This is a genomic window from Kocuria tytonis (assembly GCF_003226895.2).
GTDB classification, from domain to species: domain Bacteria; phylum Actinomycetota; class Actinomycetes; order Actinomycetales; family Micrococcaceae; genus Kocuria; species Kocuria tytonis.
Map to the genome: position 1 here is coordinate 57,672 of NZ_PNJG02000004.1, position 57,671 is coordinate 115,342.

Sequence of the window (57,671 nt, forward strand, 5' to 3'; positions counted from 1 at the left end):
GGTGGGCAGGATGGGGAAACCGGATGCCCGTTAACGTGATGCGTCCGCTGCGTCCGAGCCCATTCCCCCGAATGGGCCCTCTCGACGCAGCGGACGCACACGCCGGTGACCGGCGCGGATCGGATCCGCTCGAAGTGCGTGCCCCCCGGCACGGACTTCGTTTCCTCGCATCACGGGGATGATCCGAACGCACCACGCCCCCCAGCGTGGACGGCATTCGCATCAGTGATGATGAGCGCGGCCCGTATTCCCCCCGGTCATGACCGCACAGCACCGTGTTCCCCGTGTTGCGATGACTTCATGCTGGCACGCCCCCACATGGATTTCCACCACGGGTCAGAGCCACGACGACGGATCACAACTTTGTGGACAAGCCGAACTTTTCGCATGTTCACCCATGTCAGGGCGGGATTTGCCGCGTCCGCCGCTCGTCCGGGCACTCGGGGGAAGGCCGCGTCGTAGCGCAAAGTGGGGACATCTCGATCCGCCCGCGACGCCGTTCGGTCCCGTGGACCGGGCCCCGGATCCCGGGCACACTGACCCCATGGACATGACCCTGACCCGAACCGGCCCCGCCCACCCGCAGGACGTGTGGCTCCACTACCACCGCCTGGGACTGTGGACCGAATGGGCTCCGCACCTCACGAGGGTCCGCGCCGACTCCACCGTGCTGCTGCCCGGCATCGAGGGCACGGTCACGGCGCTGGGTCTCGTGCCGGTGCGCTTCCGCATCCTCTCGGTCGAACCGGACCGGCACCGGTGGTCCTGGCGGGTGCGTCTCGGACCGGTCGCCATGGAACTGGAGCACGACGTCGCGCCCGCCCCGGACGGTGGCACCAGGGCCAACATCACGATCCACGGCCCCGCCGCGGTGCTGCTGGCCTACAGGCCCCTCATGGGCTGGGCGCTCTCGCGGCTCGTGCGGGTGGGACCACCGCGGTGACGTGAACGAGCCGGACACGAAAAATCCCGCCCCGGCGGAACCGGAGCGGGATGTGCTGTGCGCCCTGTGGGGCTCGAACCCACGACCCATGGATTAAAAGTCCACTGCTCTACCAACTGAGCTAAAGGCGCGCACTGCGCACGAGGGACGGACCCGCGAGCGAGCAGGCCCACTCTACCGCAGGCGGGATGCTTTGCCAGTTCGCGCCCGCGGGCCCGGCGGCCCGCAGAGGGGCCCGTGCGGCGTCGTCGCACACCGCGGACCACAACGGTGTGAGAGCCCGGGAACGGGGCTGGAAGCCGCCCGCACGGTGACCGGGCCCATCGCGCGGACGGGGCCCGGGGATGTGGGACCCTGGAGGACGAGAACCCGCACCGCGGACGGCCGTGACGCACGGCCTCCGGGCGGGCCCGCCGATCCCCGAGGAAACACCCATGAGTACCGTCCCCATGTCCAAGCTGGGCCCCTCCCCCGTGACGGAGTACCTGCGTCGCGTGGTGGCGGACCTGCGCTCCGTGGAGGGCGGGGCGGTGAACAGCTCCATCCCGGAGCTCGCGGCCGCGGACCCCTCGACCATGGGCATCGCGGTGGCCACCGTGGACGGCGCGCTGTACCAGGCCGGGGACACCAAGCACGAGTTCTGCATCCAGTCCATCTCCAAGGCGTTCACATACGCGCAGGCGCTCACGGACCGCGGCTCGGACGGCGTGTTCGAGAAGATCGACGTGGAGCCCAGCGGCGACGCGTTCAACGAGATCTCGCTGCAGCCGGACACCGGGCGTCCGTCCAACCCCATGATCAACGCCGGTGCGATCGCCGCCACGTCCCTGGTGCGCAACACGTCCCACGGCACGCGCATGGAACGGATCCTGCGGCTGTACTCCGCGTGCGCCGGGCGTCGGCTGCGCATCAACAAGAACATCCAGGCGCAGGAGCGCCGCGCCGGGGACCGCAACCGCGCGCTCGGCTGGCTGCTCACGTCCCGCGGGATCATCGAGGGCGATCCCACCGGCGCACTAGACGACTACTTCGGTCAGTGCGCCGTGATGCTCAACTGCGTGGACCTCGCCCGCATGGGGGCGACCCTGGCGGCGGGCGGACGCAACCCCGTCACGGGCGAGCGCGCGCTGGAACCCGAGGTGGTCTCGGACGTGCTGTCCGTGATGAGCACGTGCGGCATGTACGACGACGCCGGGCGCTGGGCGCTGCGCGTGGGCCTGCCCGCCAAGTCCGGTGTCAGCGGCGGCGTGGTGACCGTGCTCCCGGGGCAGCTCGCGGTCGCGGTGTTCTCCCCGCCCCTGGACCGCCACGGCAACTCCGTGCGCGGCGTGGCCGCATGCGAACGGCTCACCAAGGACCTGGACCTGCACTTCGCGCGCACCGAGCGCAACGGGCACTCCACGGTGCGCTCGGAGTACACGCTCGCCGAGGCGCCGTCCCTGGTGCGCCGCAACGAAGCCGCCACGGAGGTCCTCGAGCACCACGGCGAGGACGCCCGGATCATCGAGCTGCAGGGCGATCTGCGGTTCGCCGGTGCGGAGACCGCCGTGCGCACGGTCCGGGAGGCCGCAAGGAAGTCCCGCTACGTGCTCGTGGACATCCGCCAGGTGGACGACATGGCCCGCTTCGTGATCCCCATGCTCGGCCGCGCCGCGGAGCAGGTTGAGAGCACCGGGCACCACGTGGTGCTCATCGCGGAGAAGAGCAGCGAGCACACGCGGGGGCTGGAGCACCCCATGACCGTCTTCGCCACCCGCGCGGAGGCGCTCACATGGGCGGAGGACAGGATCCTGGAGCAGTTCGGGGACGCCGAGTGCATGCCGGACAACGTGCACTCCACGCGCTCCGAGCTGCTGAGCTCCCTGGACGAGGAGGACGTCCGCCGCATCCGGGAGCACACGGAGGCCGTGGAGTGGGATGCCGGGTCCACGCTGCTGCGCACGGGGCAGAAGTTCAACGGCGTGTTCATGGTGACCTCGGGCAGTGTGGAGGTCTCCCGGCGCTCACCCCAGGGCGACCGCGTGGAGCTCGAGGTGATCGGCCCCGGGATGAGCTTCGGTGAGATCGCCCTGGGCACCGAGCTGCGCTACCTCGTGACCTTCACCGCCCTCACCCACGTGACCGCGCGCCGGCTGTCACCGGAGGCCATCACGCGGATCGAGGAGGGGGACCCTGCACTGGCCATGCGCTGGTGGCGCGCGGTGGGCCAGCAGGCCATGCTGCGCATCGAGGAGCGCTGGCGCCAGCAGGCCGGGGAGACGTACACGGCGGACTGACCCGGGCGCCGTCGTCCCCGGGGGCGCGTCCGGGGCGCGGCGTACACTCGGGCGCATGTCCGAACGCCGCACCCACCACTCACCCGTGAAGTTCTCCCCGGAGAAGTTCGAGGCCCACGAGGGCGGCACGGACCCGGCGCGCGTGTCCGAGGCGGCGCACCTGGCCGCCCGAGCCCTGGTCTCACGGGGCCGCGCATCCCAGGATGCCGGGGTCCGCGCGCGCCTCGTCCGTCTCACGGACGAGCACGGGTTGGAGGGGATCGCCGAGATGTGGGCGCAGGCCCCCGCGGTCTCCCTGCCCGGGGCCCTGTGGCGGCTCTACGCCCTGCGCGCCGCCGCGCGCGGCGACTCCTACCGCATGAGCCGGTGGTTCGCGGCGGGCCGCCACGCGGCCCAGGTCTCGCACGTGGTCGCGGGGGTCGCGGACCCTCCGGGCGCGGAGGAGATCTGCGAGGTCGCGGACGCCATCCTCTCCGGCGCCTTCGAGGGGGAGTTCGACGTCGCCCTGGAGCGCTTCGCAGCCTTCTCCCGGGTGGTCGCCGTGGGCCAGGAGCAGACCCTGGACGTCTCCGGGCTGAGCGTGCGGGACCCCTGGGAGCGGATCCCGCGGCTGCTGCGCACCGCCGACGAGCTCGACGCCGCCGCCGAGGCCTGGCGCCGCGGTCACCTGGAGTGATCCCCGCCGCTCACGGGCCCCGCCGAGCCGTGACCAGTTGGAGCCTCTCGGGGGGCCGGCGTTACGATGGGAACAGGTGTCGGGCCGTGGCAGCCCCGGGCTCCATCATTTAGCCGCTACGAGCGGCCTTCCGCCGAGAGGCGCTCCCGGTCCGGCACCGCCCCCCTTGTCCTCACTCCTGCGCAGATGCCGTTCTCCTTAACTTTCGTTCGGTAGCAGGACGCCGAAACTTACCGGCTCGTAAACCGAGGAGACGAACGGATGGCCTTTCGGATCTTCCCGGAGGACGAGCGCATCACGGACCTGCTGGTCCAGATGTCCCAGTGCGTGAGCACCGTGGTGGAACAGCTCTCGGAGCACATCGGACAGGCCGACAACGTGTGGGAGCAGCCCCTCGGTGACCTCCTGGAGACCGAGGACCGGTGCACCAACCTCTACTTCTCCCTGATGACCACCACGCGCTCCTCGTACGTGGTGCCCATCCCCCGCCAGGACGTCTACGTCCTGGGCCACTGGTTGCTGAAGGCCGTGCAGAGCCTCGTGGCCTGCGCGGAGTTCCACCGGCAGTACCGGGTGGAGCGGCCCAGTCCCCACGCCACCGACCAGCTCGCCGTGATCCAGCACATGGCCCACATGACCACCAAGGCCATGGGACGGCTGGCCAGCCTAGACGAGCTCGACGACTACTGGTTCGAGATGATGCGCCTGACCCGTCAGACCGAGCGCACCCAACGGGCCTACCGCGCCGACCTGCTGGAGAACCACAAGGCCGCCCAGGCCATCCGCCGCATGGACACGGCACAGCAGCTCTTCGACGCCGCGGCGGCGCTGGGCCAGGTCTCCGCCGAGGTGGGCCGGATCCTCGTGACGGAGTACTGAGCCGCCATGACCGAGCTGCTGGCCGCGACGGGCATCGTCCTGACCCTGGTCTTCACCGTGGTCAACGGATTCCACGACGCCTCCAACGCGGTGGCCCTGCCCGTCCGCTTCAACGCGCTCACCCCCCGCGTGGCGCTGTGGACGGGAGCGGTCTTCAACATGGTGGGTGCGCTGCTGGTGGGGCTGGTCCTTAAACGCATGATCACCTTCGAGATCCCCCTGCCGCTCGGCGACGTGGGAATCACCGTGCTGCTGTGCGCGCTGCTCACCGCCATCGGATGGGATCTGCTCACGTGGTGGTGGCGCATGCCGGCCTCCTCCACGGCCGCGATCGGGGGTGCCGTGGTGGGTGCGCTGCTGGGCGCGCGGGCCGTGGGGCTGTACCGGGACCACGTGGCACTGGGGCCCTACTTCTCCTGGAACGTCCTGGCCCCGCTGCTCGTCTCCCCGGTGATCGCGTTCGCTGCGGCCTTCCTGCTGGTCATCCCCCTGGTCCACCTGGTGCAGCACGAGACACCCGGGCGCGTGAACTTCCGTGCGGGGGTGGTCCAGGCCACGGGCGCCGTGGCGATCCACTTCGGACACGGCATCCAGCACGCCCGGCGCACGCTCTGGATCCTGCTGGTGCTCATGATCACGGCCGGATCGGGCATCTCCCGCGAGAGCATGCCCGTGTGGCTCCCCGTCCTGGTGGGACTGTGTCTGGCGTTCGGCACGCTTTTGGGGGGCTGGCGGATCTCCTACACCCTGGCGTCCCGCGTGGTCACGCTGGATCCCCTCCGCGGGGCGATCGCCCAGACGGTCTCGGGGGCCCTGCTGTTCCTGGGCGGCTTCTTCTCCCCCGTCCCCCTGTCCAGTTCGCAGACCAGCACAGCCGCGATCCTGGGTGCCGGTTCGGCGCAGCGGTTCCGCACGGTCTACCACGCCACGCTGCTCCGCGTGATCGGCACGTGGCTGCTGACCGTGCCCGTGTGCGGTGTCGTCTCGGGCGTCCTGTTCCTCGCGGTCTCCCCGCTCCTCCCCGCGCCCGCGGCCTGACCTCAACCCGGCGACGCCGCGGCGAACCGGTGCGGGCGACGTCGCCCGCTCCCGCCCGCGACGGTGCCACCGCGGACACGCCGCGGTGGCACCGTCGTGGAACATCGCGGCCCGCGCGGGGGCGGGACGCGGCCCCCGGTCAGCCGAAACGGCCGGACACGTAGTCCTCGGTCTCCTTCTTCTGCGGAGTGTTGAAGATGTCGGACGTGGGCGCGTACTCGATGAGACGGCCGGGCTTGCCCGTCCCCTCGATGTTGAAGAACGCCGTCTTGTCCGAGACGCGCGAGGCCTGCTGCATGTTGTGCGTGACGATCACCACGGTGTAGTCGGTCTTGATCTCGTTGATCAGGTCCTCGATCGCGAGAGTGGAGATCGGGTCCAGCGCGGAGCAGGGCTCGTCCATGAGGATCACGTCCGGCTTGACCGCGATGGCGCGGGCGATGCACAGGCGCTGCTGCTGACCACCCGAGAGCCCGGAACCGGGTCTGCCCAGCCGGTCCTTCACCTCGTTCCAGAGGTTGGCGCCGCGCAGCGAGCTCTCCACGAGCTCGTCGGCCTCGGAGCCGGAGATCCGCTTGTTGTTCAGCTTCACGCCGGCGAGCACGTTGTCCCGGATGGACATGGTGGGGAACGGGTTGGGGCGCTGGAAGACCATGCCCACCATGGACCGCACGGTCACGGGATCCACGCCCTTGCCGTAGAGGTCGTCCCCGTCCAGGAGCACCCTGCCCTCCGCGTAGGCACCCGGGATGACCTCGTGCATGCGGTTGAGCGTGCGGAGGAACGTGGACTTGCCGCAGCCCGAGGGGCCGATGAAGGCGGTGACCGAGCGGGGCTCGATGTTCATGCTGACGTCCTGGACCGCCAGGAAATCGCCGTAGTGGACGTTGAGGTGTTCGACGTCAATGCGCTTCGACATGGTTGTTGTTCCTTAGCTCAGGTGGATCGGTGAGTGCTCAGCGGCCGGCGGTCTTGGGAGCGAAGGCCTTCGCGACCAGTCGCGCCACCAGGTTGAGGAGCATCACGATGATGATGAGGATCAGCGCCGCCGCCCAGGCCCGCTGCAGGGACGCGTCCGGGTTCGTGGGCGACGTCGGGTTCATGATCTGGTAGAAGATGAAGGTGGGCAGCGTGGTCATCCACCCCGAGAACGTGTTCCAGTTGATGGCCGTGGCGAAACCCGCCGTGACCAGCAGGGGCGCCGTCTCACCGATCACGCGCGCGATGGCCAGGGTGACACCGGACGCGATGCCCGAGATGGCCGTGGGAATCACCACCTTGATGATGGTCCGCCACTTGCGCACGCCCAGCGCGTAGGAGGCCTCGCGCAGCTCGTTGGGCACGATGCGCAGCATCTCCTCCGTGTTCTTGACCACCGTGGGGATCATCAGCACGGTCAGCGCCACCGCTGCCACGAACCCGGTGCGGGTGGACGGGCCGAAGATCATGCCGAACAGGGCCGCGGCGAACAGACCCGCCACGATGGACGGGATGCCCGTCATCACGTCCACGAAGAACGTGATGGCCTTGCCCAGCCAGCCGCCCTGGGAGTACTCCACCAGGTAGATGGCGGTGAGCAGTCCCACGGGGACAGACATCAGCGTGGCCCAGAACGTGATGGACACGGTGCCGACGATCGCGTGGTAGGCGCCGCCCATGACGTCCCCGGGGGCGTCCGCCTTGTTGTCCTGGAAGCCGGTGATCCCGTTCATGGAGGTCAGCAGCATGTTGGAGGTCAGACCGGGCACGCCGTTGGCGAGCACGGTCCAGATCACCGAGATCAGCGGGATGACCGCGAGCAGGAAGGCCGCGTAGACCAGGAAGGTCATGAGCGAGTCCGCACCGGCGCGTGAACCCTCGATGAGGCCCACGGCCACCGGGCCCGCGATCAGGAAGATGACTGCGGCGAAGAGCGCCCACAGGGCCACGCTGAAGCCGATGAGTGCCGCGAGCGCGGCACCGGCCACGACGGCGACCAGCCCGACCACGGGGATCAGCCACTTGGGCCGCTGACCCCTGGTGAGCTTGGACTGCCGGACGGGTGAGAGACCGGGATTCGTGGTGGACGTGGACATCAGTTGGCCCCCGAGAATTCCTTGTAGCGAGCGATGATGGCGCGAGCGATCATGTTGACCACCAGGGTGATGAGGAACAGCACGAGACCGGCCGCGATCAGTTCGGACAGCCGCAGGCCGTAGGCTTCCGGGAAGTTCAGTGCGATCTCCGCGGCGATCGTCTGGTTGCCGGACTTGAGCAGGGAGGCGATCATGGGCCCGGAGGAGAGCACGAGGGCCACCGCCATGGTCTCACCGAGTGCGCGCCCCAGGGCCAGCATGATCGAGGAGATGATGCCGGGACGGGCGAACGGCAGCACGGACATCCGGATCATCTCCCACCGGGTGGCCCCCAGGGCAAGCGCGGCCTCCTCGTGGAGCTTGGGGGTCTGGGTGAAGATCTCACGGGACATGGACGTGATGATCGGCAGGATCATGATGGCCAGCACCACTCCCGCCGTGAACATGGTCTTGCCGGTCTGGGACGCGGGCCCGGAGAAGAAGGGGATGAACCCCGCGTGCTCACTGAGCCACGTGAACAGGGGCACGAGCGCCGGCGCGAGCACGGTGGCCCCCCACGCCCCGTAGATCACGGAGGGGATGGCGGCCAGCAGGTCGATCACGTAGCCCACCGGGTTGGAGATCTTCGCCGGCGCGTAGTGCGAGATGTAGAGCGCCACCAGGATCCCGATGGGGGTGGCGATCAGCAGCGCGATCACCGAGGCGATCAGCGTCCCCACGATGAGGGGCCAGATGTAGGTGAAGAACCCCTTGCCGCCGGTGACGTCCGCGGGTGCCGCGCCGAAGGTGGGTGCCGCCTGCAGCAGCAGGAACAGTGCCACGGCCGCGAGGACCGCGAAGATCAGGATGCCTGCGGCCAGGCTGAGTCCGGAGAAGATGGAGTCACCGGCACGGCCGGCCGCGGACGACTCGGTCCCCGGTTTCCGTGTGCTGACGGTGGTGGACATGAACCGGTCCCTTCGATCAGGTGTGGTGCGAGCCGGTGGTGGTCACCGTCCGGCCCAGGACGTGGCGCGTAGAACTCGTGCGTGCGTGGTTGCGGCGTCGACGCCCGGAAGGCGCCGACGCCGCAGTCACCGGTCAGGCAGTGGCTCAGCCCTTGGCGGAGATGGAGTCCACCGCGGCCTTGGCCTTGTCCCGCAGGGACTGGCTCAGGGGCGCGGAGCCCGAGGAGTCCGCGGCGGCCTTCTGGCCGTCCTCGGACACCACGTAGGTCTCGAACGCCTTCACGAGGTCCGCGGTCTCCTTGGAGTCGTACTGGGAGCAGACCACGTGGTAGGAGATCAGCACGAGCGGGTAGGCGTCCGCCTCCTGGGTGTCACGGGCGATGTCGATCGCCATGTCGTGCTCCCCGCGGCCCTCAACCTGCTTGGAGACCTCCACGGCCTTCGCCGCGGCCTCCGGGGAGTGCTTGACGTAGTTCTCGCCCACCTTGATGGCGGCCGTGCCGAGGTCACCCACCGCGGAGGAGTCCGCGTAGGTCACGGCACCCTCGGTGCCGGAGGTCGTGGAGACCACACCGGAGGTTCCCTTGTTGTTCTCGGCCGCGTACTTGGAGGGCCATGCCTGGTCCGGCTCGTCGGTCCAGTCCTTGGGGGCCGCCTTGCTGAGGTACTCGGTGAAGTTCTCGGTGGTGCCGGAGTCGTCGCTGCGGTGCACCACGGTGACCGCGGTGTCCGGGAGCTTGGCGTCCGGATTCTGCTTCTTGATCTCCTCGGCGTTCCACTTCTTGATCTCGCCCTTGAAGATCTTCGCGATCGTGGGGGCGTCCAGGTTCAGGGACTCCACACCGGGCAGGTTGAAGGCCACGGAGATCGGGGAGACGTAGACGGGCAGGTCCATGGCGCCGGCGTCACCGCACTGCTTCTTGGCCTCCGGGAGCTCCTTCTCGGAGAGGTACGCGTCCGAGCCGGCGAAGTTCGCACCGCCGGCCAGGAACGCCTTGCGGCCGGCTCCGGAGCCGTCCGGGGAGTACTGGATGGTGGCGCCGCTGTTGGAGGACTGGAAGCCGTTCTGCCAGGCGGTCATGGCGGCCTGCTGGGAGGAGGCGCCGATGCCGGTCAGCGTGCCGGAGACACCGCTGCTCTCCTTCTTGTCCCCGCCGCCGCCGTTGCCGGTGGCGTTGTCGGAACCGCAAGCGGTCAGGGCGAGGGCACCAATGGCCAGGACTGCGGCCGAGCGGCCCACATGCGAAACCTTCACTGTTTCTCCTTCGAAAGCGTGTGCCGGCGGACCCGGCGGGGTGTCGACGCCGCAGTCCGGCGTTCATCCACACTGCACTCGCAGCGCGCCCGGCGCTCACAGTAGGGAGCAGATGTTGCCAGATTCGGCCGGGAAGGTGAACGGGTGATTAACAACCTCCGGGACCACGGACTCCCCCGGTGGGGCCGGGGCGGTGTGCCGGGCCCGGCGCACCGCCCCGGCCCCGCGAGCGGCGCGCCTAGGATGGCCTCATGGCGTCCTCGGAAGCAGCTCCCCCACGCTCCCGGCTCCGTGCCGTCACCCGCCTGGCGTCCCGGCGCAGCCGCACGGGATGGACGCGCGTGACCTCGGGCTTCTTCCAGGCCGTGCAGATGACAGTGGCGGCCGTGGGCGCGTACATCATCGCGGAGCGGCTGCTGGGCCACCACGGACCGATCTTCGCCGCCACCGCGGCCCTCGTCTCGCTCGGCTACGCCAAGGGCGGGCTGCGCTACCGGCGCGTCCTCGAGGTCTCCCTCGGATGCACCCTGGGGATCATCATGGGGGATCTGCTGATCCACGTGCTCGGACCGGGTGAGTGGCAGGCCGTGGTGGTGCTGCTGGTGTCCCTGCTGCTGGCCCGGTTCCTGGACAACGGCGCCATCTTCACCACCCAGATGGGGCTGCAGTCCGTCCTGGTGGTCCTGCTCCCCCCGTCCCAGGACGGCGTCTTCGCCCGCTCCTTCGACGCCGTGGTGGGGTGCCTCTGCGCGCTGCTGCTCGCGTACGTGGTGCCCCAGGACCCCCGGCGCGAACCCCGCCAGGACCTGGGAGCGCTGATCGACGAGTTCACGCGCATGCTCGCGGACTGCTCGCGCGCGGTCGCGGACACGGACGCCCGCCTCGCGTGGCACGCCCTCGTGCGCGGCCGGCAGACCCAGCCGCTCGTGGACTCGGTGCGCACCGGGCTCACCGGCTCACGCGAGATCGTCCACGCGTCCCCGCTGCACAGGCGCCACCGCCGGGAGATCGACGAGCTCAGCGAGAGCATCCGGTACCTGGACCTCGCGGTGCGCAACTCGCGGGTCTTCGCCCGCCGGCTCGCGTCCGTGCTCAACCGCGTGACCCTGGCGGACGAGGCCATCACCTCCCTGTCCGAGGCCCTCTCCGACCTCTCCGACGCCGTCCTGAGTTTCGGTCACGCCCTCGGGGAGAGCCACGTGCAGAGCCGTGAGAGCTACCTGCGCCAGACCCGCAACGAGCTGTTCTCCGTGGCCGAGCGCCTCGAGCCCGGCACCATGGGCATCCGCACCATGGAGGGGGAGGCCCTCGTGCTGCTGCTGCGGCCCATGGTGGTGGACCTGCTGGAGGCGGCCGGCGTGACCCACGACGTCGCCGTCAGGCACCTGCCGGCACTCGGGCGCCGCTGATCCCCCACGACGACGCCGCACGGCGCTTATGCGCGTCGGAGCGGGTTCCTACGGTGGGGCCATGGCGACGAAGACCCGCAAGCAGTCCACGACCTACCGGTGCACGGAGTGCGGCTGGACCACGGCCAAGTGGGTGGGTCGCTGCGGCGAGTGCCAGGCCTGGGGCACGGTGCAGGAGATGGGCGCGGAGCAGGAGCACGGCCGGACCCGTGCGGCCGCCACGGTGACCACTCCCGCGCAGCCCATCGCTGCGGTCGACTCCTCCCTCGCCCGGTTCGTCCCCACGCACGTCCCGGAGCTGGACCGGGTGCTGGGAGGTGGCCTGGTGCCGGGTGCGGTGATCCTGCTCGCGGGTGAGCCCGGCGTGGGCAAGTCCACCCTGCTGCTGGACGCCGCCGCCAAGGTGGCGGGCGGTGCGCAGGCGGCGGGGGGCGGCAGGCCCCGCACGGTGCTGTACGTCACCGGCGAGGAGTCCGCCGCGCAGGTGAAGCTGCGCGCCGAGCGCATCAACGCGCTCACGGACACCCTCTACCTCGCGGCGGAGTCCGATCTCTCCGTGGCCCTGGCCCAGGTGGCGGCCCTGTCTCCGGACCTGCTGATCGTCGACTCCGTGCAGACCCTTGCCAGCCCGGAGATCGAGGGCTCCGCCGGCGGCGTCAGCCAGGTGCGCGAGGTCGCGGCGAGCCTGATCCACGCGGCCAAGACCAGGAACATGACCACCCTGCTCGTGGGCCACGTGACCAAGGAGGGCTCGATCGCCGGCCCCCGGCTGCTCGAGCACCTGGTGGACGTGGTGTGCCAGTTCGAGGGTGACAAGCACTCCCGCATCAGGCTGCTGCGGGCCGTGAAGAACCGGTTCGGGCCCACGGACGAGGTGGGGTGCTTCGACCTCGAGGAGAACGGCATCCGCTCCGTCTCGGACCCCTCCGGCCTGTTCGTCTCCCGCACGCCCGTACCGGTGGCGGGCACGTGCCTGAGCGTCACGGTGGAGGGCCGCAGACCCCTGCTGGCCGAGGTCCAGGCGCTGCTGGACAAGTCCAGCACCGCACAGCCGCGCCGGGCCACCGCGGGGCTCGACAGCGCCCGGGTGGCCATGCTGCTCGCCGTCCTGCAGCGCCGAGCCGGTGTGGCCCTGGCCGCCATGGACTGCTACGTCTCCACGGTGGGAGGCGTTCGCCTCACCGAGCCGGCCACGGACCTCGCGGTGTGCATGGCTCTGGCCTCCGCGGCACAGGACCGGCCGTTGCCCCAGCGGCTCGTGTGCTTCGGGGAGATCGGCCTGGCCGGTGAGGTGCGCCCGGTTCCGGAGATCAACCGGCGGATCCAGGAGGTGGCACGGCTGGGCTTCACCCACGCCGTGGTCCCCGCCACGCCCGACGGCCCCGGGAAGATCCCCCCGGGCTTCTCGGTCCGTGAGGTCACCACGGTGGGCCAGGCCATGGAACTGCTCTTCCCTCCGCGCCAGGGCTGACACCCCGGACGCCAGGCACCCCGGGGACCACCGGGTGCGCTCGGACCTGGGTGGATGCATGCCCCACCACACCCCGGCGGGCGGTGCGCCACCGTCAGTGGGCGAACCCGCCGCCCGTAGAATGAGGCCGTGGTGAAAACGCGCGAATCTGCTCTCCGGAAGACCCTTGCCAGGGTGTCCCCCGGCACGGACCTGCGGACGGGGCTGGAGCGCATCCTCCGGGGACGCACCGGTGCGCTCATCGTGCTCGGTTTCGACCGCTCCGTGGAGTCGCTGTGTTCCGGTGGCTTCGACATCGACACGGGGTTCACCCCCACCAAGCTGCGGGAGCTCGCCAAGATGGACGGCGCGATCGTGTGCGACAAGGACGCCACGCGCATCCTCAAGGCCGGCGTGCAGCTCATGCCGGACGCCGCCATCACCACCCAGGAGTCCGGCACGCGCCACCGCTCCGCGGAGCGCACCGCCAAGCAGACGGGCGTGCCCGTGATCTCCGTGAGCCAGTCCATGAGCGTCATCACCATCTACAAGGACGAGTACCGCTACGCGATCGAGGGCTCACAGGCCATCATGGCGCGGGCGAACCAGGCCCTGCAGACCCTGGAGCACTACAGCAACCGGTTGGAGCAGGTGCTGGGCAGCCTGTCCGCCCTCGAGATCGAGGCCGCGGTCACGGCGCGGGACGTGGCCCTGACCCTGCAGCGCATGGAGATGGTGCGCAGGATCTCGGAGGAGATCAGCTGGTACGTCCTGGAGCTGGGGGCGGACGGGAGGTTGATCTCCCTGCAGCTGGAGGAACTCACCGCAGGAACGGGGCCCGGCCCGGACGTGGTGCTGCGCGACTACCTCCCGGACGCCACCGCGCCCGAGGTCATCGCCGGCTCGCTGGACCAGCTCGCGGAGCTCTCCCCCGCGGAACTGATCGATCTGCAGAAAGTGGCCCTCGCCGCGGGCCTCTCCGGCCCCCAGGGCAACCTGGACACGGATCTGCATCCGCACGGCTACCGCCTCCTGGAGGGCATCAAGTCCATGCCCGGGGCGGTGGCCAAGCGGCTGGTGTCCCAGTTCGACGGCCTGCAGTCCCTCATGGCGGCCAACCTGGAGGACCTGATGTCCGTGGAGGGCATCGGTGAGCAGCGCGCCCGCACCGTGCGCGAATCGCTGTCCCGCATGGCCGAGACCAGCCTGCTGGACCGCTTCATGTGATCCCCCGGACCGGTTCCGCGCCGGAAGCGGCGGCGCGCGGCTCGCAGGGCTCCCGCCCGCGGCTCACGGCGTCCCACCGGCATCACTCCAGGACGAACGCGGCCTCCGGGCCGGTGACGTCCCCCAGGGACGCGGTGAGCTTGTAGTACCCCGGGAGGGCCTCCGCCTGGCCCGCGGGGCAGCCCTCCGCGGTGCGGGTGCGGTTCCACATCAGCCGGGCGGTCTCCTTATGGCCCGCGTCCAGGGTGATCTTGCGGTCCTCGCCTTCCGCCGCACAGTGCCGGGAGTCGAAGACGGTGTCCTGCCCGGACACGACCGCGAAGGCCATGCGCTTGCCCCCGGTGGTCACCGTGCACGGGTGCTCCCCGGTGTTCTCCAGGGTCATGGCGAGCACCGGTTCCTGTTTCGCGGGGTAGCTCTCCTTGTCGGTGGAGGCCGTCACGGACAGCTCGCCCCCGCACTCCGGGGTGGCCGTGGCGCTCGCGCTCGGCGACGCCGACGGCGCGGCGGAGCCGGAGCCCGACGGCGTGGGGCGGGGTGTGAAGTCCGCGAACTTGTGCTCGGGATCGGTGCTCGCCCGCGCGGTCTGCCCGGGTTCCCGGGCGGCCGCCTGCTCGTCCGCTTCCGGGCCGCCCCCGCCGGTCACGGCCCGCACCCCCGCGACCACTGCCCACACGAGCGCCAGCACCAGCAGCACGACGACCGCGAGGGCCACCAGGCGGCGTCGGCGGTAGACGTGCTCGGGAAGTCTGGCCTCCGTGTCGTCGTGATCGGCGGGGGACGCGGGTGGATCGTGCCGCTCGGAACCGTGGGAAGACATGGTCTCCACGCTACCGTGGTCGGTGATGAACCCGAACGACGAACCCCGTGCGCAGCGTCCCCTGCGGGACGTCCACCGCGCCGTGATCGAGTGGTACCGCCGGAGCTGCCGGGACCTGCCCTGGCGGGCACCGGAACGAACCGCGTGGGGCGTGCTGGTCAGCGAGATCATGCTGCAGCAGACCCCCGTGACGCGGGTCCTGCCCGTCTGGCTCCGGTGGCAGCAGCGGTGGCCCACCCCGGGCGATCTCGCGGGGGCGCCCCCGGCGGACGTGGTGCGCGCGTGGGACCGGTTGGGATACCCGAGGCGCGCACTGCGGCTGCATGCCGCCGCACAGCGCATCCGGGACGAGCACGCGGGAGAGGTCCCCGGGAACCACGCGGAGCTGCTGGCGCTGCCCGGCATCGGCGCGTACACGGCGGCCGCGGTGGCGGTCTTCGCCTTCGGGCAGCGCCACACCGTGGTGGACACCAACATCCGCAGGGTCGAGGCCCGGTTGTTCTCGGGCCGGGCCCTGCCCTCCCGCTCCCTCACCGCCGCGGAGACGAGATGTGCGGAGAGCGCACTGCCCGAGGACGTCGCCGAGTCCGTGGCCTGGAACCAGGCGGTGATGGAGCTCGGTGCGCTGGTCTGCACGGCGCGCGCGCCGCGCTGCGAGGAGTGCCCCGTGCGGGATGCCTGCGCGTGGGTCGCGGCCGGGAAACCCCCCGCCGAGAACGCCCCCCGGGGGCAGTCCTGGCACGGGACGGACCGGCAGGTCCGCGGTGCCATCATGGCGGTGCTGCGGGCCGCCGAGGAGCCGGTGGCGCGGCCCCTGCTGCTCACGGACCGTGCGGGCTCAGAACAGCTGGCGGCGGGCCACGCGGCCCCGCCGGACGTGGTCGTCGAGCGTCTCACTGCGCTGTGGCGGCTGAGCGCGCCCGTGGAGCAGCGCGAACGGGCACTCACCGGACTGGTGCGGGACGGGCTGGCAAGCCTCGAGGGTGAGGGCGTCAGCCTTCCCCGGTGAGCGAGCGGATCATGCGGGTGTTGCCCAGTGTATTGGGTTTGACCCGCGCCAGGTCCAGGAACTCGGCCACACCCTCGTCGTGGGAGCGCAGCAGCTCGGCGAACACCTCGGGCGGGATCGTCTCCTGGTTGGCCATGACCTCGAAGCCGTGGGCCGCGAAGAACTCCACCTCGAACGTGAGGCAGAACACCCGGTTGACCCCCAGCCGCCCGGCCCGTTCCAGCAACTCGCGCAGCATGCGGGTGCCCACCCCGTGACCGCGCGCGGCGGGAGACGTGGCCAGGGTGCGCACCTCCGCGAGGTCCTCCCACATCACGTGCAGCGCACCGCACCCCACGAGATCTCCGGCGCCGTTCTCCGCGACCACGAACTCCTGGATGCTCTCGAAGTAGGTGACGGTGTCCTTGGTGATCAGGATGCGCTCGGCGGCCATGGGTGCCACGAGCTCCTTGATCCCGTGGACGTCGGACGTCCGGGCCGGGCGGATGTGGATCTCTGACATGCCCACGACTGTACGCGGTGCCCGCCGCCCGGCCCGCACACCCCACGCTGCCGGCGCCTTGCACCCGATCCGCGCGGGGGCAGGCGCGGAACGGGCGGGCGCACCGACGCCGCGGGCTGCGGGCACCGGGGCACCAGGGTGGAACGTGCCGGCACCCGGGGGGGGGACCCACCGGACACGCGAGCGGGCGGCGTCGTGAACCGCTGTGGTCCACGACGCCGCCCGCTCGCGTGTGCCGCGGTGGCGCCTGGATCGCTGCCGGGCCCGCCGCGGGGGAGGATCAGGCCTGTGCCTGCGCCGCTCCCCCTCCGGTGTCACCGCCGGTGTGCGGTGACCGCGGAACGTCCTTGCCGGACTGGCTGTCGTCGTTGTCCGAGAGGGTGGGAGTGCTCTCGATCTCCCGGATCTCCTCGTCGGACAGCTCGGACATGGGCGTGGAGGAGAAGGTGAAGGCGGCGTCGTCGCCCTCGCCCGCCACGTCCACCGTGATCTTCTCGCCCGAGGCGATCTCGCCGAAGAGGATCCGCTCCGATAGCTGGTCCTCGATCTCCCGCTGCATGGTGCGGCGCAGCGGCCGGGCGCCCATGGCGGGGTCGTAGCCCTTCTTCGCCACGAGCTGCTTGGCGGGATCGGTGAGCGTGATGGACATGTCCTGCTCACGCAGCCGCTGCTGCAGCCGTGCGACGAAGAGGTCCACGATCTGCACGATCTCGGACTCGCTCAGCTGCGGGAACACGATGGTCTCGTCCACGCGGTTGAGGAACTCGGGGCGGAAGTGCTCCTTGAGCTCCTCCTGCACCTTCGCCTGCATGCGGTCGTAGGAGGTCGCGGCGTCCCCGCTGGCCTGGAAGCCCACCGGAACGGTGCGCGAGATGTCCCGGGTGCCCAGGTTGGTGGTCATGATGATCACCGTGTTCTTGAAGTCCACCACGCGGCCCTGCGAGTCGGTCAGACGGCCGTCCTCGAGGATCTGCAGCAGCGAGTTGAACAGGTCCTGGTGGGCCTTCTCGACCTCGTCGAAGAGCACCACCGAGAACGGCTTGCGGCGGACCTTCTCGGTTAGCTGCCCGCCCTCCTCGTAGCCCACGTACCCCGGAGGGGCACCGAAGAGCCGCGAGACGGTGTGCTTCTCCTGGTACTCGGACATGTCCAGGGTGATCAGGGCGTCCTCGTCACCGAAGAGGAACTCCGCCAGCGCCTTGGCCAGCTCGGTCTTGCCCACGCCGGTGGGGCCGGCGAAGATGAACGAGCCGCCCGGGCGGCGGGGATCCTTCAGGCCCGCACGGGTGCGCCGGATGGAGCGGGACAGGGCCTTGATGGCCTCGTTCTGCCCGATGACGCGCTTGTGCAGCTCGTCCTCCATGTGCAGCAGCCGCCCGGACTCCTCCTCGGAGAGCTTGTACACGGGCACGCCCGTGGACGCGGAGAGCACGTCCGAGATGACCTCGGGGGTGACCTCGGAGATCTGGTCGTCACCCTCGCGCCAGGCCTTGTCCTTCTCGTCCCGCTCGGCGATGAGCTTCTGCTCGGTGTCGCGCAGGGACGCGGCCTTCTCGAAGTCCTGACCCTCGATCGCGGCTTCCTTGGCCGCCTTGGTCTTCGAGATACGCTCCTCGAGGTCCTTGATCTCGGGCGGCGCGGTCATGCGCTTGATGCGCAGCCGCGCACCGGCCTCGTCGATCAGGTCGATGGCCTTGTCCGGCAGGAAACGGTCCGAGACGTAGCGCGCGGACATGCTCACGGCCGCCTCCAGGGCGTCGTCCGAGATGGACACGCGGTGGTGGGCCTCGTACTTGTCCCGCAGCCCCTTGAGGATCTCCACGGCGTGGGCCTCGGAGGGCTCGTCCACCTGGATGGGTTGGAAGCGCCGCTCCAGGGCGGCGTCCTTCTCGATGTGCTTGCGGTATTCGTCCAGCGTGGTGGCGCCGATGGTCTGCAGCTCGCCGCGCGCCAGCATGGGCTTGAGGATCGAGGCGGCGTCGATCGCGCCCTCGGCGGCACCCGCACCCACCAGGGTGTGGATCTCGTCGATGAACAGGATGATGTCCCCGCGGGTACGGATCTCCTTGAGCACCTTCTTCAGGCGCTCCTCGAAGTCACCGCGGTAGCGCGAACCGGCCACGAGGGAGCCGAGGTCCAGCGTGTAGAGCTGCTTGTCCTTCAGCGTCTCGGGGACGTCCCCGCGCACGATGGCCTGGGCGAGGCCCTCGACCACGGCGGTCTTGCCCACGCCGGGTTCACCGATCAGCACTGGGTTGTTCTTGGTGCGCCGGGAGAGCACCTGCATGACGCGCTCCATCTCGCGGTAGCGCCCGATGACGGGGTCCAGCTTGGACTCGCGCGCCGCCGCGGTCAGGTTGCGGCCGAACTGGTCCAGCACGGCGGAGCCCGCGGGGGTCCCCTCCGCGCGGCCGCCGCTGCCGACCCCGGCCGCTTCCTTCTCGCCCCCGGCGTTGCCGGACTGGTAGCCGGAGATGAGGTCCAGGACCGTGGAACGGACCTTGGCGGGATCCGCCCCGAGCTTGACCAGCACCTGGGAGGCCACGCCCTCGCCGGCACGGATGATGCCCAGCAGGATGTGCTCGGTGCCGATGTAGTTGTGTCCCAGCTGCAGCGCCTCGCGCAACGAGTGCTCCAGCACCTTCTTGGCGCGCGGCGTGAACGGGATGTGACCCGAGGGCGCCTGCTGGCCCGGGCCGATGATGTCCTGGACCTGCTCGCGTGCCGCGCTCAGCGTGATGCCCATGGAGTCGAGGGCCTTGGCGGCGACGCCCTCCCCCTCGTGGATCAGGCCGAGCAGCAGGTGCTCGGTGCCGATGTAGTTGTGGTTGAGCATCCTGGCCTCTTCCTGGGCCAGCACGACCACCCTGCGGGCACGGTCGGTGAAGCGTTCGAACATGGATACTCCTTCATTGATCTCTGCCACCGATGTTAGGCACCTGAATCTCCGCGTTGGGCACTGTTCGCCGCTGGCGCACGGTGTCCGGCTCACAGCGGAATTCCCCCCGATTAACCCCCCCGCCCCGCCGGTCCCCGGGCACACGGGGCCCAAGACGGCAGCGGCCGGAACACGCCTCACTGGCGTATTCCGGCCGCTGCTGCGGGATTACCGCCGCGGTGCGAACCCCACTGGTCCGCGCCGCGTGAAAAGCTAATTCTCGCGGTGGCGCGTGGAACTCACTTGCCGTTCGCCGCGTAGTACTTGTCCTGGATGTCCTGGTGGATCCGGCCGCGGTCCGAGACCTGCAGACCCTGCTCCTTGGCCCACGCGCGGATCTTGGGGGTCTCCGGGTTCCCGGAGCGGTTGGGACGGGTGGTGGTCCCGGTGCTGCGGGTGCCCTTGGCGGATGCCCGACGACCCGCGGCCACGTAGGGGCGCAGCGCGTCCCGCAGCTTGGTGGCGTTCTCCGAGCTGAGGTCGATCTCGTACTGGCCGCCGTCGAGACCGAAACGGACCGTCTCGTTCGCCTCGCCGCCGTCGATGTCGTCTTCCAGGATGATTTTCACCGTCTGAGCCATGGTCAGCTCCTCCAAACGCCCCAGGGGCCGTGTCGATCGAATGTTAGCGCCAGCAAATTCCCGGTGTGAAATGAAACACACCGCCGCAGCCGCACCGCCCTGTCAGCCATTCCCCTTGAAATTCACGCGGATCAACGTGGCAGGCGATAACGGGTCGGTGCGTGACAGGATTATTGCCGGATCACACGGACCATCATGGCATGCAATTCGGCGAATGTCATCACGGGCTATTGCCGACCATTCCGGTCCTCGGGGGAATCGCGAATGGGAATGCTGTTCCTGAGTCCCAGCCCACGCTGTTTCCCGGGTTTTTCCTGCTCATACCCGAAAGGCGCCCTGTCCCCCTCACGCTCACGCACCGCTCGATACCACTGCTCGGCGTCCTCCTGAGCGTGGTTCTGGGCGGTGCGCTCCGTGCGGTCCCCCCGCAGCAACCACCGGATGACCAGGTAGAAGATGACGCCCACTCCCAGGGAGGGTGCGAAAACGGCCACGTATTCCATGATGCTGAGGGTCCTCTCCGGGACTGGGCGGTTGCTGGGCGCGCGGAGTGCACGCGGTGGGTCACTCGGGTTTCATGAGCGGAAAGAGAATGGTCTCCCGGATCCCGAGGTTCGTGAAGAGCATGATGAGTCGGTCCAGACCGAGGCCCAGGCCGCCCATCGGAGGGGCGCCGTGCTCCAGGGCCCGCAGGAAGTCCTCGTCCAGCTGCATGGCCTCGTCGTCCCCGGCCGCGGCGAGCCGCGACTGCTCCACCAGCCGCTCCCGCTGCACCACGGGGTCCACCAGTTCGGAGAATGCCGTACCGCGCTCCATCCCGCCGATGATCAGGTCCCACGCCTCGATGATCCCGGGCTCGCTGCGGTGCGGACGTGCCAGGGGCTGGGCGGCCGGCGGATAGTCGTACACGAACGTGGGCTGGATCAGGGTGGGTTCCACGATTTCCTCGAAGAGCTCCATCACGAGTTTCTGCTCGTCCCACGCGGGATTCACGGGGATATCCCGTTCGGCGGCAATGGCCCGCAGGTCGGCCGCGGAGGTCCGGGGGGTGATCTCCTGCCCCACTACCTCGGACAGTCCCGGGTACACGGCCACCCACTCCCATTCACCGAACAATTCGATCCGGCCCTGCGGGGTGTCGATACCCTCCACGCCGAGCACGCGGGCACATTCCTGGATGATCTCGCGAATCCGCTCCGCCATGACGAATTGGTCCGCGTACGCCTCGTAGGCCTCGAGCGTGGTGAATTCCGGGCTGTGGGAGGAATCCACGCCCTCGTTGCGGAATACCCGGCCGAGTTCGAAGACCCGATCGATGCCCCCCACGACCGCGCGCTTGAGGTAGAGCTCCGTGGCGATGCGCAGGGTCATCTCCTGGTCGAACGCGTTCAGGTGCGTCTCGAACGGACGCGCCGCCGCACCACCGTGCACGAGCTGCAGCATGGGAGTCTCGATCTCTACGTACCCGTGCTCCTCCATGACGCGCCGCACGGTGCGGGTGATCAGGGAACGGGTGAGGACGACGTCGCGCGCCTCCTGGCGCACGATCAGGTCCAGGTAGCGCTGGCGCACCCGGGTCTCCTCGTTGAGCTCCTTGTGCATGGTGGGCAGCGGTCGCAGGGCCTTGGACGCGAGGGTCCAGGAATCGGCCATGACGGAGAGCTCACCGCGGCGTGAACTGACCACGCGGCCGGTGATGGCCACGAAGTCTCCGAGATCAACCACGGCCTTCCACTGCGCCAGCGCCTCGTCCCCCACGTTGGCCTTGGACAGCATGGCCTGCAGCCGGGTGCCGTCCCCCTCCTGGACGGTGGCGAAGCACAGCTTGCCCGTGTTGCGCACGTGCACCACGCGACCGGCCACGGTCACCACGTGGTCCGTCTCCTCACCGGCCTCGAGGTGGCCGAAGTCCGCGCGCACCCGCGCGAGGGTGGTGGTGCGGTTCACGCCCACGGGGTAGGGCTCCATCCCGGCGTCCGCCGCGGCCTGCCGCTTGGCAGCGCGCACCGCCATCTGGTCGTTGAGCTCGTGGGCGCTGAGCTCCGGATCGGAGCCGGTGGGCTGGGCGGGAACGGTGGTATCAGGCTGCTCGGTCACAGTGGACCAGGATACCGGTCCCGCTCAGATGCGCATGTTGTCGATCAGGCGGGTGGGCCCCACCCATGCGGCCACGAGCGCCAGGGCACCGGGAGCCGGGTCCACCAGTTCCAGGTCCTGCGGATCCACGGTCACGAGGTAGTCCAGCCGGACCTCCGGCTCGGCGGCCACGCGCTCGCGTGCCTGCTCCAGCGTGAGCTCCCCGGCGGCCAGCGCCACCAGCGTGCGGTGGAGCACGAGTGCGTGCTCGGCCTGCTCCGCGGAGAGGTACTGGTTGCGCGAGGACAGCGCGAGCCCCCGTTCGGAGCGCACGATGGGCACCGGGCGGATCTCCACGCGGTGGTCGAAATCACGCACCATGCGCTGCATCAGGAGCAGCTGCTGCGCATCCTTCTCCCCGAAGTAGGCCCGGAACGGGATCCGCGGACCGGGAGCCATGATGGTGAACAGCTTGTTCACCACGGTCAGGGCGCCGTCGAAGTGCCCGGGCCGGGTGGCGCCCTCGAGCACCGCCCCCGCCGTTCCGGAGGTCACGGACACCACGGGCGCACCACCGGGGTACATCTCCTCCACCGGCGGCGCGAACACGAGGTCCACACCCTCCGCGGCGAGCGCGGCCACGTCCTGCGCCAGCTGCCGCGGGTAGCTCTCGAAGTCCTCGCCGGGGCCGAACTGCAGCGGGTTCACGAACACGGACACGACGGCCAGATCGTTCTCGGCCCGCGTGCGCCTCGCGATCTCCAGGTGCCCGTGGTGCAGTGCGCCCATGGTGGGCAGCAGTCCCACGGTGGCCGCACCGGCCGCCACACGGGCTGCGATCTCCTCGCGCAGCTGCGCCACGGTGGTGCACACCACGGGTTGCGTCACGGTCACTCCTCGTCCTCGAGCGCGGCCGTCACCGCGCGGTACGTCGTCCCGTCCAGTCTGCCGGACGCCAGCGCGCGCCGAGCCGTCTGGCGTCCCAGGGCACGGTACCCGGCCAGCAGCTGCTCTCCGGCATTCCCGGGGGCGGCCGCCCGCGCTGTGCCGGATGCGTGCTCGTTCCCCGGCACCACGGCGCGGCCCTCGCCCGCACGCGGAGCAGCCGTGGCGCCGTCGTCCCCCGCGGCCTGCTGCCGGGACGCGGTGCCGTGGGCGTCCCCGGGTGCGCGGGCGACGTCGCCGTCCCCGACCCGCGAGGCGCCGGCACCCGGTGCCGCGCGGTCCCCCGCGAGCTCACGCAGCGCGGCCACGTGGGCCGCCACCGTGGTGACGTCCCCCCGGGCCACCGGCCCGGTGAGTGCGCTCTCCCCCGAGGCCAGGGCGTTGTCCACCGTGGCGCGGGCCAGCGGGCCGAGCACACGGTCCGGGTGCTCCACCCCGATCTCGCCGAGCAGCTGCATGGACTCGCCGAGCACCGTCATCACGTGGTTGGAACCGTGCGCGAGTGCCGCGTGGTAGAGCGGCCGGTCCGCCTCCGCGATCACCACCGGCTCGGCGCCCATCTCCACCACGAGCGCCTGCGCGATGGGGAGCACGGGGGCCGCGGCGGTGACCCCGAAGCTGCAGTCCACGAGCCGCTGCAGGTCCAGGCTGAGGCCGGTGAACGTCATGGCGGGGTGCACGGCCAGTCCGATGCCGCCCGCGGCGCGCACCGGTTCCAGGACGTCCGTGCCGTAGCGGCCCGCGGTGTGCACCACGAGCTGACCCGGCTGCCACGCACCGGTGGCGGCCAGCCCGCTCACGAGACCGGGGAGCTGATCGTCCGGCACGGCCAGCAGCACCAGCTCGCTGCGCTCCACGACGGTCTGCACGTCCAGCACAGGGACGTCCGGCAGCAGCGCCGCGGCACGCTCCCTGCTCTGCTCCGACGACGCGTGCACGCCCACCACCGCGTGGCCCGCCGCTCGCAGTGCGGCGCCGAGGACGGCCCCCACCCTGCCCGCGCTGATGACGCCCACGCCGAGGCGACCGGGGCGGTGACTGGGTTGGGACATGTGAGAACTCCTTGCGGGGAACGAGGTGCCGCGGTGGGCGGCACGCACAGGGTAGCGCAGGGGCACCCGGCCGTGACCGGGACTCAGCCGTCGGACCGCCCGATGGGTGCCCGCTCGAGCATCCCGCCGTTGACCCGGTCGCGGGCGGCGCGGGCCAGCTCCGCCTGGCGCCGCTGCAGCTCCCGGGCCTGTTCGACGTCCAGGTGGTCCACCGAGGTGGTCACCGATCCCGGGATGGTGTGCACCGCGAAGCCGCTCAGGCGCATCCGACGGTCCACCGGGCCCTGGGCCAGGGCCGTGGACTGCGTCTTGTGGTGCGGGATCACACTGGTGTGCCGGGTGAGCCTGCCGCCGCGCAGCACCAGGGAGGAGTCGTCCATGGCGTACCCGGTGCGCCGCCACGTGATGGGATCCAGCCAGCGGGCGCGGCGGGGACTCGTGGTGAACGCTCCCGTGCCGCCGATGCCGTTCAGTCCCTCCGACACCAGCTCCACGGGGATCTCTTCGAGCGGCAGCAGCAGCTCCAGGACCTCCCGGACGTTCTCGGCCGTTCCCACCGGCAGCACCAGGGAGCCGAGGCTCTCGGCGTCCGCCGCTCCGCCCTTGCCCGCGGTGACCACCACCACGCGGTGGCCGTCGAAGAAGCGCCACAGCAGGGGTTTGGTGACCTCCAGGGCCTGGACCCGCCCCGTAGGAAGCGTGGAGGACCGTTCGTTGAACAGCCCCGCGCGGGTGCGCACCCCCGAGGGGACCTCGCTCAGGGTGAATCCCCAGCTCTTCTCGAGCCGCGAGTACAGGCCCGAGATCACGGCCAGCAGGAAGGGGAGGACGGAGGGGAGCACCACGATCAGCGCGCCGGGGAACCACGCGGTCGAGACCAGCGAGACGACGGCCAGCACCGCCACGACCACCGCGGGCGGCGAGCACACCAGGCTCAGGACCACCCGTCCCGTGGGCACCGTGGACACCCGCCGCAGCTCGTCCTGCTCACCGAGCAGACCGTGCTTCTGCGCCACCCGCACGTCCACGCCGTCGCGCGGACCGCGGCGGCCGGGGCCCTTGCCGGCCGCGTCCGGCCGGTCGGTGAGGTCCCCGACCGTGGCGGCCGCCGGATCCCCGTCGCCCGTGCCCTGCAACTGCGCCTGCGCGGGGTCCTCCTGCGCGGCCGCCCGGTGCGCGGCCGCGAGCAGCTGCTCACGGAGCTGGCGGGCGTGGTCCCGCCGCAGGTAGGAGAGCTCCATGGCGCTGATGCCGCCGTCGGCCACGTCGAACTTGAGGGAGGCGAGCCCCAGGATGCGCGGCAGGAACCGGCGTTCGATGTCGATGCCCTGCACACGGTCCAGGCGCGCCTGACGCTGGGTGCGGAAGAGCCAGCCGCTGCGGAAGCGCACGTGCTCGTCCGTGATCTGGTACCTGGTGAACCACCAGGAGAGCAGCCCGAGCCCGATCAGCAGGCCCAGGACCCCGCACAGGACGGCCAGCGCGAGACCCGCGCCGACCAGCTGGACCGCCCCGCCCACGTCCACGTTGATCGGTTCGTGCTTGACCAGGGCGGAGATCACGTCGTCCAGGAACGTGTTGCCGATCCCCCACACGAGCGCCACCAGCAGCAGCCAGCTGCGCACGAAGGGGGTGAACGGGTGGACCCGGTGCCACACGCCCTCGGCGTCGCGCGAGGGCCCGTGCTCCGCGGGGGACTGCGTGCCGCGGCCCGTCACAGCCCCACCATGTGCTCTTCTCCGCGCTCCGTGAGCTGCTCGCGCAACCGGTCGGCTTCCTCCCGGGGCAGCCCGGGCAGGACGGCGTCCGTGCTCGCGGAGGCGGTGTGGAGGGTGACCGAGGCCAGCCTGAAGGCGTTGAGCACCGGCCCGGTCTTGATGTCCACGTACTGCATCCGGCCGTAGGGCACCACCGTGACGGTGCGGAAGAACAGGCCCTTGCGCAGCCACAGCTCCGTGGGCGCCTCGGCGTAGCCGATGGCGCGCACCCGGCGCGGGACCAGCAGGAGGTTGACCGCGCCCCAGACCAGGGCGACCGCGGGCGGCAGCCACAGCCACCACGGGGTCGGGCCACCCCACACCCCGAACAGTCCGAGCAGCAGCGGGACGGCCAGGACCGCGGTCCACACCACGGTGGAGATGGCCGTTCCGATCAGGCGCACCGTGACGTAGGCGGGTGAGACCTGGCGCCAGGCCAGGCCCGGCGGGCCGAGTTCAGTGGTCGCGGGCATATCCTCCCTCTCCGGTGGGGTACGGGTCCGGCCTCCCACCGTAGGGGGTTTCCTCCTCCGCGTCCGGGTCATCGGGCGGGAGTCGGCAGGATTTCTCCACGACCCACCCGAGCACCGCCAGGGCGATCCCCGCGACCACCTGCGCAATGCACTGCCACAGCGGCTCCTGCGTGGAGCGCATGCCGAGCAGCGCCAGCTGGTCCACACCGATCCCCGCGTGCCACCCCGCGCACAGGGCCCCGTAGTAGGCGGTGGCCTGCGCGGCCGCCGCGGTTCCCACGGCCCACACGGGGTCGTACGGTGCGCGGCGCGCCGGATCACGACGCCGCCCCGCCGCCTTCCCGGGGTTCCGGTAGGCCCGCAGCCGAAGCCACAGGTACCCCACCGCGAGGGCCGCCGCGAGCTCCGCGAGCAGACTCGCCCACGGCAGGATCAGCAGGCTCCGGTGGGCGCCGCCCACCACGTGGTTGATGCTCCACCCCACGGCTGCCGCCACGGCCGCGGCCGCCACGAGGGACAGCAGGTTCAGGTATCGCACGGGGGCTCCTCCGGTCGCAGGGCGTGGTCCGTCACGGTCAGGCCCGCCCGGTCCGCAGCGGTGCGCGCCAGTTCCCGCACGGGTGTCCCCTCCAGTGCGGCGTGGGGGTCCATGAGGGCCCACGGCACCAGCACGAAAGCCCGTTGCGCGGCGCGGGGGTGCGGGAGCAGCAGCCGCGGATCCGCACTGCGCACGCCCTCGAAGCACACCACGTCCAGGTCCAGTGTGCGGGGACCCCAGCGCACCTCGCGCGTGCGGCCGTGCTCGTTCTCGATCCGCTGGCACGCCTCCAGCACCTGCAGCGGCGTGAGCTCGGTGGCCAGTTCCACCACGGCGTTGAGGTAGTCCGGGGAGTCCCGCGGGCCGCCCACGGAGCGGGTCTCCACCACGGGCGAGCAGGCCGCGACGGTGATCCCGGGGGTCGCCGCCAGCCCGGCCACGGCCGCGCGCAGCACCGCCGGCCGGTCCCCCAGGTTCGCACCCAGGGCCACGACGCAGCGAACGGGAGCGCCCGGGCCCGGCATCAGCTGCCGTCCTCCGTGTGACCGGCCCGGGTGCGGAAGATGCTGACGGCCACGTCCGAGAAGGTCACGTCGATCGGTGCCTTGGGTTTGTGCACCGTGACGTCCAGCGCGGTGATGGCCGGGAAACGGTCCAGCAGCTGGCCCGCGATCTCCTCGGCGAGGGACTCGATGAGCTGGAACCGGGTGCCGATGATGATCTCCCGCACCAGCTCGGCGACCTCCCCGTAGTGCACGGTGCGGGTGAGGTCGTCGGTGGCACCGGCGGGATGCAGGTCCACGTAGAGCACGAGGTCCACGAAGAACGGCTGGCCGCTGCGGCGTTCCTTCTCGAGCACGCCGTGGTAGCCCACGGCACCGAGCCCGGTGAGCGTGATGCGATCCCTGCGGCTGGGATCGGGGGTGCGCTTGTTCATGGTGTTTCAGCTCCCAACGGTTCGGGGGCGCAGGACGGGCGGTTCGACGCCCAGCCACGCGTGGGCGGTGGCCACCGCGTCCACCGTGGCTGCGACGTCGTGCACGCGCACGGCCCACGCTCCCCCGAACGCGGACAGTGCGCTGATGGCGGCGGTGGCGGTGTCCCGTTCCGTGACCGGGCGGGGTGCCCCGTCCGTGGCGAGCAGGGCACCCAGGAAGCGCTTGCGGGAGGCCGCTACGAGTACCCGGTGCCCCAGCTCCTGGAAGCGGGGCAGGGCTCGCAGCAGCTCCCAGTCCTGGCCGCCGGCCTTGGCGAAACCGAGACCGGGATCGATGATGAGCCGCTCCGGCCGGACCCCCGCGGAGCGGAGCCGCTCCCGGACCTCGCGCAGCTCCCGCAGCACGTCCCCCACGGTGTCCTCGTAGTCGGTCAGGGAGGTCATGGTCTCGGGGGTGCCGCGCGAGTGCATGAGGACGTAGGGCACCCCGCTGCTCCCGGCGAACTCGACCATCTCCGGGCTCACGTTGGTGCCCGAGACGTCATTGACGAGCTGCGCGCCCGCGGCCACCGCCCGCTCGGCCGTGCTCGCGTGGAAGGTGTCCACGCTGACCACGACGCCCCGGGCGGTGAGCTCACGGATCACGGACAGCACCCGGCGCTGCTCCTGCGCCGGGTCCACCCGCTGCGAGTGCGGCCGGGTGGACTCCCCGCCCACGTCCACGATGTCCGCGCCCTGCTCCGCGAGCCGGATGCCGTGCGCCACCGCGGCGCGCTCGGTGGCGTGGCGGCCGCCGTCGCTGAAGGAGTCGGGGGTGACGTTGAGGATGCCCATCACCAGGGTGCGGTCGGTGGGCAGCGCCTCGAAGGTGCCCCAGCCGAGGGCGTGACCCGCCGGGCGCACCGCGCCGGCGGTGGCGTCCTGGTCGGGGGCCTCGCGCGGGGCGCTCATCGGGTGTGCCCGGACGCGATCAGGTTCATGGCCTCGGCGCGCGTGGCGGGATTGCGCAGCTGCCCCCGAACCGCGGAGGTCACGGTCCTGGCCCCGGGTTTGCGCACCCCGCGCATGGACATGCACAGGTGCTCGCACTCGACCACCACGATCGCACCGGCGGGATGTAGGTGCTCCACCAGCGCCTCCACCACCTGCGTGGTGAGCCGCTCCTGGACCTGGGGCCGCCTGGCGTAGAGGTCCACCAGGCGCGCGAGCTTGGAGAGCCCGGTGACCTTGCCCTCCGGGCCCGGGATGTACCCCACGTGCGCCACCCCGTGGAACGGCACCAGGTGGTGCTCGCACGTGGAGTAGAACGGGACGTCACGCACCAGCACCATCTCGGAGTGCCCGATGTCGAAGGACGTGGCCAGCAGCTCCGTGGGGTCCTGGTGCAGCCCCGCGAAGACCTCTGCGTAGGACCTGGCGACCCGGGCCGGGGTGTCCCGCAGCCCGTTGCGGTCGGGGTCCTCGCCCACCGCCAGGAGGATCTCACGCACCGCGGCGGCAATGCGCGGCTGGTCCACGGCGGGGGCGCTCTCAGCGCTCTCGAGGTACTCGGCGTAGGACCCGGAGACCGGCTCCGGGAGCTGTTCGTGGTGCGACGGTGCCATTCAGCGGTTCTCCCGCCGGACACCACCCGGTTCCTGACCGGAGCCGTCGCCGGAGGTGCTGCCGGAACCGGACTGTCCCTCGCCGCCGGGCTGCGGGTCCTGGTGCTCGGGCACCTCCAGGGGGTGCTCCGGCTTGGCCGCGACCGCCTGGTCCTGCGGGGCCATGGTGCCGGGGTCCTGCAGGTTCTTCCGGCGTGCCTCCTCGCGCTCGGCGGAGGTCACCACCGGCGGGATGTCGGAGACCTCGCGCTCCTCACCGGACTGCCACACGGGGCGCAGGTCCCGCTTGGTCACGTCGCGGAAGATCTCCCGGATCTGCGCTTCGTTGAGGGTCTCCTTCTCCAGCAGCTCCAGGGCCAGCCGGTCCAGCACGGGTCGGTTCTCGAGCAGGATCTGGTGGGCCTCGGTGTGGGCCTGCTCGAGGAGCACACGCACCTCGTCGTCCACGACGGCCAGGGTGCGGTCCGAGTACTCCTTGGACCCCGAACCCATCTCGCGACCCACGAACGGGTCCGAGTTGTCCCCGCCGATCTTCACGGAGCCGATCCGCGAGCTCATGCCGTACTGGGTGACCATCTTGCGGGCCGTGTCCGTGGCCTTCTGGATGTCGTTGGAGGCTCCCGTGGAGGGATCGTGGAACACGATCTCCTCCGCCGCGCGACCGCCCATGGCGTAGGCCATCTGGTCCAGCAGCTCGTTGCGGGTGGTGGAGTACTTGTCGTCCGAGGGCATGACCATGGTGTAGCCCAGGGCCCGGCCGCGCGGCAGGATGGTGATCTTGGTGACCGGATCCGTGTTGCGCAGCGCCGCGGCCACCAGGGCGTGACCGCCCTCGTGGTACGCGGTGACCTTGCGCTCGAGCTCCTTCATCACGCGGGAGCGCTTCTGCGGGCCGGCGATCACGCGGTCGATGGCCTCGTCCACGGCGCGGTCGTCGATCAGCTGGGCGTGGGACCGGGCGGTCAGCAGGGCGGCCTCGTTCATCACGTTGGCCAGTTCCGCGCCGGTGAATCCGGGGGTGCGCTTGGCCACGGAGGCCAGGTCCACGTTGGTGGCGAGCGGCTTGTTCTTGGCGTGCACCCGCAGGATCTGTTCGCGGCCCTTCATGTCCGGGGCGTCCACGCCGATCTGACGGTCGAAGCGCCCGGGGCGCAGCAGTGCGGGGTCCAGGACGTCCGGCCGGTTGGTGGCGGCGATCAGGATCACGTTGGTGTTGGCGTCGAAGCCGTCCATCTCCACGAGCAGCTGGTTCAGGGTCTGCTCGCGCTCGTCGTTGCCGCCGCCCATGCCGGCACCGCGCTGGCGGCCCACGGCGTCGATCTCGTCCACGAAGATGATGGCCGGGGAGTTCTCCTTGGCCTGCTGGAAGAGGTCACGGACACGGGAGGCGCCCACACCCACGAACATCTCCACGAAGTCCGAGCCGGAGATGGAGTAGAACGGCACACCGGCCTCGCCGGCGACGGCCTTGGCCAGCAGGGTCTTGCCGGTGCCGGGAGGGCCGTAGAGCAGCACGCCCTTGGGGACCTTGGCGCCCACGGCGGTGAAGCGGTCGTGCTCCACGAGGAACTGCTTGATCTCGTCGAGCTCCTGGACGGCCTCGTCCGCACCGGCCACGTCCGTGAAGGTGACCTCGGAGTTCTCCTTGTTGAACATCTTGGCCTTGGACCGGCCGAACTTCATGGCCTGCCCGCCCGTCTGCATGCGGGAGAAGATGAACCAGAAGAGCCCCATGATGATCAGGAACGGCAGCAGGAAGCGCACCAGGGACAGGAACCAGTTGTTCTCCACCGGCTGGTCCGTGAAGCCCTCCAGGTGGGCGTCGTTGACGCTGCGCACCACGTCCTCGGCGCGGGGCTCCACGTAGTAGAACTCCACGTCCTTGCCCAGGTTCTGGTCGTCCTGGTTCAGGTCGTCCTTGAGGGAGAGCTCCACCTTCTGCTCGCCGTCGTAGATCTTGGCTTCCTTGACCTTGCCGTCGTGCAGCAGGTTCAGGCCCACGTTGGTGTCCACCCGGGACGTGGTGGGGCTGAAGAAGCTGGCGCCCACGGGCACCAGGACCAGGATGGCCAGAAGGATCCAGAAGAATGGACCCTTGAAGAAACTCGTGGGTTTTTTTGCCGTGGCCAAGCCGTTGATCCTCCCGTGGACGTGACACGCTCCATGCCGACTCACCGCCCTGCGGAACGTCCTCCGGGACCCGGGGGTTCAGACACGGCAGCCGTGGCGCGTATGGCACAATCTATCGCTTCGAGTGACGCCGCAGCGTCCCGTGCGCCGCCCGTTCTTTCACAGCGCACACGGATGGGTCACGGTACACGCCGCGTCCCGGTGTCCACTGGGTGCGACCCCGGGACCCCGCGTCAGGCGTAGACGTGCGGGGCGAGTGTGGCGATGCACTCCAGGTTGCGGTACTGCTCGGCGAAGTCCAGCCCGTAGCCCACCACGAACTCGTTGGGGATGTCCCACCCCACGTAGCGGACGTCGATGCTCGTCTTCATGGCGTCCGGCTTGCGCAGCAGCGTGCAGATCTCCACCGAGTTGGGGCCGCGGGACTCCAGGTTGGTGCGCAGCCAGGACAGCGTGAGACCGGAGTCGATCACGTCCTCCACGATCAGCACGTCCTTGCCGTGCAGGTCCGTATCCAGGTCCTTTAGGATGCGCACCACGCCGGAGGACTTGGTCCCGGAGCCGTAGGAGGAGACCGCCATCCAGTCCATGGGGTACTGCCCCTCGAGCTCCCGCATGAGGTCCGCCATGACCATCACCGCGCCCTTGAGCACACCCACCAGCAGGACCTCTCGCCCGCGGTAGTCGTGGTCGATCTGCTGGGCGAGCTCACGGACCTTCTGGGCGATCTGTTCCTTGGTGAACAGCACACCGCTCAGATCGGCGTCGACGTGTTCGGGCTTCACTGGGCACTCCCGGGGTTGTACTGGTCGCTCGTTCTGCGCTGCGGCGGGGGCGTGGGCCCACCGCGCAGCTCCAGGCACCCTCGCGCGTGAACCGCGTCGGAGCGATGCCGCCAGGCTGCCACCTTACCCGCCATCTGCACGGGACCCGCGGCGCCGTAGCCCAGGGCGAAGTCCTCCAGGGCCCCCAGCCGTTCGAACGTGGGTGTCTCGCCGCCGGCGCGCAGGCACGCCCTGGCGAGCACACGACGTCGCAGGGCCGCGGGGGTGGCCTGCAGGGCCGCGCAGTCCAGGACCACGGACGACGCCGCCGTCCCCGCTCCGGGCCCCGGTCCACCGCTCGCGGCGGTGGCGTCCCAGCGGTCGGGACCGGGGTGCCCCGCGGGGCCGCCGGGCGTGCCGGTGCCGCACGGCGCGCGGGAGGGGCCGGGAGCCTGCGCGGCGCCCGTGCGCGCAGGAGTGACGAGGGCGGCGTCGAACGCCGCTGCCGCCTGCTCGTCCAGGAGGTCCGCATCCGCACCGAGCACCGACGCCGTGCGCGCCAGTGCCCGCCCGACCCCCGGTCCCAGCTGCGCCTCCAGGTACGGCAGCACCTCGTGCCGGATGCGCGAACGGGTGAGGGCGGTGTCCGCGTTGCTGGGGTCCCGCCACGGTGCCAGCCCCTCCGCGGCGCAGACCGTCTCGGTCTCCGCCCGCGTGACGTTCAGGAAGGGCCGCAGGTACAGCACGCCGTCCTTGACGCACCGCTGCGGCATCCCGGACAGGGAACGGGTTCCGGACCCCCGGGTCAGACCCAGCAGCACCGTCTCGGCCTGGTCGTCACGGGTGTGTCCCAGCAGCACCGCCGCGGCCCCGGTGCGCCGCGCCACGGCGCGCAACGCCCCGTAGCGCGCGAGTCGCGCGGCCATCTCCGGTCCCGTGTGCTCCCGCGTCACGGTCACCCGCTCCACGGCAACCGGGTCCAGTCCCATCCCCCGCAGCGTCCGAGCCGCGGTCCGGGCCACGTCCGCCGAGCCCTCCTGCAGCTGGTGGTCCACGACCACCGCACCCACGCGCAGCGCACCGCGGCGCAGCAGGTGGGCCGCGGCCGCCGCCAGCGCGAGGGAGTCCGCGCCGCCGCTGCACGCGACGAGCACGAGCGGTGGCCCGGGATCCGCACCGTCCGCCGCGCGCACCGGCGGGTCCGGCTCACGGCGGTCCGTTCCGGTCAGCGGTGCCACGGTGCGCGACACGGCCCGCCGCGCACGGGCCACCACCGGGTTCAGGCGGCCGCTGCGACCCTGCTGCGCCACCTCAGCCCTGGGACGTCGCGGCGCGCTGCGCGGTCTCTTCGGCCATGGCCAGCACCTTGGAGAGCACCGGCGTGGAGTCCCCCAGCATCACGAGAGCGCGTTCAAGCTCCCCCACCGGGACCACGGAGGCCAGGGCGGACACGGCATCCGTGTCCTTGGTGATGCCCGTGCGGATCTGCGACGTGGAGAGCACCGGCTGCGATGCCTCCACCCGGGACAAGACGGCCTCGGGGTCCGAGGCCCCCGCGCTGTCCTCGAGCATGACGAGGCGTTCGTAGACCGCCGGGTTGCCGATCTTGATGCGTCTGCCGCTGATGAGTTGGGAGAGCATCGGAGCGGAGAGACCCAGGACCTGGGCCAGTCTGCGCTGCGTGATGCCGTAGGCCCCCACCACGGCGCCAAAACGCTCTGACAGCGGCTGACCGTACAGCCGGATCTGCTGATTGATGTTTTCAGAGCTCACGGGCTCATCTTGGCACACGGACCATGGGGAAATCCCCGGGGTGCCCCGCGGCTCAGGGGAGCACGCGGTCCAGCCACGCCTGCGGGTCGTGGATCTCCGCTTCCGTGGGCAGGGTCTCCGGCGAGCTCCACACCGTGTTGAAGCGCTCCATGCCGGCCCGCTCCACCACGTGCTCCACGAACTTCTGGCCGTTGCTGTACTGGCGCATCTTGGCGTCCAGGCCCAGCAGGGACCGGATGAACCGGTCCAGGGCCCCGTGGGTGGCGGAACGGGAGTCGAAGCGGCGGCGGATGGTCTTCACGGACGGCACGATGCTCGCGTCCACGGCGTCCATCACGGCGTTGGCGTGCCCCTCGAGCAGGGACATCACGGCGGTGACGTGGGAGAGCGTCTCACGCTCCGCGTCCGTGAGCACGTGGGTCAGCGGACCCAGACCCGAGTCCGGGCGGGCACCCTTGGAGCGCCCCGTGAGCGAGGCCCCCGCGGCCCGCAGCCGCTGCCACGCGGTGGCGTCCAGCGAGCCGAGCCGGGAGATCTGGCCCAGCATGTGGTCCCGCAGCCAGGGTGCGGCCGCGAACTGGACGCGGTGGGTCTGCTCGTGCAGGCACACCCACAGCCGGAAGTCCTCGGGTGAGACGTTGAGCTCCCGCTCGGTCCACAGCACGTTCGGGGCCACGAACATGAGCCGTCCGCCCGGGTGCGAGCGGGCCGCCCGCTCGGAGACGAGCCCCGCGTAGGGGTCGTACTGGCCCAGCACCTTGGAGGAGAGGAAGCCCACCAGCGCGCCCATCTCCGCGGCGGCGGCGGTGGGTGCGAGACCGCGCAGGGCGGCGTCGAACGTGGCGGTGTCCTTGGTGCGCAGGCGGTCGAACACCGGCTGCATGAGCACCTCGAAGGTCTGGATGTTGGCCTTGGACCACCCGGCGCGATCCACCACGAGCACGGTGGAGTCCCGGAGGTTCTCGGCGGCGTCCAGGCCGGTGATGGCGTGGACGTGGTGCACGGACTCGTGCGCGAAGTACCGCAGGGACTCCACGGCCCGTGACATCTCGCGGGGCTCGGGGGTGGGGCCGGGAGGGGCCACCTTCGCGGCGATCTGCGCGGCCGCATCCCAGTCCACGAGCGAACGCTGCGTCAGTTCTTGGCTCATGCCCTCACTCAACCACAGGGCACCGACCGGCACACGAGCGGCGGCTGGCAAAGTGCCGAGCCCGCGGTGCGCCGGGATCGTTGCGCACCGGGGTCGCAGCACACCCGGACCGGATCGCGGTGCGATTGGCCTCACGAGGACGTCGCGAGCGCCGCCACCGTGCGGTCCACACTGTCCTTGGCGTCCGCGGTGCGCCCGGCCACGCCGTTGAGCACCACGGAGTACACCAGGACCCGGCCGTCCGGGCGCTGCACGTATCCCGTCAGCGCCACCACGTCCAGCAGGGTCCCGGTCTTTGCCCGGGACACGCCCCGGGCCGCGGCCTCGGGGGCGTCGTCGAAGCGCTCGGCCAGGGTCCCCGAGCCGCCGGCCACGGGCAGCCCGCGCCCGTAGGGACCGAAGCGCGGTTCGCGGAGCAGCGTGCCCACCGTGCGCAGAAGCGCGGTGGCGGTGACGCGGTTGTCGGGTGCCATCCCGCTCGCGTCCAGCACGCGCAGCCCGGCGGTGTCGATCCCGTGCGCGCGCAGGGCGGCGGGCAGCATCTGCCGCACCCCGTCCACTCCGGGCTCCCGGCCGGAGCGCGCGGCGGCCACCCGCGCGAGCGCCTCCGCCAGCGAGTTGTCCGAGTGCGCGAGCATGTACGCGCTCTGCTCGTGGACGGGTGCGGACTCCACGCGCGCCAGCTCCGCCGCGTCCGCGGGCGCCGGCGCCGATCCCCGGACGGTGACGTGGACGCCGTGTCCCAGCCGGTCCCGCAGCTGCCGGGCGAACTCCTCCGCCGCGGCCCGGGCGGGATCGGCGGGCCGGTCCCCCGCGCTGCCGGGGTCCGCGCCGTCCGCCGCGGGCACCCGGTGGGAGTACAGGGCGATGGGCGAGACCCGCGTGATCTCCCCGGACTCCACGTCCTCCCGCTGCCACGCCGGGTTGCGGTCCGGGCCGGTGAACAGGTTCGTGTCCACCGCCACCGTGAGCCCGCCCGACGCCGCGTCCGCAGAACGCTCCCGCAGGGCACGGGCGGTGCGCTCCGCGAGGGTCCCCAGACCGGCACGGCCGTTGACCGCCGCTGGGTCGCCCTCACCGGGAGCCAGCAGGGTGTCCCCGCCGGCCACCAGGGTGAGGGAGCGCAGGTCGGGGCCGCCGACCACCGTGGTGGCCAGCCGGTCGTAGGGGTCCACCGCCTCGGCGATGCTCAGAGCCGTCAGCAGCTTCTGGTTCGAGGCCGGGACCATCGGGCGGGTCTGCTCGCGGCCCGCGAGCAGGGCGTCCTCCCCCGCCTCGCTCACGGCCACCGCCGCCGTCCCCGGAGCGCCGTCCAGACCGGTGCGCAGGGCGCGTTCCACGGCCTCCGCGGTCACGCGGTCCCCGCTCCCGGACGTCTCCGCACCGTTCCCGGCGGACCCGTCCGCTCCGGGCGACGACGCCGCGGCTGGGGCCCGCGAGGCGACGGGGGGCGAGTCCTGCAGCGCGGCGTGCGCCTGCCGCCACTGCGCCGCCGGACGCAGCTCGGCCAGCAGCGCGGGGAGCGCGAAGACCGCCGGGCCGGCCACGGCGAGCGCCAGCAGGACGCACAGCAGCGGCCGGAGTGGCGCGTGCCCGGGCGATCGGGGCGGGGTGGACGGCATGGCCCCATTGTCCTGCGCCCCTCCGACGGGGACAACGCTCCTGCACCCGGACGGCCCACGGTGCCCGGGTGCGGTGGCCGCGGCCGGTATCGTGGAGGCATCTGCCCATGGCCCGGCCACCGCTGCGCGGCCACCGTGGGCGCCGGGTGAGCGAGCTGCCCGGTTCACACCATCACGACCCGAGGAGTTTCACCATGGAGCTGGACGTCACCATCGAGATCCCGCGCGGTTCCCGCGTGAAGTACGAGATCGACCACGAGACCGGCCGGATCCGCCTGGACCGCGTGCTCTTCACCTCCATGCAGTACCCCACCCACTACGGCTACTTCGAGGACACCCTGGGTGAGGACGGCGACCCCCTGGACGCCATGGTCATCATGGACGTGGACATCATGCCCGGTGTGATCGTGGAGGCCCGTCCCATCGCGGTGTTCAACATGACGGACGAGGCCGGCGGGGACGCCAAGATCCTGTGCGTGTCCACCGACAAGCGCTACGACGACATCCAGGGCCTGGAGGACGTCAACGAGTTCAAGCAGAAGGAGATCCAGCACTTCTTCGAGCGCTACAAGGACCTGGAGCCCAACAAGTGGGTCAAGGGCGAGGGCTGGGAGGGCAAGGAGACCGCCGAGCGCCTGATCGTCGAGGCGCAGCAGCGCTTCCAGCAGTCGCAGTACGACACCGCCGCGGAGGCCGAGCAGGACGACTGAGTCCGCTCCCGCTCTCCCGAGGTCCCCGCACCCGGTTCACCGACCGGGCGCGGGGACCTCGTCGTCCCGGGGCGCTTATGCGTGTCCCCGGGCCGTGGTGGGATGATCGCAGTCCAGCAACCGCGCGGCGAGTTCCCCGTCGTGCGGTCCGTCACCGGAGGTGGTGCCCGTGTTCGACTCGCAACCCGGCGGCAGCGAACGCGTGTACGTCTTTCACGGCACGGACTCCACGCAGGTGCTGGGTCCCGAGCACCTGATGGCGCGGGTGCGCGCCCTGCTCACGGCCGCTGGTGCGTCACCGGCCCCCGCTCCGGCACCGCACCCGGACATCGCCTCCCGGCCCTTCACCGCAGAATCCCTCCAGCACCCCGGGGATGCCGGTCCCGGCGCGCGGCCACGGGAACACAGCACGGTGTCCGAGCTCTCCGTGGGACTGGGTGCCGAGCAGTTCTGGGACCGCGTGGAGGCGGGCAGCTGGGCCACCTGGCGGGACCGCTGGCCGGGTGCCGCGCAGGGCCCCCTGTTCCCCCCGAGCACCCCGCAGTGGCTCTCGGACGCGCCACGCTGGGAACTGGACCCGCTGGCGCCCGCGCTGGGCCCGGCGGCGTCGGGCGGCTGGGTCCGCAGCCCGGCACAGGCCTGGGACGAGCCCGGGCCCACGTCACCGCCGGAACGGTCAGCGGAGACGGGCCATGAGCACCATCGCGGGGTGGGGCTGTTCCAGCTCACGGACCTCGAGTCGTTCTGGGTCTTCGCGTCCGAACGGGACACCCCCGAGATCGTGGCACGGTGCGAATCCCTCGCCGCGGCGCACCCGGCGTTCTCCTGGCTCACGGGCTACTTCGACCCCCGGGACGTCCCCGGTTCCCTGCGCCTGCCCGCCGAGTGCCTGCCCGTGCTGCACGCGGACCTCGAGGCCGCTGGTTTCGCCGTGGACACGTGGTGGTGAGACACCTCGCCCACGCAGGATGTGGCTCTGCCACCGGGGATGCCGGGGGCTCCAAGCACTCACCTCACGGCCGAGGACCACAGCATGCCATCGCGTCCCAGGACCAGGAATCTAGGCCTCGAGCGGCCCCGCGGACTCGCACAGCCGCAGCAGCGTGGCCGCCGCCGGACGGGCCTGCCACTCCTCGTTCCACAGGGAGCGCACCACGGCCTTGGACACCGCCTGGGGCGTGATGCCCAGCTGCTGCGCCACCGCCTTCTGCTGGCCCCGGGTGCCCGGAACCATGAGATCCAGGACGCGCCACTCGGCCGCGCTGCGCGCGCTCACGATGTGGCCCACGAGCCTGAGCACGGCCTCGGCCTGGGCGGCGGCCCCCGGATCAGCGGCGCTGACCCTCACGGCCACCCGGTCCGTGCTGCGCAGGTGCTGTGCGGCGTCGTGCCCGAAACCCATGCCCGGGCCCTCCGCAGTGACGGCCACGCGGCCGTCCGGCTGGTCCACGCGCGTGAGGAACACGTCCCCCACGCCGATGCCCACCGCGTAGGTGCTGTCCCGCAGCCCGGTCATCGCGGCGTCCACCGCGGCCTGCGGGTCCTCGGTGAGGCCTCGGACGATCCCGGGGCCCGAGGGCTGGAACGGCGCGCGGGTGGAGAGCGCACTGAGCCGCCGACACACCTCGCGGTCCGTGTCGGGATCCGGGCGGGATGCGTCCGCCGCGCGCTGGGTCAGGGTCAGGACGAACACGGTGCCAGTATCCCAGGTCGATGCGTTTTAACCGCCAGGTGCCGCGCGCGGCTCAGAGCAGGGTGCGCAGGACGGCCGCGGCGCCGTCCTCGTAGACGCTGGCCGTGACCTCGCGGCTGACGTCCGCGACCTCGTCCGGGGCCTGGCCCATGGCCACGCCGCGGGCGGCCCACTGCAGCATCTCGATGTCGTTGCGCCCGTCCCCCATGGCCACGGTGTGGGCCGGGTCCACCTTCAGGTGCTTGCGGATCTGCTCCAGCGCACTGGCCTTGGAGACGCCGTTGGCCGCCACGTCCAGCCAGGAGGACCATCCCACGGAGTAGGCCACACCGTGCAGACCGGCCTGCTCGATGGCCTGGGCGAAGTCCCCGGGGGCGTCCGTGGCGCTGTAGACCACCAGGCGCACGGCCGGGATCTCCGCGAGCTCGTGGATGTCCACCCCCACGGCCTCGATCCCGAAGGACGCGTCCTGGAACCGCTCGGTGGAGTAGAACCGCCCGTCCGCGCCCTCCAGCGCGAACTTGGCGGTGGGCAGCTTGCTGGCCAGCGCGCGCAGGGCGTTGGCGGGGTCGAAGCTCACGCGGTCCGTGACCTCGTAGTGCTCCTCGAGCTGGGGATCCAGGCGCAGGGTCACGCCGCCGTTGGAGCACACGGCGAAACCGGACTCGATGTGGCCCTGCCGGATCACGGGCAGCGTGGCTCCCATGGAGCGGCCCGTGGAGATCACCACGTGGTGCCCGGCGCCCACCACGGCCCGCAGGGCGTCCTTGACGCCGCGGGACATGCGGCCGTCGTGGTCCACCAGGGTGCCGTCCACGTCCAGGGCCACGAGGTACTGGACGCCCGCCTCCCTGGTCCAGCCGCTGGAGCGGGGGGTCTGGATCTTCATGGGCGCGAAGGCGTCCGCGGCGCTCTGCGCCCGCTCGTCGTCGGTCGGGTTGTCGATGTGCCGGTCGTCGGTGCCGGCCCGGGTGTCAGTCATGAGATTCATGGTGTCACATGAGCACGGGGGCATGTCCGCCGGTGGACGCCCGGGTGACGCGGGGGTGAAGTACCGCGCACACCGCAGCGCACGACGCCGCCCGCTCGCCGCGCGCGGGCACGGTGAGCGGGCGGCGTCGTCCGCGCAGGGTCCGTGCGCCGGTCAGGACACCGGGCGCAGGACCTCCTGGCCGCGCAGGTACGGGCGCAGGATCTCGGGGACCGTCACGGAGCCGTCGCGCTGCTGGTGGGTCTCGAGCAGGGCCACGAGCCAGCGCGTGGTGGCCAGGGTGCCGTTGAGGGTGGCGACGGCGCGCGTGCCGCCCTTCTTCGCCTTCCCCTGGGCGTCCGTGGTCTCGGGCAGCCGCTCGCGGATGTTGAGGCGGCGGGCCTGGTAGGTGGTGCAGTTGGAGGTGGAGGTCAGCTCGCGGTACCTGCCCTGGGTGGGGATCCAGGCCTCGCAGTCGAACTTGCGGGCGGCGGAGATGCCCAGGTCACCGGCGGCGGTGTCGATCACGCGGTAGGCGAGCCCGCAGGCCTGCAGCATCTGCTCCTCCCACGCGAGCAGCCGCTCGTGCTCGGCGGCGGCGTCCTCGGGGTGGCAGTAGACGAACATCTCCAGTTTGTTGAACTGGTGCACCCGGATGATCCCGCGGGTGTCCTTGCCCGCGGAACCGGCCTCGCGCCGGTAGCACGAGGACCACCCGGCGTAGCGCAGCGGCCCGTCCGAGAGGTCCAGGATCTCGTCCGCGTGATAGCCGGCCAGGGCCACCTCGGAGGTGCCCACCAGGTAGAGGTCGTCCTTGCCCACGCGGTAGATCTCGTCGTCGTGCTCCACGTCGAAGCCCGTGCCGTTCATGATGGCCGGGCGCACCAGGTTGGGCGTGGTCATGGGGACGAAGCCGTTGTCCAGGGCCAGGTCCTGGGCCGCGAGCAGCAGCGCCGTCTCCAGGCGGGCGATGTCCCGCTTGAGGAAGTAGAACCGGGAGCCGGAGACCTTGGCGCCGCGCTCCATGTCGATGCCGTCCAGCAGCTCGCCGAGCGCAAGGTGGTCGCGCGGCTCGAAGCCCTCCGCGGCGAAGTCCCGCGGGGTGCCCTCGGTGCGCAGCTGCACGAAGTCGTCCTCGCCGCCGGAGGGGACTCCCTCGACGACCAGGTTGGGGAACTGCGCCACGAGCGCCTGCTGGGCGGCCTGGGCGGCGTCCGCGGTGGCCTGCGCGGCCTTCACGTCCGCGGCCAGCTGCTTCACCTGGGCGAGCAGCTGCTGCTTCTCCTCGCCCTGGGCCCTGGCCACCTGCTTGCCGAACGCGTTCTGCTCCGCGCGCAGGGCCTCGAAGTCGGTGATCGCGCTGCGGCGCTGCGCATCCGCCTCCAGGATCCGGTCCACGAACCCCGGATCCGCCTCACGGGCGGTCTGGGAGGCACGGTACGTTTCGGGGTCGGCGCGCAGTTCGTTGATGTCGATCACCCGTCCAGGGTATCCAACGGATGCCCGCGGCCGCGATCCGGTGCGGCTCGGGGGCCACCGCAACGCCCCGTAGACTGGGTCCCACTGTTCAGCCGCCTGTCAACCGATCCAGGAAAGGGAGTCCGTGCCGGAGCACACCTGGGCGCCCCAACGCGTGGCCGTCGTCGTCAACCCCTCCAAGGCCCTGGCGCACACCGCCCTGGACGCCGTGATCATCGCGTGCCGGAAGGCCGGATGGGCAGATCCCGCGTGCTACGAGACCACGGTGGCGGACCCCGGCTTCTCGATGGCCCGGCAGGCCGTGGAGGACGGTGCGGACGTGGTGCTCGCCGCCGGCGGGGACGGAACCATCCGCGCCGTGGGCGAGTCGCTGGTCGGCGGCGAGATCCCCCTCGGACTCGTGCCCCTGGGCACCGGCAACCTCCTGGCGCGCAACCTGCAGGCGGACCTCGCGGATCCGCACCACTCCGTGGACGTGGCCCTCTTCGGCTCCGAGAAGGCCATCGACACCGTGTCCATGCACCTGGAGACCGCGGAGGGTCGCGCCCAGGACCACCGCTTCCTGGTGATGGGCGGCGCCGGTTTCGACGCCCAGATCATGGCGGACACCAAGGACGACCTCAAGGACCTCGTGGGCTGGGTGGCTTACGGGGAGGCCGGGTTGCGCCACCTGTTCAACGGCCCCCGCTGGGCCCGCTTCAGCGTGGACGGCGGGGCCTGGGAGTCCCGCCTGGTGCGCTCCGTCATGGTGTGCAACTGCGGTGAGCTCACCGCCGGTCTCATCCTGGTCCCCAGGGCGAAGCTCGACGACGGTTTCCTGGACCTCGTGGTGATGTCACCCCGCTCCGTGGTGGGGTGGCTGGGCATGGCGGCCAAGCTGGTCTTCCGGCACCGCCACGAGCTGCCCGTGATCGACTACTACAGCGGCAAGAACGTGCGGGTGGAGTTCCACGAGCCCATCGAGTCCGAGGTGGACGGCGATCCCCTGGGCAGCATCAAGGCCTTCGAGACCACCCTCGACCACAAGTCCCTCAAGGTGCGTGTCCCCCCGTCCCAGGCGGACTGAGACCGCGGGGCGCCGGCCCCACCACGCGCACGTCCACCGCGAACGACGTCGTCCCCCCCGGGTCACCCGGGCCGCCTCGCCCCGGCATGCCGGCCGGCATGGTCCCGTACACATGACGAACGGCCCGTCCCCCACGGTGGGGAACGGGCCGTTCGTCATGTGTCGCACGCGCGCTCCGCGGTGCCAGCCCGAGGTGTGGGCGTGCACCGCGGCGCGGGATCAGGCGACCCCGGCGAGGCCGAAGACCACCGCGGCGAGCGCGAAGCCCACCACGCCGATGATGGTCTCCAGCACGGTCCAGGTCTTGAACGTGGTGCGCACGTCCATGCCCAGGAAGCGGCCCACGAGCCAGAACCCGGAGTCGTTGACGTGGGAGAGCACCACGGAACCGGCGGCCACGGCCACGACCATGGCCGCCACCTGCACGGCGTTGTAGTCGCCCGCGAGCACCGCGGGGGACACCAGCCCGGCCGCGGTGGTCAGCGCCACGGTGGCGGAGCCCTGGGCCACCCGCATGACCGCGGCGATCAGGAAGCCCGCGAGGATCACGGGGATGCCGAGGTCCGAGAGCACGTCCTCCAGCGCGGCGCCGATCCCGGAGGTGCGCAGCACCCCGCCGAACATGCCGCCCGCGCCGGTGATGAGGATGACGGAGCACACGGGTCCCAGTGCGGACTCGAACGTCTTCTCGATCGCGCCGCCGCTGAGCCCGCGGGCCTTGCCGATGGTCAGCGCGGCGATGATCAGCGTGACGGTCAGCGCGATGGGCGTCTCACCGATGGCGCGCAGCAGCTCGTACCAGGTCTGCGACGCCGTCTCCTCGGACACCGCACCGGACTTGGCGAGCGTGCCCAGGCCGGTGTTGAGGAAGATCAGCACCATGGGCAGCAGCAGCATGGCCACCACGGTGCCCACCTTGGGCGGGTTCTGCACGTCCTCCGCCCTGCCCAGGATGCTGGGGACGGGCAGGTTGATGCGGCGCCCGATGAGCTTGCCGAACAGGTACGAGGACACGTACCACGTGGGGACGGCGCAGATCAGGCCCACCAGGATGATGTAGCCCACGTTCGCCTCGAAGAACGTGGCGGCGGTGACCGGACCCGGGTGGGGCGGGAGGAACACGTGCATCACGGAGAACGCGCCCACGGCGGGCAGCGCGTACGTCAGCACGCTGCCGCCCAGGCGCCGCGCGACCGAGAAGACCACGGGCAGCATGACCACCAGGCCCGCGTCGAAGAAGATGGGGAAGCCGAACAGCAGGGAGGCCACGCCCAGCGCGAGCGGGGCCCGCTTCTCGCCGAAGATCCGGATCAGCCGGTCCGCGAGCACCTGCGCGCCGCCCGAGGTCTCGAGCAGCCGCCCCAGCATGGCGCCGAGACCCACGAGCAGGGCCACGCTGGCCAGGGTCTTCCCGAAGCCGTCGAGCATCACGGGCACCACCTGGTCGGTGGGGATGCCCGTGGTGAAAGCGGTGAGGGCCGAGATGATGATCAGAGCCAGGAACGCGTGGACCCGTAGCTTGATGATGAGCACGAGCAGCACCGCAATGGCCGCCAGTGCGATGAGTAGGAGCGGTCCAGCCGTCAGGGTCTGGCTCCAGCCCTCGATGTCCATGGACGTCACTGTCCTTTCAGGTTGTCGACCCACGAACGGGCCTGGATGAACGCGGCGTCACTGTGATGGGTGGCCACGGGGACCGCGCGCTGGTCGGCGCGGGGGTAGGAACCGAGGAACCGGGTGCGGGGACAGATCCGGCGAACGCCCATGAGGGCGTCGGCCACGCGGTCGTCCTGGATGTGCCCGTCGATGTCCACGGAGAAGAAGTAGTCGCCCAGGTGCGCCTTGGTGGGGCGGGACTCGATGCGGGTGAGGTTCACGCCGCGGGTGGAGAACTGCTCGAGGATGTCCAGCAGGGCACCGGGGCGGTCCTCCCACAGCGGCACCACGAGCGAGGTCTTGTCCGCGCCCGTGGGCGCGGGCATGGGGGCGTCCGGGCGGGCCACGAGCACGAACCGGGTCACGGCCTGCGTGTTGTCGCCGATGTCCCCCGCGAGCACGTGCAGCTCGGGGTGCTGCGCCACGACCACCGGGGAGCACACGGCGGCGTCGTAGCCGAGCCCCTCGGTGCTCACGCCGCCCGCTCCGTCCAGCATGGCCACGGCGGAGGCCGCGGTGGAGGGTGCGGGGACGTAGTCCGCGTCCGGGAGGTGCTGCGCCACCCAGCGCCGGATCTGCGCCCACGCGACCGTGTGGGTGGAGATCGCGTGCACGTCCGCCAGCTCCGTGCCCGCCGGGGCCACGAGCACGAACCGGATGGGCACCACGATCTCCCGCAGGATCCGCAGCTCGGCGCCGAAGGAGACGTCGTCCAGAGTGGCGGTCACCCCGCCCTCCACCGAGTTCTCGATGGGCACCACCGCGGCGTCCACGCGCCCCTCGCGCACGGCCGCCAGCGCGGCGGGCACCGAGCCCATGGGGGTGCGCACGGCGGCGTCGGTCCCCGGGACCTGCAGCAGGGCGGCCTCGGTGAACGTCCCCTCGGGACCGAGGAAGGCGTACCGACGCGGGCGTGGCCCCGGATCCCCTGGACCCGAGGCCACGCCGGAGGCGGCGGCATTCACAGCACGCGCGCCGTTTCCCCGGTCTCGGACACGATGGGCTTGCCGGCGTCCGCCCAGGCCCCCATGCCGCCCAGGACGTTGACGGGGTCGTAGCCGTACTGGGCCAGGTAGGCCGTGGCGCGCAGCGAGCGCCCGCCGGAACGGCAGATCACGTACACGTCCTGGTCCAGGGGGACCTCCTCGGTGCGCTCGGCCAGCTGGGACAGCGGCAGGTGCTGGGCGCCGTCGATGTGCCCGGCATCCCACTCGTCCTGCTCGCGCACGTCCAGCACGGGCGCGCCCTCGGGAATCTCGTCCACGCTCGCGGACGGCAGGTTGTTCACGTTGTCCATGGTGACCTCCAGCATCGCGGCGCCGTTGGCACCGGCGTCCTTTTTCTCAGTGCCCCACCATAGTGGCAGCCGCCGGGGTTCGACGCCGTCCGCACCCGTGGCGCCCGCGCCCCGCTCCGGGGGCGGACCGCACGCGCCGCGCGGGGGCCGACGACGCCGCTCAGCGGCCGTCCGTTGGCGTGGACTCCGCGTCCGGAGCCTGCGCGCCGTGGGATGCCGTGGCGTCGTCTGGATCCACCGCAGGCACGGAGTCCTCGCTGCCCGCAGAGTGCAGCTCGGGCAGACCGTTCCTGGCCACGTGGCGCTTGGAGAACTCGTAGCCGATGTTCGTGGCCACGAGGATCAGCACACCCGCCAGCAGGCTGAAGTACCAGTGCGGGTTGGAGAAGTCGAACATGATGTAGAGCGAGAGGACGGTCAGGAACACGAGGCACACCCAGTTGGTCACGGGCGCGCCGGGCATCTTGAAGTGCACGCCCGGGAGCAGCCCGCGGGAGACCTGGCGGCGGTAGCCCAGGTGGGACACGAAGATGGAGATCCAGCCGAAGAGGATGAACACCGAGCACGCGCTGAGGACCACCTCGAAGGCGTCGGCGGCACCGAGCAGGTAGATCAGGACGATGCCCACGAGGTCGAACCCGAAGATGCACAGCAGGGCGCCGGAGGGGACGCCGCGCCCGGAGACCTTGGACATCACCCCGGGGGCCTGCCCGTGCGCCGCGAGGTTGCGCAGCAGCCGCACGCACGCGTACAGCGTGGCGTTCACACCGGAGACGGCCGCGGTGAGTACCACGAAGTTCATGATGCCCGCGAGCGCCGGGATGTGCAGCGAGGACAGCGCGGTGACGAAGGGGGACTCCTTGCCGGAGTACTCGTCCGTGGGCAGCAGCATGGACAGCACCAGGATGGAGCCGATGTAGAACAGCGCGATGCGCAGCACCACGGAGTTGATGGCCTTGGGCATGGACTTCTCGGGGTCCTTGGCCTCACCCGCGGAGACGCCCACGATCTCGATGGCGGAGAAGGAGAACACCACGCCCGTCATGACGACCACCAGCACGAGCACACCGTGGGTGGCGAACCCGCCGCTCCACATGTTGGAGACCGAGGCCACGGTGGGGGCGTTGAAGACGTCGCCGGCCACCACCAGGATGATGCCCGCCGCCAGGAACAGCAGGATGGCCACCACCTTGATCAGGGCCGCCCAGGTCTCGATGAACCCGTACAGCTTCACGCTCAGCAGGTTGCAGCCCACGATCACCATGGCCGCCACGAGGGACGGGATCCACCCGGGGATCTCGGGCCACCAGAACTGCACGTACACCGCGAGCGCCGCGATCTCCCCCACCCCGGCCACGGCCGAGAGCGCCACGTAGATCCACCCGGTCATGAACGCGAACCGGTCGCCCACGAACTCGCGGGCGTAGGACACCCATGCGCCGGTGGTGGGGCGGTGGATCACGAGTTCCCCGAGGGCCCGCATGAGCAGGTACACCACCACGGAGACCACCAGGTAGGACAGCACGAGGGCCGGGCCCGCGGTGGCCAGTCGCCCGCCGATGCCGAGGAAGAGACCCACGCCGATGGCACCGCCGATGCCGATCATCTGGATCTGGAAGTTCCCGAGGGACTTCTTGTACCCCTGGTCCCCCCTGTCCTGGTAGGTGGGCATGGGGCCGGTGGCCGGTGCCTTGGGATCGAAGGGCATGGTGTTCTCCTGAGTACGAGAGGAAGTACGTCCGCGTGAGAGGCCCAGGGCCCGCCCGGTTCCCGCGGGGGTGGCCGGGAACGCACTGCGTTGCCCCCGAGGGTACTGCCCGGCGGGCGCCGGGTGGTGACGGTGCGCCGCCGCGCGGACCCGCGGCGGCCCCGCGTGCGGGTGCCACGAGCTCACGGCGTCGAGGTGCGACCGCCATGGGCCCGGCCCGCGCGCGCGGGTGACACGGGCCACTGCCGCGGGGGACGATGGGCCGAGGTCCTCCGCCGCTCGGCGACCGTCCGGCGGGGACCCGCTCACCCGCCGGGCGGACCGCGCCCACGAGAACGAGGACGGCACCGCCATGGCTCTCGACGTCAGCTACGTCAACGGCAGCATTCACACCCAGGACCCCGAACGGCCCCTGGTGCACGGCCTGGGAGTCCACCACGGCAGGGTGGTGAGCCTGGACGACGACCTGCCCCCGGAGGTGTTCGCCCGCACCGTGGACCTGCGGGGCGCCACCGTGGTCCCGGGGTTCCACGACGCCCACTGCCACCTGAGCATGCTGGGCGAGGCGCTGGTGCAGACGGACCTGCGCCCGGCGGCCGTCACGGACATGACCGAGCTGCTCACGGCCGTGCGGGAGGCGGTGGCGCAGGTCGGCCCCGGGGAGTGGGTCATGGGCCAGGGCTACGACCAGAACTACCTGGGCGGGGCGCACCCCACCGCCGAGCAGCTGGACACCGTGGCCCCGGAAAACCCCGTGTGGCTGTGGCACAACTCCCGCCACATGGCCGTGGTCAACACCGCGGCATTCGAGGCCGCCGGGTATCCCGGGCGCACGGGATTCACGGTTCCCGAGGGCGGCAGCGTTCCGCTCGACGAGCACGGCGCCGCCCTGGGGCTGCTCGAGGAGACCGCCCGGGCGATCGTCTCCCCCGCCCTGCCGCCCAAGACCACCGAACGGGTGGCCGAGCAGATCGCGGCCGCGAGCGACGTCGCCGTGGCCGCCGGGATCACGTCCGTCACCGAACCGGGGCTGGGCGCCCCGGAGCACCTGGGACAGTCCGTGACGGATTTGGCCGCCTACCAGCTGGCCCGGGACACCGGGCGGCTGCGCGTGCGCGCCACGGTGATGCCCTACCTCACCACCCTGCACCCCGTGGGTCCGTCCTCCGACGGCGCGCCCCGGGACGGCGAGCCCTTCGGCCTGGACCTGGGGCTGCGCTCCGGGTTGGGGGACGAGTGGCTGCGGATCGGCGCGGTCAAGGTGCTCGCGGACGGCTCGCTGATCGGGCGCTCCGCGTGCATGACGGAGGACTACGCCGCCGACGCCGCCGCGGGGGTCCGCAACGCCGGGTACCTGCAGTTCTCGCGGGAGTGGCTCGAGGCCCGCCTGGTCGCGGCGCACACGAACGGCTGGCAGCTCGCGGTGCACGCCATCGGTGACGGCGCGGTGGACGTGGTCCTGGACATCATCGAGGAGGCCCAGCGGCGCTTCCCCCGCGAGGACTGCCGGCACCGTATCGAGCACTTCGGGGTCGCGAGCGACGCGCAGGTGGCGCGCGCGGCCCGTCTGGGAGTGGTGCCCGTGCCCCAGGGCCGGTTCGTGAACGAGCTCGGGGACGGCATGGCCCGGGCGCTGGGCGAGCGGCGCACGCGGCTGTGCTACCGGATGAGGTCGCTGCTGGACGCCGGGATGACGGTGCCCGCGTCCACGGACGCCCCCGTGGTGGACTACCCGCCCCTGGCCAACATCCACGACATGGTCAACCGCCGCACCGCCTCCGGGGCGCCGTTCGTTCCCGAGGAGTGCGTGAGCGTGGCGCAGGCCGTGCACGCGTACACCGTGGGCAGCGCCCACGCCTCGCACCTGGAGCACCTGAAGGGATCCCTCACGCCCGGGAAGCTCGCGGACTTCGTGGTGCTCTCCGACGACATTTACTCCGTGGACCCCGCGACCATCAAGGACATCGCGGTCACCGCCACGGTGATCGGGGGCGAGGTGGTGCACGGGCGGCTGTGACGGGGCGGCGGTGTCGCGGCGGCGGCAATGCGGCCGGGCGGGATTGCGGCTTTCCCCGCAGCCGATAGGATCGCGGGGAACGCCGCCCGGACGTGGCACGGATCACGCCGCTCCCGCACCGGCCGGGCACGAACGGCGCAGAACACCGTGGACAAGGAGAACCCCATGCCCGAGCAGTCGGCCGGCCACCTGATCGTCGAATCCCTCAAGGCCCACGGTGTGCATCGCGTCTTCACCGTTCCGGGGGAGAGCTTCCTGGACGTGCTGGACGGGCTGTACGAGTCCGGGGTGGAGAACGTGGTGTGCCGCCAGGAGGGCGGCGTGACCTACATGGCGGAGACCCACGGCAAGCTGACCGGGGAGCCCGGGGTGGCCATGGTGACCCGCGGGCCCGGTGCGTCGAACGCCTTCGTGGGTGTGCACATGGCGTGGCAGGACTCCACCGCCCTGGTGCTGTTCGTGGGCCTGGTGCCCGTGAACCACCGCGAGAAGGAGGCCTTCCAGGAGTTCGACCCGCACCAGTGGTTCGGCACTCAGGCCAAGCGCGTCATGGTCCTCGACGAGGCGGACCGTGCCTCCGAGTACGTGGCCGAGGCGTTCTTCGCGGCACGCTCCGGGCGCCCCGGCCCCGTGGTGGTGGGTCTGCCCGAGGACGTCATCACCCAGCTCACGGACGCCCCCGTCGTCGACCCGATCCCCGTGACCGAGGGCGCCGTGGGCGCCGAGGACCTTGCGGAGCTCAGGACCGCGCTGGAGAGCGCGCGGCGTCCGGCGATCCTGCTGGGTGGTCCCCGGTGGACACCGCAGGCGTCCCGGCAGGTCACCGCGTTCGCGGAGCGCCACGGGATCCCCGTGATCTCGGACTGGCGCGCCGCGGATCGCATCCGGGACGACTCCCCGGTCGCCGCGGGCGAACTGGGCTACAACCGCACCAAGGACACCCTGGCGGTGCTCACGGACGCGGATCTGCTGCTCGTGGTGGGTGGCACCCTCTCGGATATCCCCACCGACGGTTTCCGCAGGCGCCAGGGGCGCTCGGAGAACAACTGGATCGTCAACATCGACGCCGCGCTGCGCCAGCACTCCGGGGCCGTCACCCGACAGATCCTGGCGTCCCCCGTGGCCTTCGGAGCTGCCCTCGAGGGCCTGGAGCTGAGCGAGCACCCGGACTGGACGGACTGGCGCGAACCCGCCGTGCGGGCGCAGCGCGAGTTCAGGAGGATCCCCGACACCGCCGGCGACAACGCCCCCGGAACCGCGGACATGGAACTCGTGATGAAGCAGCTGCTCACGCACCTGCCGGAGGACACCGCGGTCACCACCGGCTCCGGCAACCACACGGCGTGGGCGCACCGGTACTTCCCCAAGGGGGACTACCCGTGCCAGTTCTCGGTGCGCAACGGCACCATGGGCTACTCGGTGCCCTCCGCGGTGGCCATCTCCCTGGAGCAGCCGGACCGGTTCGTGTTCTCGGTCTCCGGGGACGGCGAGTTCCTCATGAACTCGCAGGAACTGGCCACCGCCGCGCAGTACGGCGCGCACCCGCTGATCATCATCGTGGACAACAGCCAGTTCGGCACCATCCGCGGCCACCAGGAACGCCACTACCCGGGACGGGTCTCCGGCACGCAGCTGCAGAACCCGGACTTCGCCACCGTGGCGCAGGGCTACGGCGCCTTCGGTGCCCGCCTGGACAGCAACGAGGACATCGAGCGCGTGCTCGCCGAGGCCGTCAAGGCCGTGACCGAGGACCGGATCCCGGCCGTGGTGCACGTGATCGCGGACCGCGCGAAGCTGCTCCCCGGGATGTAGCGGCCCTCGGGATCGTGCGCAGCGGAGCCCGCGCCGGCCGGGATCACAGGTCCAGTCGGCCAGGGCCGCGCAGATCCGGGAGGAACGGGCTGAACAGGAGCGGCGGGGGCGGCTCGCGCGGGTGGCGACGCCGCCCCGTCGCCACCCGTCCCCGCCACCCGTCCCGCGGTGCCCCGGCGCGCACGGGGCCCACGTAGGCTGGTGCCACACGGTCGGCGGGCGCCGGGGACGTCCGCGACCGCGGCAGACCACGAGGAGTTCGCCCATGCACCGCCTGTTCCACAACGCCACCGTCCACGCCATGAACCCGGCCACGGGGTGGACGCCCCGGGGCCAGTGGCACTCCCACGAGATGCCGCACCCGAACGCGATCCTCACCTCCGAGGACCGGATCGTGGCCGTGGGCGAGTACCGGCAGCTGAAGGACATGGCGCCGCTCGGCACGGAGCGCACGGATCTGGGCGGCACGTTCGTGCTTCCCGGGCTGGGGGACGGCCACATCCACTCGGCCATGTACTCCCGCTCGCTCATCGAGCCGGACATGCGCCACTGCACGTCCCTGGACGAGGCCATGGCGGTGCTGCGCCCGTACGTGGCCAAGGCCAGGACGGATGAGTCCATCACCTGGATCTTCGGCGGGCAGTGGAACATCAACGCGTGGACCACCCCGCAGCGCCCGGACCGCCGCGTGCTGGACTCCGTGGCACCGGACGTCCCCGTGGCGCTGAGCTCGCTGGACCTGCACACGCTGTGGCTGAACTCCCGGGCCCTGCAGGAGCTGGGTCTGGACCGCACCGTCAAGGACCCGGACGGCGGGGAGTTCGAACGGGACGAGAACGGCGAGCTCACCGGGGTGCTCAAGGAGGCCGCGGCCATACCCATCCGGGACGGGCTCATGCAGTCGGACGTCTCCGGGGACATCGACAGCTACCTCCCCCTGGGCCAGCGCGAGCTGCTCAGGCGCGGGATCACCTCCATCCACGACATCGACGGCGTGGACTGCCTGCAGGCCTACCGCAAGCTCCACAACCGCGGGGAGCTGGACATCCGCGTGCACAAGATCCTGCGGCAGGAACAGATCCAGGACTTCATCCGGCGCGGGATCCGCACCCACTCCGGTGACGAGTGGATCTCCATGGGACCGCTCAAGCTCTTCGCGGACGGTGCCCTGGGCTCGCACACGTGCCACATGTCCGAGGCGTGGCCGGGCACCCGGGACCACGGCATGGCCGTGATGGAGCCCGAGGAGCTCGAGCACTGGATCCGCATGGCCGCGTCCGCCGGGATCGCGGCGGCCGTGCACGCCATCGGGGACCAGGCCGCCACGGAGGCCCTGGACGCCATTGCGAAGAGCCAGGCCATCTCCCGGGCCTTCGGGCTGCGGCACCGGATCGAGCACGCACAGTACGTCAAGCGCAGCGACGTCCCCCGGTTCCGTGAGCTGGAGGTCACGGCCTCCCTGCAGCCCATGCACTGCACCACGGACATCCCCCTCAACGGGTTCCTGGCGGACCGGGACCTCGTGGCCTACGGGTGGAACAGCCTCCGGCGGGCCGGCGCCGAACTGGTCTTCGGCTCCGACGCCCCGGTGGAGGATCCCAACCCGTTCCACGGCATCCACGCGGCCATCACGCGCACTCGGCACGGCGCTCCCGAGGGCGGGTGGCAGCCGCACGAGATCATCTCCCGCCCCGAGGCCGTGAACTATTACACGCACGCCGTGGCGCGCGCCTCCTACGAGGGGAACCTCAAGGGCTGCCTGGCCCCCGGGATGCTCGCGGACTTCGTGAGCGTGGACCGGGACATCTTCACCGTGGACGCGGAGGCCGTGCGGGACACCGTGGTGGAGGCCACGGTGGTGGGCTCCCAGATCCGCTACCAGCGCGAGGACTGACGCCCGCCCGCGACGGGTGCCGTGCGGCGTCGTCGAGCCGGAGAACGACGCCGCCCACGGCGGACCGCGGGACTGCCGACTCGGGGCCTGAGAGCCCTGGTCGTCCGCCGGTTCCAGCGGCCTCGCCGGCCCCGGGGACGACGCCGCCCCCGCACCGTGAGCGGCGCGGGGGCGGCGGTCTCGAAGAGCCTGTGCCGACTACTTCTTCCTGGGGGTGTGGATCAGTTTCTTGTTGGCGAACTCCTCGATGCCGAACGGCCCGAGCTCACGGCCCACGCCCGAGCGCTTGACGCCGCCGAAGGGCAGGTCCGGGGCGGTACCCGTGGGCTCGTTGACGTACACCATCCCGGAGTCCACGCGCTGGGCGACCTCCACGGCGGCGGCCTCGTCCGCGCCGAACACGGAACCGCCCAGGCCGAACGGCGAGGAGTTGGCGAGCTCCACGGCCTCGTCCACGTCCTTGACCTTGTAGACCACGGCCACGGGGCCGAAGATCTCCTCGGCGTACGCGCGCATCTCGGGGGTGACGTCCGCGAGCACGGTGGCTTCCATCCATGCTCCGGGCTTGTCGAGCTTCTTGCCGCCGGCGAGCACGGTGGCACCCTTGTCCACGGCGTCCTGGACCTGCTCCATGATCTCGTCACGAGCCTCCACGGCGCACAGCGGGCCCAGGAAGGTCTTCTGGTCCATGGGATCCCCGGGGGTCACGCCCTGCACGGCCTGGGCGAAGTTCTCCACGAAGGTGTCGTAGGCGTCCTCCAGCACGATGAAGCGCTTGGCGTTGGTGCACGCCTGGCCGTTGTTGCTCATGCGCCCGAGAACACCCTGCTTGACGGTGCGCTCCAGGTTCTCGGCGTCCAGCACGATGAAGGGGTCCGAACCGCCCAGTTCCAGCACAACCTTCTTGAGGTTCTTGCCCGCGGTGGCGGCCACGGCCGATCCCGCGCGCTCCGAGCCCGTGAGAGACACGCCCTGCACGGCGGGGTCCGGGATCACGATGTCCGCGACCTGCTCGTTGGAGGCGAAGATGTTGATGTAGACGTCCTCGGGGAAGCCGGCCTCCCGGAAGAGCTCCTCCTGCACCAGCGCGGCCTGCGGCACGTTGCCGGCGTGCTTGAGCAGCACGGTGTTGCCGAGCATCACGTTGGGGGCGGCGAAGCGCGCCACCTGGTAGTAGGGGAAGTTCCAGGGCATGATCCCCAGCAGCACACCCGTGGAGTCGAGCACCACGCGGGCCTCGCCGCCCGTGGAGGGCGTCAAGGTGCGGCCCTTCATGAACTCCTCGGCGTTGTTCGCGTAGTAGTCGTAGATGTCCGCCACGAGCTGCACCTCGGACACGGACTGCGCCAGCGGCTTGCCCATCTCCTCGGTGATCAGGGCGGCGAGCTCTTCCTGGCGCTCGCGGTACAGACCGGCCATGGCGTGCATGAGCCGCGCGCGCTCCGCCACCGGAACGGTGCGCCAGGAGGTGTACTCCTTGGCGGAACGGGCCACGGCGTCGCGGATCTGCTGGTCCGTGGCGGTCTCGAAGGTCTTGACGGTCTCCCCGGTTGCGGGGTTGGTGGTTGCGTAAGCCATGACCCCAGCGTACGGCGCATCAAACGGCCGCGGCAGGGGTTTCACCCAGGGCGAGAGGCCGACGAGGCCGCGGTGCGCCGGTCGCGGACGGCACCGTGCGGCGTCGTACCGGGACGCGGGTGAGCGGCGCGCGGGAGCGCCGACGACGGCCGTGGTGAGCATGACGGGCGTCACGAACCAGAACAATCGGGGTGAACGCGTCCACCCCCTGGACAATGGACGGTTCGGGCCCGGCGCCCCTTGCGCCCGGGCATACGATGAACGCAGACAGCCCCGTCCCACGAACCCGAGATCGCCGCGCACCGGCGCGCGCCGAAAGGAAACAGATGAGCATCCACGACAAGGTCTCCGCCGTCCTCGAGGCGACCCCCAAGGGTCTTCTGATCAACGGTGAGTGGCGTGACGCCTCGGACGGCGGCACGTTCGACGTCGAGAACCCGGCGACCGGGGAGATCCTGGCCACGCTCGCCTCGGCCACCGAAGAGGACTCGCGTGCGGCCATGGACGCCGCCGCGAACGCCCAGGAGTCCTGGGCCCGCACGAGCACCCGCGAGCGCTCCGAGATCCTGCGCCGCGCCTTCGACCTGGTCCAGGAGCACAAGGAGGACCTCGCGCTGCTGATGACCCTGGAGATGGGCAAGCCGCTGAAGGAGGCCCAGGGCGAGGTGGTCTACGGCGGCGAGTTCCTGCGCTGGTTCTCCGAGGAGGCCGTGCGCCACTACGGCCGCTACGCGTCCACGCCCGAGGGCAACCTCAAGATGTTCGTGTCCCACAAGCCCGTGGGCCCGTGCCTGCTGATCACCCCGTGGAACTTCCCGCTGGCCATGGCCACCCGCAAGGTGGCACCCGCCGTGGCCGCGGGCTGCACCATGATCCTCAAGCCCGCGCGCCTGACCCCGTTGACCTCCCAGCTCTTCGCCAAGCTCATGATCGAGGCGGGGATCCCCGCGGGCGTGCTGAACGTGGTGTCCTCCAAGTCCGCGTCCAACGTCTCGGATCCGATCATGGCGGACCCGCGCCTGCGCAAGGTGTCCTTCACGGGCTCCACCCCGGTGGGCAAGCAGCTCATGAAGACCGCCACGGACCACGTGCTGCGCACCTCCATGGAGCTGGGTGGCAACGGCCCGTTCATCGTGTTTGAGGACGCGGACCTGGACAAGGCCGTGGAGGGCGCCATGGCCGCGAAGATGCGCAACATGGGCGAGGCCTGCACCGCCGCCAACCGCTTCCTGGTGCACGAGTCCGTGGCCGAGGAGTTCTCGCAGAAGTTCGCGGCCAAGCTCAAGGCGCTCAAGCCCGGCAACGGCCTGGACGAGGACTCCACCGTGGGCCCCATGGTGGAGAAGAAGGCCCTGGACTCGGTCAACGAGTTCGTCCAGGACGCACTCGAGAAGGGCGCGAGCGCCGTCGTGGGAGGCAAGCCCGTGGACGGGCCCGGCTACTTCTTCGAGCCCACCCTGCTCACCGGCGTGAGCGAGGAGTGCCGCGTGTTCCAGGAGGAGATCTTCGGTCCCGTGGCGCCCGTGACCACCTTCACGGACGAGGACGACGCCGTGCGCCTGGCCAACATGACCGAGTACGGCCTGGCCTCCTACGTGTTCACCGAGGACATCTCCCGCGCGCTGCGCATCGGCGAGCGCATCGAGTACGGCCTGCTGGGCCTGAACGTGGGCGTGATCTCCAACGCGGCGGCGCCGTTCGGCGGCGTGAAGGAGTCCGGCGTGGGCCGCGAGGGCGGCGCCGAGGGCATTGCCGAGTACACCACCGTGCAGTACATGGGCATGCCCTCCCCCTGGGCCTGATCCCCGCACCGGATTCCGCGGGCCCGATCCGCCCGCACCGCATCACGCGGCGCAGCGCCGCGGGCAGCACGAAAGGACCATCAGAGATGGCAGAGATCGAGTACCGGCTTCCGCAGAAGCGCGAGCTGGTGACCAGCATTCCCGGCCCGAAGTCCCAGGCACTGGCCGAGCGCCGCGCGCAGACCGTCGCGGCCGGCGTCGCCTCCTCCCTGCCCGTCTTCGCGGACGAGCTGGACGGGGGCGTGATCAAGGACGTGGACGGCAACCAGATGGTGGACCTGGGCTCCGGCATCGCCGTGACGTCCGTGGGCGCCTCCAACCCCAAGGTGGTGGCGCGCGTCCAGGACGCGGTGGCCAAGTTCACCCACACGTGCTTCATGGTCACCCCGTACGAGGACTACGTGGCCGTGGGCGAGAAGATGGCGCAGCTGACCCCCGGGTCCTTCGACAAGCGCACCGCGCTGTTCACCTCGGGCTCCGAGGCCGTGGAGAACGCCGTGAAGATCGCGCGCGTGCACACCAAGCGCCAGGCCGTCGTGGTGTTCGACCACGCTTACCACGGGCGCACCAACCTCACCATGGCCATGACCGCCAAGGTGATGCCGTACAAGCAGGGCTTCGGGCCGTTCGCCAACGAGGTCTACCGCGTGCCCATGTCCTACCCGTTCCGCGACCCCGAGGGCATGACGGGCGCCGAGGCCGCGAAGCGCGCACTGACCATGGTCGAGAAGCAGGTGGGCGCGGAGAACGTGGCCGCCGTGGTCATTGAGCCCATCCAGGGCGAGGGCGGGTTCATCGTCCCGGCCGAGGGCTTCCTCCCGGCGCTGTCCACGTGGTGCCAGGACAACGGCGCCGTGTTCGTGGCGGACGAGGTGCAGGCGGGCATCGCGCGCACCGGCGCGTGGTTCGCGTCCGAGCACGAGGGCGTGGAGCCGGACCTCGTAACCTTCGCCAAGGGCATTGCCGGCGGCATGCCGCTGTCCGGCGTGGTGGGCCGCGCCGAGATCATGGACGCCGTGCACCCCGGCGGCCTGGGCGGCACCTACGGCGGCAACCCGGTCGCGTGCGCGGCGGCCCTCGGCGCCCTGGATGCCATCGAGGAGTGGGATCTGGTGGCGCGCGCGCGGGAGATCGAGAAGGTCA

General features: G+C 71.1%; 49 protein-coding genes and 1 tRNA gene (1 of these 50 only partly in view). 17 read left to right on the top strand and 33 right to left on the bottom strand.

What is annotated here, in order from left to right; genetic code table 11:
• Window positions 1-544 precede the first annotated feature (544 nt).
• A complete protein-coding gene (locus C1C97_RS10490) occupies window positions 545-943 on the top strand; it encodes an SRPBCC family protein (RefSeq protein ID WP_110919352.1) in 399 nt (132 codons plus the stop codon).
• A gap of 58 nt (window positions 944-1,001) precedes the next feature.
• Here C1C97_RS10490 and C1C97_RS10495 read toward each other — a convergent pair.
• Window positions 1,002-1,074, bottom strand: a tRNA-Lys gene (locus tag C1C97_RS10495).
• 303 nt (window positions 1,075-1,377) lie between these two features.
• Between C1C97_RS10495 and glsA the strand changes: the two genes are divergently transcribed.
• From glsA to C1C97_RS10515, 4 genes are all read left to right on the top strand, one after another.
• On the top strand, window positions 1,378-3,219 hold the full coding sequence (gene glsA / locus C1C97_RS10500; RefSeq protein ID WP_121031742.1) for a glutaminase A: 1,842 nt from the start codon (window positions 1,378-1,380) through the stop codon (window positions 3,217-3,219).
• A gap of 55 nt (window positions 3,220-3,274) precedes the next feature.
• Window positions 3,275-3,895 (top strand): hypothetical protein, encoded by a 621-nt coding sequence (locus tag C1C97_RS10505; RefSeq protein WP_121031744.1) that lies wholly within the window; start codon window positions 3,275-3,277, stop codon window positions 3,893-3,895.
• 261 nt (window positions 3,896-4,156) lie between these two features.
• Window positions 4,157-4,774 (top strand): hypothetical protein, encoded by a 618-nt coding sequence (locus C1C97_RS10510; protein ID WP_121031746.1) that lies wholly within the window; start codon window positions 4,157-4,159, stop codon window positions 4,772-4,774.
• A gap of 6 nt (window positions 4,775-4,780) precedes the next feature.
• Window positions 4,781-5,812, top strand: coding sequence for an inorganic phosphate transporter (locus tag C1C97_RS10515; RefSeq protein ID WP_110919356.1), 1,032 nt, complete (start codon window positions 4,781-4,783; stop codon window positions 5,810-5,812).
• Window positions 5,813-5,951: 139 nt separating this feature from the next.
• On the opposite strand, the gene pstB is transcribed toward C1C97_RS10515, so the two are convergent.
• The 4 genes from pstB to pstS form a co-directional block, all read right to left on the bottom strand.
• A complete protein-coding gene (gene pstB / locus C1C97_RS10520; RefSeq protein WP_121031748.1) occupies window positions 5,952-6,731 on the bottom strand; it encodes a phosphate ABC transporter ATP-binding protein PstB in 780 nt (259 codons plus the stop codon).
• 37 nt (window positions 6,732-6,768) lie between these two features.
• A complete protein-coding gene (gene pstA, locus C1C97_RS10525; protein WP_121031750.1) occupies window positions 6,769-7,887 on the bottom strand; it encodes a phosphate ABC transporter permease PstA in 1,119 nt (372 codons plus the stop codon).
• The gene (gene pstC / locus C1C97_RS10530; protein ID WP_121031752.1) at window positions 7,887-8,834 is read right to left on the bottom strand and encodes a phosphate ABC transporter permease subunit PstC; all 948 of its coding nucleotides are present in this window, start codon (window positions 8,832-8,834) and stop codon (window positions 7,887-7,889) included. Before pstC ends, pstA begins: the two co-directional genes overlap by 1 nt.
• 145 nt (window positions 8,835-8,979) lie before the next feature.
• Entirely contained in the window at window positions 8,980-10,089 is a 1,110-nt protein-coding gene (gene pstS / locus C1C97_RS10535; protein WP_110919360.1) for a phosphate ABC transporter substrate-binding protein PstS, read from the bottom strand.
• A 251-nt stretch (window positions 10,090-10,340) separates the two neighbouring features.
• Between pstS and C1C97_RS10540 the strand changes: the two genes are divergently transcribed.
• From C1C97_RS10540 to disA, 3 genes are all read left to right on the top strand, one after another.
• Window positions 10,341-11,498 (top strand): FUSC family protein, encoded by a 1,158-nt coding sequence (locus tag C1C97_RS10540; RefSeq protein WP_110919361.1) that lies wholly within the window; start codon window positions 10,341-10,343, stop codon window positions 11,496-11,498.
• Window positions 11,499-11,559: 61 nt separating this feature from the next.
• On the top strand, window positions 11,560-12,969 hold the full coding sequence (gene radA, locus C1C97_RS10545; RefSeq protein WP_121031894.1) for a DNA repair protein RadA: 1,410 nt from the start codon (window positions 11,560-11,562) through the stop codon (window positions 12,967-12,969).
• A 129-nt stretch (window positions 12,970-13,098) separates the two neighbouring features.
• Complete coding sequence (gene disA / locus C1C97_RS10550; protein ID WP_110919362.1) at window positions 13,099-14,175, top strand: DNA integrity scanning diadenylate cyclase DisA; 1,077 nt, start codon at window positions 13,099-13,101, stop codon at window positions 14,173-14,175.
• A gap of 82 nt (window positions 14,176-14,257) precedes the next feature.
• On the opposite strand, the gene C1C97_RS10555 is transcribed toward disA, so the two are convergent.
• Window positions 14,258-14,995: a hypothetical protein gene (locus C1C97_RS10555; protein WP_121031754.1), complete on the bottom strand. Its 738-nt coding sequence runs from the start codon at window positions 14,993-14,995 to the stop codon at window positions 14,258-14,260.
• 25 nt (window positions 14,996-15,020) lie between these two features.
• Here C1C97_RS10555 and C1C97_RS10560 point away from each other — a divergent pair, with 25 nt between their 5' ends.
• Entirely contained in the window at window positions 15,021-16,004 is a 984-nt protein-coding gene (locus C1C97_RS10560) for an HhH-GPD family protein (RefSeq protein ID WP_233542887.1), read from the top strand.
• On the opposite strand, the gene C1C97_RS10565 is transcribed toward C1C97_RS10560, so the two are convergent.
• The 19 genes from C1C97_RS10565 to dacB form a co-directional block, all read right to left on the bottom strand.
• Window positions 15,988-16,506 carry an amino-acid N-acetyltransferase gene (locus C1C97_RS10565; RefSeq protein WP_199712248.1) on the bottom strand — a complete coding sequence of 173 codons (519 nt, stop codon included), beginning with the start codon at window positions 16,504-16,506 and terminating at the stop codon, window positions 15,988-15,990. The two genes, C1C97_RS10560 and C1C97_RS10565, sit on opposite strands and share 17 nt — an antisense overlap.
• Window positions 16,507-16,786: 280 nt before the next feature.
• On the bottom strand, window positions 16,787-19,405 hold the full coding sequence (locus C1C97_RS10570; RefSeq protein WP_110919364.1) for an ATP-dependent Clp protease ATP-binding subunit: 2,619 nt from the start codon (window positions 19,403-19,405) through the stop codon (window positions 16,787-16,789).
• Window positions 19,406-19,683: 278 nt separating this feature from the next.
• Complete coding sequence (locus C1C97_RS10575; RefSeq protein ID WP_110920257.1) at window positions 19,684-20,025, bottom strand: histone-like nucleoid-structuring protein Lsr2; 342 nt, start codon at window positions 20,023-20,025, stop codon at window positions 19,684-19,686.
• A 564-nt stretch (window positions 20,026-20,589) separates the two neighbouring features.
• Window positions 20,590-22,122, bottom strand: a complete 1,533-nt coding sequence (lysS, locus tag C1C97_RS10585) for a lysine--tRNA ligase (RefSeq protein ID WP_121031760.1) — start codon at window positions 22,120-22,122, stop codon at window positions 20,590-20,592.
• A 24-nt stretch (window positions 22,123-22,146) separates the two neighbouring features.
• Window positions 22,147-22,989, bottom strand: a complete 843-nt coding sequence (panC, locus tag C1C97_RS10590; protein ID WP_407657280.1) for a pantoate--beta-alanine ligase — start codon at window positions 22,987-22,989, stop codon at window positions 22,147-22,149.
• 2 nt (window positions 22,990-22,991) lie between these two features.
• Window positions 22,992-24,098, bottom strand: coding sequence for a Rossmann-like and DUF2520 domain-containing protein (locus C1C97_RS10595; protein ID WP_233542888.1), 1,107 nt, complete (start codon window positions 24,096-24,098; stop codon window positions 22,992-22,994).
• An 83-nt stretch (window positions 24,099-24,181) separates the two neighbouring features.
• Window positions 24,182-25,816 (bottom strand): PH domain-containing protein, encoded by a 1,635-nt coding sequence (locus tag C1C97_RS10600; protein ID WP_121031764.1) that lies wholly within the window; start codon window positions 25,814-25,816, stop codon window positions 24,182-24,184.
• Complete coding sequence (locus C1C97_RS10605) at window positions 25,813-26,328, bottom strand: PH domain-containing protein (RefSeq protein ID WP_110920262.1); 516 nt, start codon at window positions 26,326-26,328, stop codon at window positions 25,813-25,815. The genes C1C97_RS10600 and C1C97_RS10605 overlap by 4 nt, the downstream gene beginning before the upstream one ends.
• A complete protein-coding gene (locus C1C97_RS10610; RefSeq protein WP_121031766.1) occupies window positions 26,312-26,866 on the bottom strand; it encodes a DUF3180 domain-containing protein in 555 nt (184 codons plus the stop codon). Before C1C97_RS10610 ends, C1C97_RS10605 begins: the two co-directional genes overlap by 17 nt.
• Window positions 26,854-27,390 carry a 2-amino-4-hydroxy-6-hydroxymethyldihydropteridine diphosphokinase gene (gene folK / locus C1C97_RS10615; protein ID WP_121031768.1) on the bottom strand — a complete coding sequence of 179 codons (537 nt, stop codon included), beginning with the start codon at window positions 27,388-27,390 and terminating at the stop codon, window positions 26,854-26,856. Before folK ends, C1C97_RS10610 begins: the two co-directional genes overlap by 13 nt.
• Window positions 27,390-27,803: a dihydroneopterin aldolase gene (folB, locus tag C1C97_RS10620; protein ID WP_121031770.1), complete on the bottom strand. Its 414-nt coding sequence runs from the start codon at window positions 27,801-27,803 to the stop codon at window positions 27,390-27,392. Before folB ends, folK begins: the two co-directional genes overlap by 1 nt.
• A gap of 6 nt (window positions 27,804-27,809) precedes the next feature.
• A complete protein-coding gene (folP, locus tag C1C97_RS10625) occupies window positions 27,810-28,754 on the bottom strand; it encodes a dihydropteroate synthase (protein ID WP_121031772.1) in 945 nt (314 codons plus the stop codon).
• The gene (gene folE, locus C1C97_RS10630; RefSeq protein WP_121031774.1) at window positions 28,751-29,407 is read right to left on the bottom strand and encodes a GTP cyclohydrolase I FolE; all 657 of its coding nucleotides are present in this window, start codon (window positions 29,405-29,407) and stop codon (window positions 28,751-28,753) included. The genes folP and folE overlap by 4 nt, the downstream gene beginning before the upstream one ends.
• A complete protein-coding gene (gene ftsH / locus C1C97_RS10635) occupies window positions 29,408-31,537 on the bottom strand; it encodes an ATP-dependent zinc metalloprotease FtsH (protein WP_110920268.1) in 2,130 nt (709 codons plus the stop codon).
• A 233-nt stretch (window positions 31,538-31,770) separates the two neighbouring features.
• Window positions 31,771-32,322: a hypoxanthine phosphoribosyltransferase gene (gene hpt / locus C1C97_RS10640; protein ID WP_110920269.1), complete on the bottom strand. Its 552-nt coding sequence runs from the start codon at window positions 32,320-32,322 to the stop codon at window positions 31,771-31,773.
• Window positions 32,319-33,611 (bottom strand): tRNA lysidine(34) synthetase TilS, encoded by a 1,293-nt coding sequence (gene tilS, locus C1C97_RS12625; protein WP_233542889.1) that lies wholly within the window; start codon window positions 33,609-33,611, stop codon window positions 32,319-32,321. The genes hpt and tilS overlap by 4 nt, the downstream gene beginning before the upstream one ends.
• 1 nt (window position 33,612) lies before the next feature.
• The gene (locus tag C1C97_RS10655; RefSeq protein ID WP_199712249.1) at window positions 33,613-34,074 is read right to left on the bottom strand and encodes a DNA-binding protein; all 462 of its coding nucleotides are present in this window, start codon (window positions 34,072-34,074) and stop codon (window positions 33,613-33,615) included.
• Between the two features lie 52 nt (window positions 34,075-34,126).
• The gene (locus C1C97_RS10660) at window positions 34,127-35,224 is read right to left on the bottom strand and encodes a zinc-dependent metalloprotease (protein WP_121031776.1); all 1,098 of its coding nucleotides are present in this window, start codon (window positions 35,222-35,224) and stop codon (window positions 34,127-34,129) included.
• A 131-nt stretch (window positions 35,225-35,355) separates the two neighbouring features.
• Window positions 35,356-36,846, bottom strand: coding sequence for a D-alanyl-D-alanine carboxypeptidase/D-alanyl-D-alanine endopeptidase (gene dacB, locus C1C97_RS10665; protein ID WP_121031778.1), 1,491 nt, complete (start codon window positions 36,844-36,846; stop codon window positions 35,356-35,358).
• A 194-nt stretch (window positions 36,847-37,040) separates the two neighbouring features.
• Between dacB and C1C97_RS10670 the strand changes: the two genes are divergently transcribed.
• Together C1C97_RS10670 and C1C97_RS10675 are read left to right on the top strand one after the other, a co-directional pair.
• Window positions 37,041-37,556 (top strand): inorganic diphosphatase, encoded by a 516-nt coding sequence (locus tag C1C97_RS10670; protein WP_110920763.1) that lies wholly within the window; start codon window positions 37,041-37,043, stop codon window positions 37,554-37,556.
• A gap of 169 nt (window positions 37,557-37,725) precedes the next feature.
• Window positions 37,726-38,505 carry a hypothetical protein gene (locus tag C1C97_RS10675; protein ID WP_233542890.1) on the top strand — a complete coding sequence of 260 codons (780 nt, stop codon included), beginning with the start codon at window positions 37,726-37,728 and terminating at the stop codon, window positions 38,503-38,505.
• A 111-nt stretch (window positions 38,506-38,616) separates the two neighbouring features.
• On the opposite strand, the gene C1C97_RS10680 is transcribed toward C1C97_RS10675, so the two are convergent.
• The 3 genes from C1C97_RS10680 to serS form a co-directional block, all read right to left on the bottom strand.
• On the bottom strand, window positions 38,617-39,249 hold the full coding sequence (locus C1C97_RS10680; protein WP_121031779.1) for a hypothetical protein: 633 nt from the start codon (window positions 39,247-39,249) through the stop codon (window positions 38,617-38,619).
• Window positions 39,250-39,301: 52 nt separating this feature from the next.
• Window positions 39,302-40,231, bottom strand: a complete 930-nt coding sequence (locus tag C1C97_RS10685) for an HAD family hydrolase (RefSeq protein ID WP_110920766.1) — start codon at window positions 40,229-40,231, stop codon at window positions 39,302-39,304.
• A gap of 162 nt (window positions 40,232-40,393) precedes the next feature.
• Window positions 40,394-41,698: a serine--tRNA ligase gene (serS, locus tag C1C97_RS10690; protein WP_121031781.1), complete on the bottom strand. Its 1,305-nt coding sequence runs from the start codon at window positions 41,696-41,698 to the stop codon at window positions 40,394-40,396.
• A 124-nt stretch (window positions 41,699-41,822) separates the two neighbouring features.
• Between serS and C1C97_RS10695 the strand changes: the two genes are divergently transcribed.
• Window positions 41,823-42,764 (top strand): diacylglycerol/lipid kinase family protein, encoded by a 942-nt coding sequence (locus tag C1C97_RS10695; RefSeq protein ID WP_110920768.1) that lies wholly within the window; start codon window positions 41,823-41,825, stop codon window positions 42,762-42,764.
• Window positions 42,765-42,983: 219 nt separating this feature from the next.
• Here the strand turns inward: C1C97_RS10695 and C1C97_RS10700 are convergent, their stop codons facing one another.
• From C1C97_RS10700 to C1C97_RS10715, 4 genes are all read right to left on the bottom strand, one after another.
• Window positions 42,984-44,378, bottom strand: coding sequence for a GntP family permease (locus tag C1C97_RS10700; protein ID WP_121031896.1), 1,395 nt, complete (start codon window positions 44,376-44,378; stop codon window positions 42,984-42,986).
• 5 nt (window positions 44,379-44,383) lie between these two features.
• On the bottom strand, window positions 44,384-45,385 hold the full coding sequence (pheA, locus tag C1C97_RS10705; RefSeq protein ID WP_110919997.1) for a prephenate dehydratase: 1,002 nt from the start codon (window positions 45,383-45,385) through the stop codon (window positions 44,384-44,386).
• A complete protein-coding gene (locus tag C1C97_RS10710; RefSeq protein ID WP_110919998.1) occupies window positions 45,382-45,717 on the bottom strand; it encodes a rhodanese-like domain-containing protein in 336 nt (111 codons plus the stop codon). Before C1C97_RS10710 ends, pheA begins: the two co-directional genes overlap by 4 nt.
• 160 nt (window positions 45,718-45,877) lie before the next feature.
• Window positions 45,878-47,425, bottom strand: coding sequence for an amino acid permease (locus C1C97_RS10715; protein WP_233542891.1), 1,548 nt, complete (start codon window positions 47,423-47,425; stop codon window positions 45,878-45,880).
• Window positions 47,426-47,777: 352 nt separating this feature from the next.
• Between C1C97_RS10715 and C1C97_RS10720 the strand changes: the two genes are divergently transcribed.
• From C1C97_RS10720 to C1C97_RS10730, 3 genes are all read left to right on the top strand, one after another.
• Entirely contained in the window at window positions 47,778-49,442 is a 1,665-nt protein-coding gene (locus C1C97_RS10720) for an amidohydrolase (protein ID WP_121031783.1), read from the top strand.
• Window positions 49,443-49,607: 165 nt separating this feature from the next.
• On the top strand, window positions 49,608-51,254 hold the full coding sequence (locus tag C1C97_RS10725) for a thiamine pyrophosphate-dependent enzyme (RefSeq protein WP_121031785.1): 1,647 nt from the start codon (window positions 49,608-49,610) through the stop codon (window positions 51,252-51,254).
• Window positions 51,255-51,519: 265 nt separating this feature from the next.
• The gene (locus tag C1C97_RS10730; RefSeq protein WP_121031787.1) at window positions 51,520-53,148 is read left to right on the top strand and encodes an amidohydrolase; all 1,629 of its coding nucleotides are present in this window, start codon (window positions 51,520-51,522) and stop codon (window positions 53,146-53,148) included.
• A 198-nt stretch (window positions 53,149-53,346) separates the two neighbouring features.
• On the opposite strand, the gene C1C97_RS10735 is transcribed toward C1C97_RS10730, so the two are convergent.
• On the bottom strand, window positions 53,347-54,726 hold the full coding sequence (locus C1C97_RS10735; protein ID WP_121031898.1) for an NAD-dependent succinate-semialdehyde dehydrogenase: 1,380 nt from the start codon (window positions 54,724-54,726) through the stop codon (window positions 53,347-53,349).
• Window positions 54,727-55,052: 326 nt separating this feature from the next.
• Between C1C97_RS10735 and C1C97_RS10740 the strand changes: the two genes are divergently transcribed.
• Together C1C97_RS10740 and gabT are read left to right on the top strand one after the other, a co-directional pair.
• On the top strand, window positions 55,053-56,528 hold the full coding sequence (locus C1C97_RS10740) for an NAD-dependent succinate-semialdehyde dehydrogenase (protein WP_110919992.1): 1,476 nt from the start codon (window positions 55,053-55,055) through the stop codon (window positions 56,526-56,528).
• Window positions 56,529-56,614: 86 nt separating this feature from the next.
• A protein-coding gene (gene gabT / locus C1C97_RS10745; RefSeq protein WP_110919991.1) for a 4-aminobutyrate--2-oxoglutarate transaminase crosses the window boundary here: on the top strand, window positions 56,615-57,671 show its 5' portion. The gene runs 287 nt beyond the window's last position; only the first 1,057 of its 1,344 coding nucleotides appear in the window; the start codon lies at window positions 56,615-56,617; its stop codon lies off the right edge, out of view.

Coding starts and splice junctions, on each gene's coding strand:
- C1C97_RS10490 (WP_110919352.1), top strand. CDS start 545: ATGGACATGACCCTGACCCGAACCGGCCCCGCCCACCCGCAGGACGTG.
- C1C97_RS10570 (WP_110919364.1), bottom strand. CDS start 19,405: ATGTTCGAACGCTTCACCGACCGTGCCCGCAGGGTGGTCGTGCTGGCC.
- C1C97_RS10660 (WP_121031776.1), bottom strand. CDS start 35,224: ATGAGCCAAGAACTGACGCAGCGTTCGCTCGTGGACTGGGATGCGGCC.
- C1C97_RS10740 (WP_110919992.1), top strand. CDS start 55,053: ATGAGCATCCACGACAAGGTCTCCGCCGTCCTCGAGGCGACCCCCAAG.
- C1C97_RS10725 (WP_121031785.1), top strand. CDS start 49,608: ATGCCCGAGCAGTCGGCCGGCCACCTGATCGTCGAATCCCTCAAGGCC.
- C1C97_RS10720 (WP_121031783.1), top strand. CDS start 47,778: ATGGCTCTCGACGTCAGCTACGTCAACGGCAGCATTCACACCCAGGAC.
- folK (WP_121031768.1), bottom strand. CDS start 27,390: ATGCCGGGCCCGGGCGCTCCCGTTCGCTGCGTCGTGGCCCTGGGTGCG.
- dacB (WP_121031778.1), bottom strand. CDS start 36,846: ATGCCGTCCACCCCGCCCCGATCGCCCGGGCACGCGCCACTCCGGCCG.
- C1C97_RS10515 (WP_110919356.1), top strand. CDS start 4,781: ATGACCGAGCTGCTGGCCGCGACGGGCATCGTCCTGACCCTGGTCTTC.
- C1C97_RS10510 (WP_121031746.1), top strand. CDS start 4,157: ATGGCCTTTCGGATCTTCCCGGAGGACGAGCGCATCACGGACCTGCTG.
- folB (WP_121031770.1), bottom strand. CDS start 27,803: ATGAACAAGCGCACCCCCGATCCCAGCCGCAGGGATCGCATCACGCTC.
- pstA (WP_121031750.1), bottom strand. CDS start 7,887: ATGTCCACGTCCACCACGAATCCCGGTCTCTCACCCGTCCGGCAGTCC.
- glsA (WP_121031742.1), top strand. CDS start 1,378: ATGAGTACCGTCCCCATGTCCAAGCTGGGCCCCTCCCCCGTGACGGAG.
- C1C97_RS10700 (WP_121031896.1), bottom strand. CDS start 44,378: ATGGACATCGAGGGCTGGAGCCAGACCCTGACGGCTGGACCGCTCCTA.
- C1C97_RS10715 (WP_233542891.1), bottom strand. CDS start 47,425: ATGCCCTTCGATCCCAAGGCACCGGCCACCGGCCCCATGCCCACCTAC.
- C1C97_RS10540 (WP_110919361.1), top strand. CDS start 10,341: ATGGCGTCCTCGGAAGCAGCTCCCCCACGCTCCCGGCTCCGTGCCGTC.
- pstB (WP_121031748.1), bottom strand. CDS start 6,731: ATGTCGAAGCGCATTGACGTCGAACACCTCAACGTCCACTACGGCGAT.
- C1C97_RS10685 (WP_110920766.1), bottom strand. CDS start 40,231: ATGACTGACACCCGGGCCGGCACCGACGACCGGCACATCGACAACCCG.
- C1C97_RS10565 (WP_199712248.1), bottom strand. CDS start 16,506: ATGTCAGAGATCCACATCCGCCCGGCCCGGACGTCCGACGTCCACGGG.
- C1C97_RS10595 (WP_233542888.1), bottom strand. CDS start 24,098: ATGTCCCAACCCAGTCACCGCCCCGGTCGCCTCGGCGTGGGCGTCATC.
- C1C97_RS10575 (WP_110920257.1), bottom strand. CDS start 20,025: ATGGCTCAGACGGTGAAAATCATCCTGGAAGACGACATCGACGGCGGC.
- radA (WP_121031894.1), top strand. CDS start 11,560: ATGGCGACGAAGACCCGCAAGCAGTCCACGACCTACCGGTGCACGGAG.
- pstC (WP_121031752.1), bottom strand. CDS start 8,834: ATGTCCACCACCGTCAGCACACGGAAACCGGGGACCGAGTCGTCCGCG.
- C1C97_RS10505 (WP_121031744.1), top strand. CDS start 3,275: ATGTCCGAACGCCGCACCCACCACTCACCCGTGAAGTTCTCCCCGGAG.
- C1C97_RS10710 (WP_110919998.1), bottom strand. CDS start 45,717: ATGGACAACGTGAACAACCTGCCGTCCGCGAGCGTGGACGAGATTCCC.
- C1C97_RS10605 (WP_110920262.1), bottom strand. CDS start 26,328: ATGCCCGCGACCACTGAACTCGGCCCGCCGGGCCTGGCCTGGCGCCAG.
- folP (WP_121031772.1), bottom strand. CDS start 28,754: ATGAGCGCCCCGCGCGAGGCCCCCGACCAGGACGCCACCGCCGGCGCG.
- folE (WP_121031774.1), bottom strand. CDS start 29,407: ATGGCACCGTCGCACCACGAACAGCTCCCGGAGCCGGTCTCCGGGTCC.
- C1C97_RS10735 (WP_121031898.1), bottom strand. CDS start 54,726: ATGGCTTACGCAACCACCAACCCCGCAACCGGGGAGACCGTCAAGACC.
- C1C97_RS10560 (WP_233542887.1), top strand. CDS start 15,021: ATGAACCCGAACGACGAACCCCGTGCGCAGCGTCCCCTGCGGGACGTC.
- C1C97_RS10555 (WP_121031754.1), bottom strand. CDS start 14,995: ATGTCTTCCCACGGTTCCGAGCGGCACGATCCACCCGCGTCCCCCGCC.
- C1C97_RS10670 (WP_110920763.1), top strand. CDS start 37,041: ATGGAGCTGGACGTCACCATCGAGATCCCGCGCGGTTCCCGCGTGAAG.
- C1C97_RS10730 (WP_121031787.1), top strand. CDS start 51,520: ATGCACCGCCTGTTCCACAACGCCACCGTCCACGCCATGAACCCGGCC.